This is a genomic window from Neisseria sp. 19428wB4_WF04 (assembly GCF_015235335.1).
Taxonomy (GTDB): domain Bacteria; phylum Pseudomonadota; class Gammaproteobacteria; order Burkholderiales; family Neisseriaceae; genus Neisseria; species Neisseria musculi.
In genome coordinates this window covers 1-41598 of the sequence record NZ_JADGLG010000016.1, presented here as the reverse complement: position 1 = coordinate 41598, position 41598 = coordinate 1, and the positions used below count along the sequence as shown (strand labels likewise).

Genomic DNA, 41598 nt, shown 5'->3' with positions numbered 1-41598 from the left:
GTATTGGGCTGAATACCTAAGATATCGGCAGCAGAACGTGCGGTTACTTCCAATACAAAATATTCAAGCAGTTTTCTTTGCAGACTCTTCTTTAACTTACAGTGGGTTATCTTCATTTTGGCAGCCTATCATGACTGCTAATCTACGTCAGCCCCTTCTTTAATGCGCGCTGCTGAGGCTTGCCGTGCGCATCGTTAATCTGCCCGGTTTGCGCTCCGCATTGCCGCGTCTTAGCTTGAGGGGCGATTTGACGAACCGCCCCACCGGCAACACAGCCGGCCGCTACCGTCTGCACGGCCTGCCGCCCGGTGCCGCAACAAAGCAGATGCGCCATTGTGCCTGCGTCCGGCCTTTATCTTCCAAACCAACCCGCTTCAGGATAAGCCTTTTTCAGACGGCCTGAACCTTTTATTGCGCAGGCCGTCTGAAAATATGTTAGTTTAACAACCCAAACCTGTTTTCATAAGGACTGCCCATGCCCACGCTCACCGCCTACATCAACGGTGCCCGCACCGCCGCAAACCCCGCTGCCGAAACCTTTGCCGACATCAACCCCGCCAACGGTGAAACGCTCGCCCTCGTGCAGCAGAGTACGGCCGAAGAAATCGAAGCGGCAGTGGCTTCTGCCGCAGCGGGGCAGAAAATTTGGGCGTCGATGACGGCGGCAGAACGCAGCCGCATTCTTTTAAACGCCGTGGCAATACTGCGCGGGCGCAATGACGAGCTGGCGCGCATCGAAACGCTCGACACCGGCAAGCCTCTGAGCGAAACCCGGTATGTGGATATCGTTACCGGTGCCGATGTGATCGAATATTATGCCGGTTTGGCGCAGGCACTCGAAGGCCGCCAGATTCCGCTGCGCGAAAACGCGTTTGCCTACACGCGCCAAGAGCCGTTAGGCGTGGTGGCGGGCATCGGCGCGTGGAACTACCCGATTCAAATCGCCATGTGGAAAGCTGCGCCCGCGCTGGCGGCCGGCAACGCAATGGTGTTCAAACCCAGTGAAATCACGCCGATGGGCACGCTGAAGCTGGCGGAAATCTTCACCGAGGCCGGCCTGCCCGGCGGCGTGTTCAATGTGGTGCAGGGAGATTGGCGTGTGGGCGAAGCCTTGAGTACACACCCCGAAATCGCCAAAGTGTCGTTCACCGGCGGCGTGGCCACCGGCAAAAAAGTGATGGCGCAGGCGGCATCGTCTTCTTTGAAAGACATCACTATGGAGCTGGGCGGCAAATCACCGCTGATTATCTGCGAAGATGCCGATTTGGGCTTGGCGGCAGACATCGCGCTGGCGGCGAATTTTTACAGCTCCGGCCAAGTGTGCACCAACGGCACGCGCGTGTTTGTACCCGCCGGGCTGAAGGCGGATTTAGAAGCCGCCGTGCTGGAGCGGGTGGCACGCATCCGCATCGGCAACCCGCTAAACGAGAATGTGAATTTCGGCCCGCTAGCAAGTTTTGCCCACATGGAAAAAGTGCTTGCCTACATTGAACAAGGCAAAGCCGAAGGCGCGCGCCTGATTGCAGGCGGCGGCCGTCTGAAAGAAAACGGCCTCTCCGAAGGCGCCTATGTCGCCCCCACCGTGTTTACCGACTGCACCGATGAAATGACCATCTGCCGCGAAGAAATCTTCGGCCCGGTGATGGGCATTCTGACCTACGGCAGCGAAGAAGAAGTGGTGGCGCGCGCGAATCACACCGGCTACGGGCTGGCCGCCGGCGTGGTATCACCCAACCTCCAACGCGCCCACCGCATCATCGGCAGATTGCAGGCCGGCATCTGCTGGATCAACGCTTGGGGCGAATCACCCGCGCAAATGCCGGTGGGCGGCTACAAACAATCGGGCATCGGCCGCGAAAACGGCGTGCAGACCCTGATGCACTACACCCAAACCAAATCGGTACTGGTGGAGCTTGGGGATTTCCAACCGGTGTTTTAAGGCCGTCTGAAAAATATCAAGGAGCAACGATGGACTTAGGCAGCCTGGGAGAATGGTTAAACGCCCTGATTGCCGCCTGCGCCTTATTTTTGGCATGGCAGGCAGGCAAACAGGCCAAACAGCTTTATCAAAACGACAGGCGTAGGGAGCGGGAGCAGCAAGCCCTGCGGCAAAAACAGGATGCAGTCAGATTTTCGGTGTGGATTGCCGCCGAAAAAGGCAAAATCTATTCATGGGGCATCGTGCTCAATAATGTTTCGGAGCGGCCGCTGTATAACCTGGTGGTTTGCGGCGATTATGCCGGCAAGCACGGGGAGCGTGTGCCGTTTGCTTACAGCGAAACCCGTCTTTTGCCGCCCGGCCGCTTTTTTATTCCGAAAAACTGCGATGATACCCTGCCCTATGCGTTTAAATACCCCGAAATCTACGATGAAAATAAGATACAGCCCTTATTGGTAACCAAAAAACACCGCATCATCAGCGTTTCGTTTACCGACAGCGACGGCCTGCAATGGCAGGCAGACGACAAAGGCAATCTGCAGAGAACCAACCCGACATAACGCAAAACCGCAACGCGCCGGTTTGCTGCTCCAACGTTTTCAGACGGCCTCTAAGCCGACACAGAGCCTGCTTAAGCCGTCTGAAAACATGATGCACCGTTTCTGTATCTGAAACGGCACGGAATCTGAAACGGCACGGAATATCCGCCAACCCGCCCTACCACTGTGGGAAGCAGCCTGTTTTTTGCCCTGCCGGAAAAAGCAGGCAAAAAAGCGGCGGCGGCAACCGCTCCGCAATGCGGACAGCACCGCACAACGTGATTTTGCCGGGCGTGCCAACCCGCACCGTGCCAACCCGCAACGCTTTGCATTGCGCAAACAAGCACACGCCCTTATCCGCCCAAATCCTGTTCGGCTGTTGCAGCAGACTCAGGCACGGCCGTTCCGACAAAACAGCGGCTCAAACATTTTGACTGACGGCTTGAGTGCACCGAAAGGCCGTCTGAAAAACAAAAAAGGATTTTCGATGACCCACCCCCTCAAACCCGCCTACGACTACATCATCATCGGCGCCGGCAGCGCGGGCTGCGTGTTGGCCGCGCGCCTGACCGAAGACGAAAACGTGTCCGTGCTGCTCCTGGAGGCCGGCCTGCCCGACTACCGCCTCGACTTCCGCACCCAAATGCCCGCCGCACTGGCCATGCCGCTGCAGGGCACCACCTACAACTGGGGCTACCAAACCGAGCCCGAGCCGTTTATGAACCACCGCATCATGGATTGCGGGCGCGGCAAAGGCTTGGGCGGCTCATCGCTGATTAACGGCATGTGCTATATCCGCGGCAACGCGCTCGACTTCGACCACTGGGCGCAAAAGCCCGGCCTGGCCGATTGGACTTATCACGACTGCCTGCCCTATTTCAAAAAAGCCGAACACCGCGATGCGGGCGAAAACGCCTATCACGGCGGCAGCGGGCCGATACACGTTACCACCGCCAAACCGGGCGCAAACCCGCTGTTTGAAGCCATGATTCAGGCCGGCGCGGATGCCGGCTACCCGCGCACCGATGATTTGAACGGCTATCAGCAGGAAGGCTTCGGCCCGATGGACCGCTTCGTAACCCCCAACGGCCGCCGCGCCTCTGCCGCGCGCGGTTATCTCGATATGGCGCGCCACCGAGAGCGGCTCACCATACTCACCGGCGCACTAACCGATGTGGTGCTGTTTGACGGCAAACGCGCGCGCGGCGTGCGCTTTCAACATCAGGGCCGTCTGAAAACGGTTGAAGCGCAGCGCGAAGTGATGGTGTGCACCGGCGCCATTGCCTCGCCGCAGATTCTGCAACGCAGCGGCATCGGCCCCGGCTCATGGCTCAAAGAGGCCGGCGTGGCCGAAATACTCGACCTGCCCGGCGTGGGCAGCAACCTGCAAGACCATCTCGAGCTATACATACAATACGAATGCAGAGAGCCGGTTTCCATCGCGCCCGCCACCCGTTGGTGGAACCAACCCGCCATCGGCGCCGAATGGCTGTTTTGCGGCACCGGTTTGGGTGCCACCAACCATTTTGAAGGCGGCGGCTTTATCCGCAGCCACGAAAAATTTGCCTGGCCGAATATCCAATACCACTTTCTGCCGATTGCCGTGCGCTATGACGGCCGCAACGCCAGCAAAGCCCACAGTTTCCAGGCGCACGTCGGCTCGATGCGCTCGCCCAGCCGCGGCCGCGTGAAACTCAAATCGGCCGATCCTGCCGAACATCCGAGCATTCTTTTCAATTACATGAGCCACAATCAAGATTGGGAAGAGTTCCGCGCCGCCATCCGCATCACCCGCGAAATCATCAACCAGCCCGCACTCGACCGTTACCGCGGCGCGGCGATTACGCCGTCTGAAAGCCTGCAAAGCGATGCCGAACTGGACGAATATGTGCGCAACCATGCCGAAACCGCCTACCACCCTTCCTGCACCTGCGCGATGGGCGAAGGCAACGAAGCGGTAACCGACGGTGAAGGCCGCGTACACGGCATCACCGGCCTGCGCGTGGTCGATGCCTCGATTATGCCCGACATCATCACCGGCAACCTCAACGCCGCCACCATTATGCTGGCCGAGAAAATCGCCGACAAAATCCGCGGCCGCGCCCCGCTGCCCAAGTCGGACGCGCCTTATTACCGTGCCGATGGCGCGCCGGTGCGCGGCGAACCGAAACGCGGCGGATAACGCAAGCAGGCCGAAACCGCCGCAAGCCGCTTTAGCCGTCTGAACACACCTGCATCATGCCCGGGCTTGGCCCGAATGTTTCGCTGTTTCAAAAGAAACGGAGCCTTTGCAACATCCGTTCAGGCCGTCTGAAAAACCTATTTCCCGCCATGCCCGCGCAGGAGAAAACCGAATCTTTTAAAAATCAAATGTTTTTGATTGCAATATTCTGTGAAAAATAAAATCAAACACCGCCTGCGCGGAAATGGCGACAGTGGGATATTTCAGACGGCCTGAATGAGTTTGGCAACGGTTTCGAAACAACAGATACGCGGATACGGCGGGCATAAACCATACAGGCTGTCTGAACGTTTTCAGACGGCCTGTATGGTTCGAAACCGTTCCGCTATCTTGCTCAATTCGGTATATTCAGCCCGCCGCCTGCCTTCTTCTCGCGGAAATAGTCGCGCATCGAGCCGCTGCTGCCGGCCGGCGCCTCCTGCTCGAATTTCCACACCGCATTGGTTGCGCCCCCGCCTATCCGGTGCAAACCGCTCAAGCCGATATAGCTGCCGAAATCGCTTACCGAAGCGCGGCTGCGGCTCTCGCTGCCTGTTTTGGTTTGCGACACTTCCACACCGCTGCGGATATTGCCGTAGAGCCGCACTTGCGCCGCCGCCACCGCCGGCAGCAGTGCCGCCAGCAGCCAAACCGTTGTTCTGTTCATGATTACACCTTTATCGCTCATCCGTTAAAATCAACACAGGGCGGCAGCTTGCCGCCCATACACGCCATACACACCGTTTCTGTTGCCGTTTCAGCGGCCGGCAAAACCGCTCTCTGCCAGCCCAAGCAAGCCGCCGCCGTGATGGTTTCCAATAAGCTGCCGAGACTCCCCTTTGTTTCCGCCGCCAAGCCAAGCCGCGGCGGAAATGCAGAAAACCCGCCGTATCGGGTGTAAAAAGTGTAACAGATAGGCGGTAAATAAATCATAATAAACGCAAAGCCGCCCGGCCGTCTGAAACAGGAGACTCCCATGCACACTCTGCGCGCCGCCGCCGTCCAAATGGTATCCGGCACCCGTCCCGAAGAAAACATCCGCACCATGCAGCGTTTGGTGGAAAAAGCCGCCGATGCCGGCGCCGACTGGGTTGTATTGCCCGAATACTGGCCGCTGATGGGCACCGGTGATGCCGATAAGCTCGCTGTGGCCGAGCCTTTGGGCAACGGCGTTTTTCAGACGGCCTTAAGTGAAACTGCCAAACAAAACCGTGTGGTGCTCTTCGGCGGCACGGTTCCGCTGCAAAGCCCCGACCCGGATAAAGTGTTCAACACCCTGCCGGTTTACGGCCGCAACGGCGAATGTATCGGCATTTATCACAAAATGCATCTGTTTGGCTATTCGGGTTTGGGCGAACGCTATGCCGAAGCCGACACCATTTCGGCCGGCGCAGGCGTGCCGCATTTCAGCGCAGACGGCATCAATGTGGCCGCAGGCGTGTGTTACGACCTGCGTTTTCCCGAATTTTTCCGCGCCCAACTGCCGTTTGAAGTGATGGTATTGCCCGCCGCCTTCACCTACACCACCGGCAAAGCGCACTGGGAGCTGCTGCTGCGCGCCCGCGCCGTTGAAAACCAATGCTATGTTATTGCCTCTGCGCAAGGCGGCACACACGAAAACGGGCGGCGCACCTTCGGCCACAGCATGATTATCGACCCGTGGGGCGGTATTCTCGATGTTTTGCCCGAAGGCGAAGGCATGGTAACGGCCGAGATTGATGCCCGCCGCCTGCAAAGCGTGCGCACCCGCCTGCCTGCGTTGGCGCACCGCCGCCTGTAAATGCCGGGCTATCAGGCCAAACCCGCATATGGCGCAGGTGTTGGCAAGATAGCGATAGATTCTGCTCCGCATACCCTTTATCAAAGCAAAGGCCGTCTGAAACATGTTTTTCAGACGGCTCCAATGAGTTTGCAGTTAAGGTAGTTTTGCAAAAGCCCCTCGCGGCCGTCTGAAAACTTAACGCCAATACTCCTGCCCGCAATATCCGTCTTCCACCTGAGCGGCAGATGTTTGATTATCAGGCCGAGCCCGATAATCAAGCAGGTGTCTGTAAGATACCGATATAGGTTTTTGGCAACACCAAGGCCGTCTGAAACCGATTCTTTCAGACGGCCTTTTTAGGGAATACCCGCTGTAACGGCATCAAACCGTTTCCGACACCTAATCGGCCGCTGCTTGGGCTTGCAAAAACGTGCTCTTTGCGCCGATACCGGCACCGCAGCAAAACCACAAACCGAGCCCTGCCGACACGGCATTATACCGGCAGCCGGCCGGCAAGCCTGAAACGCCTGCGCCCGTTATGTTCACGGCCGGATGCCGGCCTGCATACCCTGCATCGAAGCCGGGGCCGTCTGAAAATCTGTTTCAGACGGCCCCGGATTTGGAAAATACCTGCTGCAACGGTATCAGACCACTTCCAGCACAAAATAGGCTTTCAGCTTTTCGTATAAATCATCGGTAACGTTGATGCAGCCGTTGGTCATCACGCGCTCCTTCACGTTAGAAGAAGCGATGCGCTCCATGCGGCGTTCCTGGGGCTTGAGTTTCCACACGCGGTGGACGGCAAACATAAAATCGCCGTCTTCTTTAAACTTCATCACATCGCCGCCATAGCCCCGCTGGGTGGTTTTCACGATATTCAGATCAAACGTGCCTTTGGGTGTGGTTTTGCCGATTAATACGGGATAACAGCGGTTGTTTTCCAAACACAGCTCGGCGCGGTCGGTATAAACCACTGCTTTGCGTTTTTTCAAATGCTCAATGCTGCCGGCCCGGGCAGCTACACCCAAGCCGAGCAGCACGGCAATCACTGCAAGTTTGTTCATTACAGTTTCTGCTGGTTGCGCACGCTTATTGGCGGATGCGTTTCGGAGAAGTTTCCACTTCGCGGATAATCACTTCGCGAACGGGCTCTTTCTCTTTCGGACCGCAGCCTTCGGGCAGCCAGAAGAAGCTTTGCGCGTTCATTTTCTTGTCGAACAAGATTTTGTATTGGCAAGTTTTGTGTTCGCCGTTTTCACGGTAGTTGAACAGATAATCCCACTCGCGCACGAAGTATTGGCCTTCGTTGAAATGCGGGCGGCCAATCAGGTTGTAGATTTGGTCTTTATTCATGCCCGCTTCAATCTGGCGCACATTGTCCCAATTGGGCCAAGAGCCGTGTTGGCTGCCGCTGTGGCGGAAAGTGGTTTTTTCGGGATTCGGCCATACGGGGCTGTCGGTAGTGCCTTCTTTACTTACTTTGCTCAAATTGCCGCAGGCAGCCAAAGCAAGAGCGGCGGCCACGGGTAAAATCAATGCAGACAGTTTCATTATGATTTCCTTTCAATCATTCAATCTTTGAGAAAGGCCGCCGTTTTCAGACGGCCTCTGCCGTTATTACCACTGGTAACCCAGGCTGGCACCCCAATTGACATCTTTGCGGGTGTTTACGCCCACGCCGAATTTGGTCGACCATTTGTTATTGTCGGAGTTATGCGCATAACCCACGGCCAAAGCCTGTTGGTTTTTATAACCGCCCACAGCGGCAGAAACCAAGCTCTTGCCCGGCTCGTTGGGGCGTTGCAAAAAGCCGATGGCGGTGGCACCGGCGATACCGGCACGCAGATCTTTGTCCAAATCATTCACACGGTTACCCAACGCATCGACACGTTGGTTATAGTTGTTGCTGATATTGGTAATCTGGTTGCCCAAGTTGGTGATGTTGGTGGTGTTGGTGTCCACCTGCTGTGCCACGCTGTAGAGCTGGCTGCCGTTGATGGCATCGGTGCTGGTGGCGTTGATGCGGCCGGCGGCAACGTTGCTCACGGTGCGCTCGTTACCTGCAGAACCCACACTCACGGTGCCCTTGGGCGAAGTACCCGCAAAGCCGCTGTAAGTGAGATTGCCCACGGTGGCAGAGTTGGTGGAAACATAAGCCGAGGTGGTAGAGTTCGCGCCCAAGGCCACAGAATTTGCCAAAGAAGCATTGGCAAAGCGGCCTAAAGCCACGGAGTTTTCGGCCGATGCGGCAGCGTTGCGGCCCAAAGCCGCGCTGTCGTTGGCAGATGCATTGGCAGCCACACCCAAAGCCACACTGTTGGTGCCGCCGGCCTTGGCGGCATTACCGCCTGCAAACGAATTGACTGCAGAAGCCGCCGATCTCAAGCCCAAGGCTACGCTGCCGGTGCCGGAGGCATTGGCAGAAGTGCCGAAGGCAGTGCTGTTCACACCGCTGGCTTTGGAACCTACACCGGCGGCAAGTGCATTAACGGCAGAGCTGTTGGAATGAAGGCCGATGGCGGTGGCATTTTGCCCCGAGGCAACAGAGCGGGTGCCGATGGCGTTGGAATGCTGGCCGCTGGCATTAGCCGCGCCGCCGAAAGCATTGGCATAGTTGCCGCTGGCGCGGGATTCTTGACCCAAAGCAGTACTGTATCCGCCGCTGGCAATGGCTCTGCGGCCGATGGCAGTGTCGGCGTTTTTCTGCGCTTCGGCCAGATTGCCCAAAGCAGTGGCAGAAATACCGGTAGCTTTGGTTTGCGCACCCAGCGCAACCGAACCGTTTTGAGTGGATTGACTGATGGTGCCGATAGCCACCGAACCTTGATTGGTTGCGGTGGGGCCGTGGCCGATAGCTATCGCATAGCGGCCGCTGGCACCCAAGCTGTCTTTATTGTTGTTGGCCGAAGCGGTGTTTACACCCACAATGCCGCCCACACTCACATATTGAACATTTTGGGTTGTGCCTGCCACATAAGCCGCATTGGCATATGCGCCTGATGACACTGCCATCAGGCCGGCGGCAACAGAAACCGCCAACAGGCGGGGTTGTGCATTGATTTGAACATTTTTACGGTTCATGGTTATCTCCCGATATGAAAGAAGAGTATCGTTCCAGCCTGAATCATCTGGCTCGGCCACAAACAGCCTTATCCTGCTTTTGCAGAACCGGCTTTCCGATACGGTTGGTTGAAACAATTGAAACCCGGCCGAAGCCAATCAATGTTTGGCGGCCTTATTCGTTTCTTGCTTCCAATAATATAACTTAACGGCATTTGACTAAAGTAAAATTTTAAAATGAAGTCTAAGTTTTTATTACTGTTTTTATCAATATTGGGTATATTTCTTACAAAAATAATAACTTTAGACAATAATTCCAACATTATTTATTTACTGTTCTTGTTTTAATTTATATATAAATTTACATTTATTTAATAAATAATTTATAAAAACATATTTCTTTACTTATTTTATTCATAAAGCATTAAAACAAAGAAACCAATCGGAAACAACCTATGCAATATTCAATTTGTTTATTTATGAATATTGGATATTTTTACTTAAAATCCGCCACTTACCGCTATTGAAATAAAGTTTCAAAACTGTTGTATTTTTTACACTTCTATATAAAACGGCTGCAGAATCTATACTTTTCAACAACGCGGTAATCGCCATTCCGTGCGAAACCAATAACACATTGCCGCCTTTGGGCACGTTTTCAACCAGCTGGTTCATGCCCTTTTGCAAACGGCCGACAAACTGCCTTTCCGTTTCCGCCAATTTTAAAGGGTCGAGAATGCTGACACTCTCTGCCAATATATTATGCGTACCGTGGCGGTAACGGTTCAACCAGGTTTCCACGTCAGCCTCGCCCTGATGCGCCGCCGCCATTTCATATACAGTTTGCCTTTTCTCACCTTCAAAACCCCCGAAACAATATTCGCACAATGCTTCCAATGGTGTTATTTGCAACGCGGCCTGATCCGCCGCCTGCAAAACCAAGCGCGCGGTTTCCAATGCGCGCGGGCTGGTGCTGGCAAATGCCGCATCAAACACCACCTCCCCCTTCAGGCTGCTGCCCAACGCCGATGCCGCTGCCCTGCCCTCTTGCGTCAACGGCGAATCGCTCCATCCCTGCAAACGTCCTACCGTGTTGAATACGGTTTTGCCGTGGCGCACCAAATAAAGTGTGATTTCCATGTTTTATCCTTAAAAACTTTCTAAAAAACTTTCTGCTTTCAGACGGCCTGTTGTTTCGTTGCCCTCATAAAAAATCCAATTGTTAATATATTCTGTTTTCAACATTATCAGAAGCCGCTGCAAAATTTATAAAATAATGCCGTCTATCGCCATTTTCTCCTAGCGGAAACTTATGTTAGATTTTCATAAGATATTAAAATAAAACAATTTATTTTTTACGGCTGTATTCCACCTTGCCCGGCAATGGCAATAATCGGGCATTTCAGACGGCCGCAACAGATTTTACAAAGGCACCATTTGATAGCAGAACAACACAGAACCCAACAAACCGGAAGCAGTCGGGATACAACGAATCCGTTTCAGTTCCGCTACAGCATGGCTGCACTTCGGTTCAAAAAAACCGTTTTACAAGCCGCTCGGGCCGCAACAGAACCGTTTCTGTAATATCTGCAATCTCTGCGGCTTTTGCAGCCTTGTGCTGAAAATAAGCTGCCTACTCTAGAAGGCGGCACAGCCCGCCTTGTTGTGCTTTTTTCCGCCCATTCCTTTATATTTAATATTTATTTTTGGAGCCGGCTATAGCCGTCTGACGGGCGGCAATACCGCAGCGTTCTGTTTCGCCGTCATACAAAACCCGTCCTACGCAACATTAACGTCCTTCCGCCGCAGTTTGCCCTACTGCCTTTTTGCGCCATCGCATACTCCCTATCCGAAACTGCCCGAAATATAGCCGTTCAGGTAAAATAACGCTTGACCGGCATTTATATTTCTTACTCGCTAAACGGCTTATTCATTATGTATTCTTTTCTACGTCCCTTTTTGTTCAAAACCGACCCCGAAAAAGCACACCACTTCACCTTGGCCGCGCTCGGCACCGCCTACCGGCTCGGGCTGCTGCCCAAAGTCAATAGCCAAACCCGCCCGACCCGCCTGATGGGGCTAGATCTGCCCAATCCCGTGGGGCTGGCCGCCGGCATGGATAAAAACGGGGAATATATCGATGCACTGGCCGCACTGGGCTTCGGCTTTATCGAAGTGGGCACCATCACACCTCGCCCGCAAAGCGGCAATCCGCAACCGCGCCTGTTCCGCCTGCCGGAGCACGAAGCCGTAATCAACCGCATGGGTTTCAACAACCACGGTATCGATGCGATGGTGAAAAATATCCAAAACAGCCGCTACAACGGCGTTCTCGGCATCAATATCGGCAAAAATGCCGACACCCCCATCGAAAAAGCAGCCGATGATTATTTGGCCTGTTTGGAAAAAGCCTATGTTCATGCAGGCTATATCGCAGTGAATATTTCTTCGCCCAACACCAAAAACCTGCGCGACCTGCAGGGCAGCGATGAATTGAGCCGGCTGCTGTTTATGTTGAAAAACAAGCAATCACGCCTGGCTGCCGTACATAACCGTTATGTGCCGCTGGCGGTAAAAATCGCCCCCGACTTAAGCGAGGCACAAATTGCCGACATCGCCCATATCGCCGAACAAACCGAAATCGACGGTATCATCGCCACCAACACCACCATTGACAAAACCGCTCTCGGCGGCCATGCGCTGGCAGGAGAGCAAGGCGGTTTGAGCGGCAGCCCCGTGCGCGGAAAAAGCAACCGGGTACTCACACAGCTCGCACAGCATCTCAACGGCAAAGTGCCGGTTATCGGCGTGGGCGGCATTCTCAGCGGGGAAGATGCAGCGGAAAAAATGCGCTTGGGCGCCACCGCCGTGCAACTCTACAGCGGTATGGTGTTTCGAGGCCCCGATCTGGTTCGCGACTGCTTGAAGGCCTGCGTTTAAGGCATGAAAAAAATCAAACCGCCGTCCGATTATTGGATTTTTAAAGTAACAAACAGCCTGAAAATCCTGCTTGTTTTTGATTTTATCCCAACATGAAAAACGGGGTTCCTTATCACCCATTCGAGATCAAAGGCAGTTTTGCGCTTGATAAACAAAGATGGAACTGCCTTACCTATCTTTTTAGGAGGACAGATGCTGCCGGATAACTTAGTGAACCGCTGTCGTGCCATCCGCACGGCCTATAGAGCGCTGGAAATCAAACACCATAGGGCAGAATGGTCTATTGAAGAGGACTTACTGGCCTTATCCAACGACATCGGCAATATGAACCGCCTGATCATGACCAAACAAGGCCGTTACTACGATGAAACGCCATATAGGCTAGAACATAAACTTGCTGAGAATATCTGGTGGCTGATCGAGCTGGCCGACCGTCTTAACATAGATATTCAAAAAGAGATGGAAGCCTTTTTGGCGGAGAAAGAAAAACAATTCGGGATAACCGATAAGGGCTGAAACCCGCCCGGGCAGCCCGTAAAACCAACTCTTTAAGTACCCCGCTCCGCTTTAAAACAACCTCATGGGCTTACCGGTTCACATTATTGTGTGCGGCTTGCGCTGCCTGATGCTGATTTTACGGATTAGCCATACCACGGCCAAATCCGGGCATAGCGGCGGTTATACGGACAGCGGGCTCTTGTCCAATCCGCCTCAGGCCGTCTGAAATGCAAAGGCCCTCTGAAATGCAAAGGCCGTCTGAAACGCAAAGGCCCTCTGAAAAACAAAAAAGCAGGGCTGCGTTTCTGCTCTTTTGTTTTTCAGACGGCCTTATTGGTTATTGCTAACTGTCGGGATGCCACAGCGTCAATATTCCGCCCCGGGCTTCCGGCATATCCGGGCTGCTTGCTTGCGGTTGTGCTTCGGCAGCCTGCTCCGTTGCGGGCGTATATTCCCGTGCCGGCGGCGGGCTGTTTTCATCGGAAACCAAATCATCGATGTCGATTTCTTCATCAGCACCCTGCGGCAGAGCAGAGCCGGTTTGGCGGGCGCGCATTTTCATAAAGAGATCACGGGTATAGGCATATTTGTCGATGGCAGCATCGTTCAAGCTGTCGGTCAAATCCAGATACTGCTCGCGGATGTTGGCAGCCCTCAGGCTTTGCAGTGCAATTCTTCCCGCAGGTTTGGGGAACACCACATTATCGATGGGGTAAAAGGTGGTGATGGTGCTGCCGATGCTGTCGCGCACGGTAGAAGGCCCGGTGAGCGGATAAACAAAATAGTTGCTGTTTTTCCAGCCCCAAGAAGCAAAAGTGTCGCCCAAGGTGTTTTTATTGTTGGGAACGCCGCCCGCATCGGCAATATTGATTAAGCCGCCCAAGCCGAAAGTGGAGTTGATGCCCACGCGCACAAAGTCTTCGCTGCTGCGCTTGATGTCCAGCCGCAACAGGTTGCTGCCCATGCTGACCACATCGCGCAGATTGTCGAAAAAGTTGGTTACGCCCGTCCGCACGGGTTTCGGCGTTACGGCGCGGTAGCCCCGGGCTACGGGGGAGAGAACGTATTTATCGGCGGTGTCGTTCACTTTGAACATCACACGGTTGTAACGCTCGTAGGGGTCGGCCGGATTGCGTTCGGCCAGGGCGGGCCGGGCGGCGGTAAGGCTCAATACAATCAGGATAATGGCAGATTTTTTCACGGATTCACCCATTCGTTGATTTCATACAATTCGGCCAAGGTTTGAACCGAGGTGGGAATACCGCGCAAAAGCGGTGCTTCAGGCTTGGCACGCAAAGCACCCAACAGCAGCGATACACAGGCCGAATCGGCGCGCTCCACACCCGAAAAATCAACAGCGGCGGTTTCTTTCAGACGGCATTGCTGCTCAAAACGGCTGTAAACGGCCTGCGTAACGGTTTTCACCGTTACGTTGCCGCCCACATACAGCACGCCGTTGCGTACTTCTGATTCCATGGTTTATCTGCCGCCGTTTTTCGATTTCAATTCGGCAATCAGGCCATCGATACCTTTGTTTTTAATGGTTTCGCCAAACTGGTTGCGGTATACCGTTACCAGGCTCGCACCCTCGATGGCCACGTTGTAGGCACGGTATTTGCCGCCGCTCTGATAGGTGCTGAAATCCATCATCACAGGCTTACCGCCGGGCTGGGTGATTTCGGCGCGCACCACCACTTCTTTGCCGCCACGGTTTACCACGGGGTTGTCTTTCACCACCACGTTGGCGTTTTTGTATTTCAACATCGTGCCGGAATAAGTGCGGATCAGCAGGGTTTGAAACTCTTTCGACAATACCTGTTTCTGCGCCGGTGTGGCCTCGCGCCACGGGTTGCCCACCGCCAGCGCAGTCATGCGTTGGAAATCGAAGTTGGGCAGAGCATAGCTTTCGGCTTTGCGGCGCACGGCGGCATCGTTGCTGCCGTTGGCTTCTTTCAAGATATCCAACACTTGGGTGGCATTGGTACGCACTTGGTTAACCGCTTCGGCCGGTGTGGCAAAAGCAAGGTTGATGCTCAGCAGGCCGATGCCAAATGCGCTGAATAAGGCTGATTTTTTCATGGTTGGTTTTCCTATCGGATTTCTTGTCGATGAATCGAAACAACAACTACTCGGCAGCAGAGCCGCTGCCTGCGGCTTCCGAACCGCCCGAGCTTTTCTCGGCAAAGCCGGTCATAAACTTGCCGATCAGGTTTTCCAGCACCATAGCCGATGCGGTTACGGTGATGGTGTCGCCTGCGGTAAGGTTTTCTGTCTCACCGCCCTGTTGCAGGCCGATATATTGTTCGCCCAAGAGGCCTGAGGTGAGAATCTGCGCCGACACATCGGTGCTGAACTGATAGCGGCTGTTTAAATCAAGGCTCACTTTGGCCTGGTAGCTTTTCGGGTCGAGCTGTATGCCGCCCACACGCCCCACCAACACGCCGGCCGCTTTCACGGGGGCATTCACTTTCAGGCCGCCGATGTCGGTGAAATCGGCATACACCGTATAGGTTTGGCCGGATCCCCCGCCTACTGCCGCGCCGCCTGCCACGCGGAAGGCCAAAAAGCCCACGGCAGCCGCCCCCAGCAAGACAAACAAACCGACCCAAAGTTCCAAAACACTCTTTTTCATGGCAGTTACCCGGTAAACATCAATGCAGTCAAAATAAAATCAATCGCCAGCACGGTGAGCGCCGACGACACCACCGTGCGGGTGCTCGCGCGCAGAATCCCTTCCGATGTGGGCACGCAGTGAAACCCTTGGTGTACGGCAATCAGCGTAACGGCCACACCGAACACGGCCGATTTAATCAAACCGTTTACCACATCATATTGAATGGAAATATTGCTCTGCATCTGCGACCAGAAAATGCCGCTGTCCAACCCCAAATATTGCACACCAATCAAATAGGCGCCGTAAATGCCCGCCACATTGAAAATCGAAGCCAGCAGCGGCATCGAGGCTACGCCCGCCCAAAAACGCGGCACCACCACGCGGGCAACGGGGTTGACCGCCATCACATTCATCGCTTCGAGCTGTTCGGTGGTTTTCATCAGGCCGATTTCGCTGGTCATCGCGCCGCCCGCGCTGCTGGCAAACAGAATCGCCGCCAACACCGGGCCGAGCTCGCGCAGCAGGCTCGCCGCCACCATATAGCCCAGAATATCCGCCGATTTGAATTTGGAAAGCTGCGTATAGCCCTGCAAACCCAACACCATGCCCACAAACAGCCCCGACACCGCCACAATCAGCACCGAGAGCACGCCCGCAAAATACATCTGGCGCACGCTCAGCCGAAAGCGCAGCAAAGCCGTGCCTGATTTGGCGAGTATCTGCACAAAAAACAGACACACACTGCCGAGCGCGCGGATAAAGTTAAGGGTTTTCGCCCCTGTGGTTTGAATAAAATTCATGGTTTCTTCAATATGGGTGTTTTTTCAGACGGCCAAACCCTCTGCCTGCATTATTCCGATATTCCAAATTATTCCAAATTGCTTTTTTCAGACGGCCGCTGCCGCAAGGCCGTCTGAAAGCACGGGTCAGCGACCCAGCAAATCCTGCTGCAAACCGGTGGCGGCCGGATAGCGGAACGGCACGGGGCCGTTGGGCAGGCCTTCTACAAACTGCTTCACCCACGGCGAATCCTGCCGGCGCATGGCTTCGGGCGTGCCTGAAAACACGATTTCCCCATCGGCCAAAAAAACCACCTGGTTCACAATCGCCAGCGACTGCCCGACATCGTGCGTTACCATCACGCTGGTGGAGCGCAAGGCTTTGTTGATGCGGCTGATCAAATGCGCAATCACGCCCAGCGAAATCGGGTCGAGGCCGGTAAACGGCTCATCGTAAAGCATGATTTCCGGGTCGAGCGCGATGGTGCGCGCCAGTGCCACCCGCCTGGCCATACCGCCAGACAATGCAGACGGCATCAGTTTTTCCACGCCGCGCAGGCCGACTGCATTCAATTTCAACACCACCAAATCGCGGATAACCGCTTCGGGCAGGCGGGTGAGCTCGCGCATGGGAAACGCCACATTGTCAAACACCGTCAAATCGGTAAACAGCGCGCCGTGCTGAAACAGCACGCCCATGCGGCGGCGGTGTTCGTAAAGTTCGCCCGCCCCCATCTGCGCCAAATCGCGCCCCTCCACCAACACCTGCCCCTGCTGCGGGTGGAGCTGGCCGGTTATCAGGCGCATCAGCGTGGTTTTGCCGCTGCCCGAGCCGCCCATAACGGCCGCAAAATTACCCTGCTCGATGGTGAAGTTGATATTGTGAAGAATCGGGCGTTCGCCATAGGCAAACGCCACATTTTTCATTTCGATAAAAGGAGAAAGGCTCATGCAGGTGGAAGAGATTGAAATTTCGACATTTTAATTATTTACACAGCCGAGGGCAATTTTTCAGACGGCCTTTGCGTGCAAAAAATACACGAATGTATGTAAATTACTGAAATTATTCTACTTCACAGCCAACGAAAAACCCTGAAAAATACAACAGAACGGCCTAGACGGAAACTGTGGCCGTAATAATGTTACAAACAGCTTCCCCGAAATTTTGCAGCACAGCATCATCAGCCGTTTGCCCGGTTTCAGGCAGGTTTCAGGCCGAATGTTGCCGCTGCGGCATCGCAGGTTTACCGAACGGGCAACGGAATCCCGATGCCGTATCGCAGAAAGCGGGCAACGCTATGCACATTGTGAATCGGCTTCGGCCGGATTTTTAAGGATGCGCGAAATTTGCGCATGGGCGTTTACGGCAGGCAAGGCCGTCTGAAAAAATGCTTTTCAGACGGCCGTATATGTTGGAATCGGCTGAGATGTATCAATCCCACAAGGCGGGCGCAGGAGTTGGCGGCAGCCCGCTGCCGGGCAGGTGCAGTTTGATGCGTTTGTCGGATCGGGGTTCGCTGCCCTGCCCTGCCGGAAAGGCACGCCGCTACAAACACGCCGTTTCGTTGGCCATTTGCTGTTCCCACGTTTCACGCCGGCGGATTAGGCGGGCTTCGCTGCCGTTTACCAGCACTTCGGCCGCTCTGTTGCGGGTGTTGTAGTTGCCGGCCATACTGCTGCAATAGGCACCGGCATCGGCAACCAGCAGCAAGTCGCCTGCTTCGCAGGCAAGCTCGCGCTCTTTGCCGAGAAAATCGCCGGTTTCGCAAATGGGGCCGACCACATCGGCAACAAACGGCTGCCGTTTTTTCTGCCCGACCACTTCGATGCGGTGGTAGGCATGGTAAAGCGCGGGGCGCATCAAATCGTTCATGGCGGCATCGACAATCACAAAGTTTTTTTCTTCGCCCTGTTTCACAAATTCAACCCGCGTCAGCAATGTGCCGGCGCGGCCGACCAGGCTGCGGCCGGGTTCGAGTACCAGCTTTTGGCGGCGGCCGGCCATCATGCGGGCAACGGATTGGGCATAGGCATTCAGATCGGGGGCATTTTCATCGCGGTAGACGATGCCGATGCCGCCGCCCAAGTCGATATGCTCCAACTCGATGCCTTCTGCGGCCAAGCGGTCGACCAGCAGCAGAATGCGTTCGCAGGCTTCGACAAGCGGGCTTAAATCGGTGAGCTGCGAACCGATGTGGCAGTCGATGCCGGTGATTTTCAGACGGCCCAACCCCGCAGCATAGCGGTAGGCAGCAGGGGCATCGGCGTAGGCAATGCCGAATTTGTTGGATTTCAGGCCGGTGGAAATATAGGGGTGGGTTTTGGCATCGACATCGGGGTTGATGCGCAGCGAAACGGGCGCGGTTTTGCCGATGCGTTCGGCCACGGCCTGAATGCGGTCAAGCTCGGGCAGACTTTCCACATTAAAACACAACACCCCCGCGTTTAAGGCGAACTCAATTTCGGCCTCGCTTTTGCCCACGCCCGAAAAAATCGTTTTGCCCGCATCGCCGCCTGCGGCCAGCACACGCGCCAATTCACCGCCGGAAACAATGTCGAAACCGCTGCCGAGCGCGGCAAAATGTTTGAGTATGCTCAGATTGCCGTTGGCCTTCACGGCATAACACACCAGCGGGTTCAGGGTGGCAAAAGCATCGGTGTAGGCGCAGAAAGCACCGGTAAGTGCCGCTTGGCTGTACACATAAAGCGGCGTGCCGAATTCGCCGGCAAGGCGGCTGTAGGGGGTTTGTTCGCAATACAGGGTCATGGCTGTTTCGGGGAGTCGGCAGGTTTTTCAAAGGGCTGCCCGATGCCGGTTTGAATCACACCGAAGCGGGCATCATCGTTTTCTTTGGGCAGGTAGAGGTTGCCTTTAAAGCCGCAGCTGCACAGCAGCAAAAAGGCGGGCAACAGCAGGATGGGTTTCATCATGAGTCTTCCGTAGGGTGCGTTAATGTGGCAAGATGCGGCATCTTAAACAAAAATATTCCGATACACAAAGCCATCATGACCGAAAGTGAATTTTTACAGCATTCCGATGCTTTATTTGCCCACATCGAAGACCGGCTGGACGAAGGCGGCTGGGATTTTGATTGCCGTTTGAACGGCAACGTGCTCACCATCGAAGCAGAAGGCGGCGCACAGATTATCATCAACCGCCACACGCCCAATCAGGAGCTGTGGATTGCCGCCAAAAGCGGCGGCTACCATTTTGCCGAAAACAACGGCCGCTGGCTCTCCGCCCGCGACGGCAGCGAATTTTTTGCCGTGCTCAATCAGGCATTAAGCGCTGCGGCGGGCGAAGAAGTGCGGGTGGAAGCGTTCGGTTAACGCCCGCTTTTGATTCTATGAAGGTTTGAGGCCGTCTGAAAAGTTTTCAGACGGCCTCAAACATAAAAAATATAAAGAAAAATGAACCGACTCCGAATCATTGCCTACAGCTATTTGGAGCTATTTGAATATTTTCGGCTGATAAAAAGGTGGGCGGCATAAAGCAAATCGGCAATATATGCCGTTGAAAGAATCGGCATAACGGTATATATGCCTTGTATATTTAACGGTTTGTATACCAAAAAATATGCAGCTGAAAAGCAAACCAGAATATATACCATTCTAATCGGGGGATTGTTTTGCATATCCGAGTTTCCGATTGAAGTAAATATTTTAGATAAAATCCGTTTTTATTTTTCTTTGTTTTTCCCAAACGCTTTTTGGTTAAAAGCCTTATTTAATAAGAAATTGACCGGCACAAAAATAAGTGTGGCAATAACGGTAAACTTAAGGGCTTCCCCAATTGTCGGATACATTAAAAAATAAGAGGACAACAACATAAATATAAAAAAGATACTTCCCGAAATCAATATAAATCTTCCAATATTCATAACAACTCCTATAATTATATCAATCAACCACATCGGCATAACAGATAGCTTAGATAAAACACACTAAGCTATCCTAATCTTGCTAATAATTAAGGATTACCAAGCATTGCTGATTACTGCTGCGCCAAAACCGCCAACAAAACCACCAACCGCTCCCAAGCCTGCACCAACGGGGCCGCCTGAAGCACCGGCAATACCGCCACCAACGGCAGTTGCCGTGCCTATTGCAGCAGCTCTGCCCCAATTGACCCTACCCCAATCCCAACCACCTGCAACCAAATCCAGTTCAGTCATGGTTAATTCCTGCATACCCATATTGTTCACGGTCAAAGCTGTCATAATAATACTCCTATCTTCTATAAAAAATTAATGAAACATAGATTTTCCGATAATAAATATCAAACAAATCTGGTTCGTATGAGTTCCATCGACTTAATTTTGTTTCGTTTAATTAAGTTTTTTTGCAATAAAAATTTATAAAAAATTAACCATAAAATCATATTATTGATATAGGCTTGCAGAGTGATATATAAAATATGAATATATGGCATGATTCCACCATAAAACGGTATCCGAACCATCTGATATATGTTTTTCCAAAACACCGCCATGTATCAGTAGTTATTTTTCCTATATGCCGCAAGGATGTTAACGCTTGGTTTTTAATTTGATATTTCCCATAATATTAACTTTTGAAAGTTTGTTGCTTTCCGCCATTTATCCGATGAATAGGCTTTCCTGTTGAGGCCGTCTGAAAGTTTTCAGACGGCCTCAAACCATGTCGGATTAAATTTCCCAGTAGGAAAAGATAAATCAACAAACAGCCTATTTATCAAACAAAAGGGCAGTCTTATACTGACTGCCATTCCATGATACAGAGATACATAAAGGTTTTGCCATGAAACTGCCCGTTTTATTCCTCGGCCACGGCAGCCCGATGAACGCCGTGCGCGACACGCCTTACAGCCGCAACTGGCGCAGGCTCGGCTCGGCATTACGGCAGCACTACCGCGGCAGAATCCGCGCCGTACTGGCCGTTTCCGCCCATTGGTGCACCGACGGCACCGCCGTAACCGCCATGCCCGACCCGCGCACCATCCACGATTTCGGCGGCTTTCCGCAGGAATTGTTCGCTATGCGCTATCCCGCGCCGGGCAGCCCCGGGCTGGCCGCCGAAATCCGCTCGCTACTGGGTGAACACGCCGTGGCCGCCGATTTCGGCTGGGGCTTGGACCACGGCACTTGGAGCGTGTTGTGCCATCTGTTTCCCGAAGCCGATATTCCCGTGGTGCAGCTGAGCCTGAATGTGAATCTCGATGCACCTGCCCATTTCGCGCTTGCCCGCCGTTTGGCGCCGCTGCGCGAACAAGGCGTGCTGATTGCGGGCAGCGGCGACATCGTCCACAACCTGCGCCTGATGGACTGGCGCGCGCCCGACTCAACCGGCAACGCCTACGAATGGGCACAAAGCGCGCGCATTTTGGTGAACGGCTGGCTGGAAAACGGCAACACGCAGGCACTCACCGATGAGGCAGCCTACCCGCCGGCGCTGCATCTGGCTGCGCCCACGCCCGAGCATTGGCGGCCGCTGCTGTATGCCGCCGGTGCCGCCGCTTCAGACGAACCGTTGCAGATTTTCAACGATGACATCATCGGCAAATCGCTGAGCATGACTTCGGTGGTGTTCGGACACGATGCGTTGTTTGAAGCGGTGTGATGCGTAGAAAAACCGATACGGGTTGGTAAAATCAGGCCGTCTGAAAAACTTTTCAGACGGCCTGATACTTTGCTTTTCGGGCACTGCGCCTGATTAACCGGTAACTTGTTCCTTCCCCCGCTCTTGCGGGGGGAAAGTTAGGTTGGACGACAACCGTGCTTGGACTCCGTTGTTGTTCCTTCCCCCGCTCTTGCAGAGGAAAGTTAGGATAGGGCTTAAGTGCATGAATAAATGTTTTGCAGCTTGGGCAACCATCCTTCCCCTAACCCCGTCCCACCGGCGGGACGGGGCAGGCTTCTGTTGTCTCCACCCTATCCTACGATACAACTCATTTTGCAAAAGTTTCAGGCCGTCTGAAAAGTTTTTTTCAGACGGCCTGACCGCCTCTTAAACCTTTATTCCACCACGATTTTTGGAAAACGGCTGCTGAAATCTCTGCCTTTGTCGGCCACTGCCAGCGCAATCTGCCAGGCGGCTTCGGTGTAGATTTCTGCAATCGCCGGCTGCGCCTGCTGCATGGCAAACGCCGTGCCATTGTCCATCGCCTCGCGCACGGGCAGGCTCAGCGGCAGTTGCCCCAGCAGCGGCACCCCCAGCTTGGCGGCCAGGTTTTTGCCGCCATCGCTGCCGAACACGGCTTCGGCATGGCCGCAATTGGAGCAGATGTGCACCGACATATTCTCTAACACGCCGAAAATCGGGATATTCACTTTGTGAAACATATCCACCGCTTTGCGTGCATCGATTAAGGCAATATCTTGCGGAGTGGTTACCACCACCGAGCCGGTTACGGGGATTTTCTGCGACAGGGTAAGCTGGATATCGCCGGTGCCGGGCGGCAGGTCGATGAAGAGATAGTCCACACCGTTCCACTCGCTTTGGAACAGCAGCTGCTGCAACGCTTGGCTGAGCATGGGGCCGCGCCACACCACGGCCTGATCGGTATCGATCAGAAAGCCTATCGACATCACCTGTATGCCGCCTTCGGCCTCAACGGGAATCAATTTTTGGTCGGCCTGCGCAGGCTTGCCCCCGGCCACGCCGAGCATGGTGGGTTGGCTGGGGCCGTAGAGATCGGCATCGAGCACGCCCACGCGCGCGCCCATGCGCGACATGGCGGCGGCCAAATTGGCGGCGGTGGTGGATTTGCCCACGCCGCCTTTGCCCGAAGCGATGGCGATGATGTTTTTCACACCCTTGATGGTGGCCACGCCCGGCTGCACTTTATGCGTGCCGATCAGCACATCGATGCCCAAGTGAACCGGCGCGCCGCCGGCAAGCGGCGTTAAGGCCGTCTGAACGCGCTCGGCCAGCTCCTGCCTGATGTGGGCAACGGGAAAGCCAAACTGCAAACAGACATGCAGGCCGTCTGAACGCGCCTCTGCCTGCATCACGGCTTTGTCGCTGCCCAGCGTGCGGCTGCTGCGGGGGATTTCAACCGCATCCAATGCAGCCCTGATTTCTGAAATATTCATGTATGCACCCTTTTCGCGTATCAAGTTTGAGGCAACAAATAACAGGCCGCATTTTAGCAGAAGCCGGCACAACCGCGCCGCCCTTCAGACGGCCGCCCCTCTGCCTGCGCTTTCCTTTATAATCACAACCGCTTCACATCACAAAAGGATAGAAAATGACTAAAAAAGTAGGCAACAAAGTGGTGGTTGTCGGCACCGGCGCCGTGGGCATCAGCTACGCTTATTCGATGCTCAACCAAGGCCATTGCGATGATATGGTATTGATTGATCTCAACCGCAAGCGCGCCGAAGGCGAAGCGCGCGACCTGCGCCACGGCGTGCCCTATGCCCCCACCCCCACCCGCGTTTCAGTGGGCAGCTATGCCGACTGCTCCGATGCCGACATCGTCTGCATCTGCGCCGGCCTGCCGCAACGCCCGGGCGAAACCCGGCTCGATCTCATCGACAACAACCTCAAAGTGTTCCACAGCATCGTTACCGCCGTGATGGCCTCGGGCTTCAACGGCATTTTTTTGGTGGCCACCAACCCTGTGGACGTGCTCTCCTACGCCACCTGGAAATTTTCCGGCCTGCCCAAAGAGCGCGTTATCGGCTCCGGCACCATTCTCGACACCGCCCGTCTGCGCGTGTGTTTGGGCAACGAATTCCAAGTTGCCCCCGTGAGCATCGATGCCATGATGATCGGCGAACACGGCGACAGCGTGATTGCCGCCTGGAGCACGGCCAACATCGCCGGTATGCCCCTGAAACAGATTCTCGAGCAGGAAGCAGACGGCAAAGCCCATATGGAAAAAATCTACCGCAACGTGCGCAACGCCGCCTATGAAATCATCGATGCCAAAGGCTCCACCAGCCACGGCATCGGCATGGGTTTAAGCCGTATTTCCAACGCTATTCTGCACAATCAGAGCGTGGTGCTCACCGTTTCGACCCTGCTCGAAGGCGAATTCGGCCAAGACGGCGTATATATCGGCGTGCCCGCCGTGATCAACCGCCGTGGCGCGGTGCGCGTGATCAACAAACCGCTGGACGAAAGCGAATCGGCACTGTTTGCCGAGTCTGCCCGCCTGCTCAAAGGCTGCCAGCAGAAAGTGGACGAATTTCCGGCAGCCCGAGCCGTCTGAAAAAACGCAAGAAAACCATAAGGCCGTCTGAAACTTTTTTTCAGACGGCCTGAGATTTGAAAAATACCGCAGCCGGAATCGGCACTGTTTGCCGAGTCTGCCCGCCTGCTCAAAAGCTGCCAGCAGAAAGTGGACAAATTTCCGGCAGCCCGGGCCGTCTGAAAAAACGCAAGAAAACCATAAGGCCGTCTGAAATGCTTCTATCCCGTCATCCCGGCGCAGGCGGGAAGCCGGCTTTAAAACCATCAAGTATTTTATTTACAAAAAACAACAAACAACCGGATTCCCGCCTGCACGGGGCAACACAGCAGACTTGCCGAGCCGACAGCGATGGCTGAATATTTCAGACGGCCTGAATAATTTTGCAAATAAATTTTGCAAAGGCTTCGGCCTTGTATATTTTACAAAGCGCAAAGCCTCACCGTCATCCCCCTGCTGGGGTTCGGGCGGGCTGTTTGGGCAGCCCGTTTTCCCGCCCCAGCAGCATGGCATCACCGTAGCTGAAAAAGCGGTATTGCTGCCGCACGGCATGGCAGTAAACGGCGCGGATGTGATCCATGCCCGAAAATGCGCCCACCAGCATCAGCAGGGTAGACTTGGGCAGGTGGAAGTTGGTAATCAGGCGGTCGGCCACACGGAAACGGTAGCCAGGGGTGATGAAAATATCGGTGTCGCCCTCTCCCGCTTTCAGACGGCCGGTTGCGCGGGCGGCCGATTCGAGCGCGCGCATCGAGGTGGTGCCCACCGCCCACACGCGGTTGCCGCGCTCTTTGGCGGCTTCAACGGCCGCCACGGTTTCGGGCGGCACGCTGAACCATTCGCTGTGCATTTTGTGTTCGGCGATATTTTCCACCCGCACAGGCTGAAACGTGCCCGCGCCCACATGAAGCGTAACCTCTGCCGTGTGCACACCTTTGCTGCGCAGGGTTTGCAGCAGCACATCGGTAAAATGCAGGCCGGCAGTGGGGGCAGCCACCGCACCCTGATGTTTGGCATACACGGTTTGATAGCGTTCGCTGTCGCCATCATCGGCGGCTCGGCCGATATAGGGCGGCAGTGGCAAATGACCGCTTTGTTCGAGAATGTCATACACGCTCAGGCCGCTGTCGAAGCGCAGGCAGAACAGCCCGTCCGCCGAACGCGCTTCCATCACCGCACGGATGCCGCCGTCAAACATCAAAACGCCGCCCGCCTTGGGCGGCTTAGACGCGCGGATATGCGCCAGCGCGTGCCGGCGGCCGGTAATGCGCTCGATTAAAGCCTCGATTCTGCCACCGCTTTCTTTGATGCCGAACAGCCGCGCCTTCATCACTTTGGTGTTGTTAAACACCAAAACATCGCCTGCCGCCGCATAATCGGGCAGCGCCGCAAACAGCGAATCCTCAAGCGGCCTGCCGGGCAGCGCGGCCAGCAGGCGGCTGCCGCCGCGCTCGGCGGGGGGGTGTTGGGCAATCAGGGTTTCAGGCAGCTCGAAATCGAAATCGGAAATACGCATGGCGGGCAAAAAACAAACTAACGGTTTGGGAAAACAGGATTGAAGGCAGGATTATAGTCTAATTCCATCCGCTTCCGATATCGGCCGGCGCACGCAGAGCGCGCGGCAAGGCAAGGGCAGCCGTGCCTGAACAAAGCAGGCGCAACCTGTTTTGTGCAGCCAGAAACCTGCCGGCAATCTTTGAATCAAAAAGGCCGTCTGAAAACCTGTTCAGACGGCCTGAATAGTCCGCATCAGCAATGCGCTTGCCCACTGCCGCGTGTTCTGCACACAACCAGGGGAGCGGCCTCGGTGCGGCACCGCAAAAGACGGAGCAGACTCTTCTGCATAATCAAGCAGACAAATAATTCTGCTGCGGCATTGCCGCCCCAAAAAGCAGCCCGGCCGCTATACGTTTCAGCACCCGGGTGGAACAGCCGAAGCGGTGCTGCCCGAAATGCTGCGCTCCGGCAGGTTCAGGCCGTCTGAAAAAACGGCGGGGAAATGGCGCGGCATCGCAAAGTCGGTTGGGTTCTGATTGTTAGGGGCAGTCCGGATATCTGCCTTGATTGCGGTGAAGCCGCCCTGCCCCGCTGCGGCCTTGCCGCGCTATCCGGTTGTTTGCGGCTTGTTTGGGGTGAAAACAGTGAATCGACCGTTATCCGCCGGGCGGTTTATGCGCCCAAAAACCAGAATTTGGCCGCCCACGCCAGCGCGACCGCCCACACCATCGGCGGCACGTCTTTGGCGCGGCCGCACAAAAGTTTGATAACGGCGTAGCTGATAAAGCCCATGGCGATGCCGTCTGCAATCGAATAAGAAAACGGCATGAACACGATGGTTAAAAACGCGGGGGCGGCTTCGGTGATGTCGTTCCAGTCGATATCGGCGGCACTGCGCAGCATATGCACGCCCACATACAGCAGCGCGGGGGCGGTGGCAAATGCGGGCACGCTCTGCACCAGCGGCGAAAACCACAAACAGGCCAGCATTAACACACCCACGGTTACGGCGGTCAAACCCGTACGCCCGCCTGCCGACACGCCCGCCGCGCTTTCAACATAGGGCGTGGTGGACGATGTGCCCAACGCCGCGCCCGCCACGATGGCGGTAGAATCGGCGAGCAGGGCTTTTTGCAGGCGCGGCAGTTTGCCGTTTACCAGCAGCCCGGCGCGGTGGGAAACGCCGACCAGCGTGCCGGTGCTGTCGAACAAGTCCACCAAGAAAAACACGAAAATCACGCTGATCATGCTGATGTTGAACAAGCCGCTGAAATCCATCTGCATGAATGTGGGGGCAATGGCGGGAATTTGGCCGACCACGCCTTTAAACTCGGTCAAACCCAGCGCGGCGGCAATGCCGGTTAAAGCCAAAATGGTGAGGATAATCGCGCCGCGTATGCGGAAATAATCCAACCCAATCACCATTGCGAAGCCAAAAAAGGTGAGCAAAACCGGCCAGTTGGGCAGCTTTGCTCCGTTGTTTTCTACATAGAAATCGCCCATTTTCACCAGCGTGGCGGGGCTGTCGATAACGATGCCTGCGCCTTTGAGGGCAATCAGGGCGAGAAACAGGCCGATGCCGGCGGCTATCGACATTTTCAGGCTCATCGGCAGCGCGTTCACAATCGCTTCGCGCACTTTGAAAAAACTGAATAAAATAAAGATGATGCCCGACATAAACACCGCGCCGAGCGCAACCTGCCACGGCACGCCCATGCCTTTGACCACAGCAAAAGTGAAATAAGCGTTCAAGCCCATGCCGGGTGCCAGCGCAATCGGATAATTCGCCAGCAGCCCCATAACCAGGCAGCCGATGGCGGCGGAAATACAAGTGGCCACAAACACTGCGCCCATATCCATGCCGGTTTCCGACAGAATCAGCGGGTTGACAATCACGATGTAACACATCGCCAAAAAGGTGGTAAGGCCGGCCAGAAGCTCGGTGCGCACATCGGTGCCGTGTTTGTCGAGCTGAAACAGCCGCTCTAAAAGATGATGCTGCGGGTTGTTCATCAAAAACTTCCTTTAAGGTTGAAACCCCGCTGCGGCAGCGCACAAGCTGCACAATCGGGGCTGAAATAAAACAGCCGCATTATAGCGGATTTGCCCGCATATTTGACCTGATGGGGCGTGCTGCGGCCGGCAACAATGGTTCCGTTGTTTTTGAGTATGCCGGAAAGCGGCACGGCACGACCGTGCTTTCGGGCATCCCGGCAATATTTGAACACGCCCAAACGGGTATTCGGGCAAAAACAAAACGCAAACAACACCGGGGTTCCAACACTTTCAGGCCGTCTGAAAAACAGGCATAGCGTGTTCCCGCATTCAGAAAATAGGTGGCGCGGCATCTTTCAGACGGCTGCTGTTTCACTTGCCGTATAGCGCGGCCTGAATGCAATCGTGAAACGGCTGCACTTTCGCTGCAACGCCACAGGTTTTGCTCCGCCAACGCCCGTCAACACGGGCAGACAGCCCTCAAGGCCGTCTGAAAATACCCCTGCCCCCGCAAATCTGCCCTGCTCGTGTGAAAATCCGAGTGAAACTACCAAATCAATCAGATGCAAAGTGCTTGGATTGCGTTTGCGCAGAAGCGGTGGGGCGATAACGGCATTTCTGATATTTTTTGGATGGTACAAAAGCAGATATTGGGAAAGGCCGTCTAAAAAAGTTTTCAGACGGCCTGAGAGTGTTGGAAAAGGGGAAGGTATTCACAATACAGTCCGCCCGCCAAATAAGTTTCAGGCAAGTGCAGCCGCTTCACGGCGGGAACCGTTTTTGCCTGCACATAAGGCCGCAAACTCCCCCATCGCGGCCTGCCCGGGTTTTCGATGTATAAAAAACACCGGCTGCTTTTGCAACCGGTGTTCCGGCAGACCTTACGGCCTGCAATGCTGCGGCTTATTCGGCTTCTTTCACCTGCTCGGCCACTTCGGCTTCGTGATGCGCCTGCCATACCTGGCGGCGGGTGCGGTGGTAGGTCAACCCCGTGCCAGCAGGAATCAGACGGCCGACAATCACGTTTTCTTTCAGACCGCGCAGTTCGTCCTGCTTACCCATAATGGCTGCTTCGGTGAGCACACGGGTGGTTTCTTGGAACGATGCGGCCGAAATGAAGCTGTCGGTTGAAAGCGAGGCTTTGGTAATGCCCAACAACACGTTATCATAGCGTGCAAGCTCTTTGCCCTCGGCTGCCGCTTTTTCGTTGGCCAGGGTAACATCGCTGCGCTCTACCTGCTCGCCGGTGATGAAGCCTGTTTCACCGCCGTCTGCGATATTCACGCGGCGCAGCATCTGGCGGATAATCACCTCGATGTGTTTGTCGGAAATCTTCACGCCCTGCAGGCGGTAAACTTCCTGCACTTCTTGCACGATGTAGCGCGCCAAGGCTTCGATGCCTTGCAGGCGCAGAATGTCGTGCGGATCGACTGCGCCGTCCACGATGGTTTCGCCGCGGTTTACCACTTGCCCATCGTGCACCAGAATCTGTTTCTCTTTGGAAATCAGAGTTTCGTAAGCCACACCGTCAACATCGGTGATAATCAGGCGCTGTTTGCCTTTGGTTTCTTTGCCAAACGACACGGTGCCGGTTACTTCGGCCAGCATGCCGGCATCTTTGGGTACGCGGGCTTCAAACAGCTCGGCCACACGCGGCAGACCGCCGGTGATGTCGCGGGTTTTGGAAGAAGCCTGCGGAATGCGCGCCAGCACATCGCCCTTGCCGATTTCCTGCCCTTCGCGCACGGTAATCACGGCACCGACTGGGAAAGCCATGGAAACAGCGGTGCTGGTTCCGGGAATGCACACTTCTTCGCCGTTTTCGTTGAGCAGTTTCACGGTGGGGCGCAGCAGTTTGGATGCGGAGGCCGAACGGCGTTTGCCGTCAATCACCACCAGTGTGGACAAACCGGTTACATCATCGGTTTGTTTGGCAACGGTTACGCCCTCTTCCACATTCTCGAATTTCACCAAACCGGCGTGTTCGGTAATCATCGGGCGGGTGTGCGGATCCCAGGTTGCCAGCGTTTGACCGGCTTTCACCGATGCACCGTCCTGCACCAGCAAAATGGCACCGTATGGCACTTTGTGGCGTTCGCGCTCACGGCCGATTTCGTCATGAATCACCACTTCGCAGGAGCGGCCGATAACCACCAGCTCGCCTTTGTTGTTGGCAACATAACGCATCTGGCTGCTGAAACGGGCGGTGCCGTTGGATTTGGCTTCCACTTGACTGGCGGCGGCGGCACGCGATGCGGCACCGCCGATGTGGAAGGTGCGCATGGTCAGCTGGGTACCCGGCTCGCCGATGGATTGGGCGGCAATCACGCCGACAGCTTCGCCGGTATTGACCAGTTTGCCGCGCGCCAAATCGCGCCCGTAGCAGTGGGCGCACAGGCCGTAGCGGGTTTTACAGGTAATCGGGGTGCGTACTTTCACTTCATCGATGCCGGACTGGTCGATTAAATCGACTAACTGCTCGTTCAGCAGTGTGCCGGCTTCCACCAGCGTTGCGCCGGAAGAGTCCACCACATCGGCAGCGGTTACCCGGCCGAGAATACGGTCGCGCAGCGGCTCGATAACATCACCGCCCTGCACCACGGCCTTCATCACAAAGCCGTCTGAAGTGCCGCAATCGTCTTCCACTACAACCAAATCTTGGGTTACGTCCACCAAACGGCGGGTCAGATAACCGGAGTTGGCGGTTTTCAAGGCGGTGTCGGCCAAACCTTTACGCGCGCCGTGGGTGGCGATAAAGTATTGCAATACCGTCAAACCTTCACGGAAATTGGAAGTGATCGGCGTTTCGATAATCGAACCGTCCGGCTTCGCCATCAGGCCGCGCATACCGGAAAGCTGTTTGATTTGCGCTGCCGAGCCGCGGGCACCCGAGTCGGCCATCATATAGATGGAGTTGAACGACTCCTGATCCACTTCGTTGCCTTCGCGGTCGATCACTTTTTGTTTGGAAAGATTGTCCATCATGGCTTTGGCGATTTTGTCGCCGGCACGCCCCCAGATATCGACCACTTTGTTGTAGCGCTCGCCGTTGGTAACCAAACCTTGGCGGTATTGGTTTTCGATTTCCTTCACTTCGCCTTGCGCTTCGGCCAACAGGGCGGCTTTTTCTTTAGGAATTTCCATGTCGTCCACGCAAATCGAGATGCCGCCTTTGGCCGCATAGGCAAAGCCGGTGTACATCAGGTGGTCGGCAAAAATCACGGTATCGCGCAGGCCGCACAGGCGGAACGAGGCGTTAATCAGCTTGGAAATCTCTTTCTTTTTAAGCGTTTTATTAATATATTCAAACGGCAGCCTTTTGGGCAGGATTTCACTCAGCAACGCACGGCCGACAGTAGTTTCGTAGCGTTTCAACACCGGCTCCTGCCCGCCTTGCCCATTGCGCTCCCACTCGCGCAGACGCACGGTGATTTTGGTGCCCAGTTCCACTTGATTGGTGTGGTAGGCGCGGTGCACCTCCCTCACATCGGCAAACAGGCTGCCTTCGCCCTTGCCGTTGATGCGGTCGCGGGTCATATAATACAGGCCCAATACGATGTCTTGCGAAGGCACAATAATCGGCTCTCCGTTGGCGGGCGACAACACATTGTTGGAAGCCAGCATCAATGTGCGCGCTTCCATTTGCGCCTCAAGACTCAATGGAACGTGAACGGCCATTTGGTCGCCGTCGAAGTCGGCGTTAAACGCGGCACATACCAAGGGGTGCAGCTGAATGGCCTTGCCTTCGATCAGAATCGGTTCAAACGCCTGAATGCCCAAGCGGTGCAGTGTCGGCGCACGGTTGAGCATAATCGGGTGCTCTCGGATAACCTCTTCCAAGATATCCCAAACTTCAGGCACTTCCTGTTCCACCAGTTTTTTGGCGGCTTTCACGGTTGATGCCTGACCCTGCTTTTCCAGCTTGTGGAAAATAAACGGTTTAAACAGCTCCAATGCCATTTTTTTAGGCAGACCGCATTGGTGCAGGCGCAGATAAGGGCCTACGGTAATCACGGAACGGCCAGAATAATCAACCCGTTTACCCAGCAGGTTTTGACGGAAACGGCCGCCCTTGCCTTTAATCATGTCGGCCAGCGATTTAAGCGGGCGCTTGTTGGCGCCGGTCATGGCCTTGCCGCGGCGGCCGTTGTCGAGCAACGAATCCACAGCTTCTTGCAGCATACGTTTTTCGTTGCGCACGATAATGTCGGGAGCGTGCAACTCCAGCAGGCGTTTCAGGCGGTTGTTGCGGTTGATGACGCGGCGGTATAAATCATTCAGATCGGAAGTGGCGAAGCGCCCGCCGTCAAGCGGCACCAGCGGACGCAAATCCGGCGGCAACACCGGCAGCACGTCCATAATCATCCATTCGAGCTTCATGCCGCTGCGCTGGAAAGCTTCCAGCACTTTCAGGCGTTTGGCAATTTTTTTGATTTTGGTGTCGGAGCCGGTAGATTCCAACTCTTGGCGCAGAATTTCTACTTCTGAAGCAATATTGAGCATACGCAGCAGCTCGCGGATACCTTCGGCACCCATTTTGGCATCGAAATCATCGCCGTATTCTTCGAGCTTGGCATAGTAGTCGTCTTCGGTCAGCAGCTGACCGCGTTGCAGCGGGGTCATGCCGGGGTCGGTTACCACATAGGCTTCAAAATACAGCACGCGCTCGATATCGCGCAGGGTCATGTCCAACACCATGCCCAAACGCGAGGGCAGCGATTTCAAAAACCAGATGTGCGCAACGGGCGCAGCCAGTTCGATGTGGCCCATGCGTTCGCGGCGCACTTTGGAAAGGGTAACTTCCACGCCGCATTTTTCGCAGGTTACGCCTTTGAATTTCAGGCGTTTGTATTTGCCGCACAAGCATTCGTAATCTTTTACCGGGCCGAAGATTTTGGCACAGAACAAACCATCGCGCTCGGGCTTGAAGGTACGGTAGTTGATGGTTTCGGGTTTTTTCACTTCGCCGTAAGACCACGAGCGGATGGTTTCGGGTGAGGCAATACCGATTTTGATGGCATCAAATTCTTCTTCTATGCCGGCAGATTGCAACGGATTGAACAGGTTCATTAAATTCATTTTGGCTCCTTAGAAGGAAGTATTGTTGGCAGCAATGCGGATATTCGGTTCAGGTTGCATGGCAGGGCTTTTCAGACGGCCTGATATTGCCCGCGCGGTTTTATGCCGTTTTACAGACACCGCCGTCAGCTTGCCGGCTCTTGCCGGCGCAGCCCCTATGCCTTTTTCAGACGGCCCGGAACACACAGGCCGTCTGAAAACCTGTTGGTCAATAACGTTCCAAATCGATATCCAAGCCCAGCGAGCGGATTTCTTTAACCAATACGTTAAACGATTCGGGCATACCGGCATCGATTTTATGCTCGCCTTTCACAATATTTTCATACATTTTGGTGCGGCCTGTTACATCATCGGACTTCACAGTCAGCATCTCTTGCAGGGTATAGGCTGCGCCGTAGGCCTCAAGCGCCCATACCTCCATCTCACCGAAACGCTGGCCGCCGAACTGCGCCTTGCCGCCCAGCGGCTGTTGGGTAACCAGGCTGTAGGGGCCGGTTGAGCGGGCGTGCATTTTTTCGTCTACCAAGTGGTGCAGTTTCAGGTAGTGCATCACACCCACGGTTACTTTGCGGTCAAACGCTTCGCCGGAACGGCCGTCATACAGGGTAATCTGGGTTTTGCTGTCGTTGAAACCGAGTTTCTGCACTTCGGCATCGCTATCCGGATAGGCCAAATCCAACATACTGTAGATTTCGTTTTCTTTGGCACCGTCAAACACCGGCGAAGCGAAAGTGGCGCCGTGCTTCAGATTGGCGGCCAACTCTAGAATTTCATCATCGCTCAACTCATCGAGGTTTTCCCGCTTGCCGCTGCCGTTATACAGCTGGTTTAAGAAGGCGCGGATTTCTCCCGCTTTGCGCTGTTCGGCCAGCATACGCTCGATACGCTCGCCGATGCCTTTTGCCGCCCAGCCCAAATGCACTTCGAGAATCTGGCCGATATTCATACGGCTGGGTACGCCCAACGGATTCAACACGATGTCGACAGGACGACCGTCTGCCATGTAGGGCATATCTTCCACAGGCAGAATGCGCGATACCACGCCTTTGTTGCCGTGACGGCCTGCCATTTTGTCGCCTGCCTGCAGGCGGCGTTTGATGGCGATAAACACTTTCACCATTTTTTGCACGCCGGGCTGCAATTCATCGCCCTGGGTCAGCTTTTTCTTTTTAATCTCATACAGTTCTTCGGCTTCTTCGCGTTTTTGCTGCAGGCTGACTTTAATCAGCTCGAGCTGTTTGGCCAGCGGTTCATCGCTCAAACGGATATCAAACCAATCATGCTTGCTCGGCAACGAAGCCAGATATTCGGCAGTAATTTTGCTGCCTTTGGCCAACTTCAGCGGGCCGCCGTTGGCTTTCTGTCCGACTATCATGCGCTCGATACGGCTGAAAGCATCGTTGTCGAAAATACGCAGCTGGTCGCTCAGATCCTGGCGGTAGCGTTTGAGCTCGGCATCGATAATCGATTGGGCGCGTTTGTCGCGCTGGATGCCTTCGCGGGTAAACACCTGCACATCAATCACCGTGCCGCTCATACCGGTGGGCATACGCAGCGAAGTGTCTTTCACATCGGAAGCTTTTTCACCGAAAATGGCACGCAGCAGTTTTTCTTCGGGAGTAAGCTGGGTTTCGCCTTTGGGGGTAACTTTACCTACCAGCACATCGCCGGCCTCTACTTCGGCACCGATATACACAATACCCGATTCGTCCAAACGGTTTTGCATCCGCTCCGACAGGTTGGGAATATCGCGGGTAATGTCTTCCGCACCCAATTTGGTATCCCGCGCCACCACATTCAATTCTTCGATGTGGATGGAGGTGTAGCGGTCATCCGCAGCGACTTTTTCTGAAATCAGAATCGAATCTTCATAGTTGTAGCCGTTCCACGGCATGAAGGCGATGGTCATGTTTTGACCCAAAGCCAGCTCGCCCAAATCGGTGGATGCTCCATCGGCCACCACATCACCGCGCTGCAATACATCGCCCGCTTTCACCACCGGGCGTTGGTTGATATTGGTCGATTGGTTGGAGCGGGTGAATTTCACCAGGTTGTAAATGTCCACCCCCACTTCGCCCGCCGTGGCTTCATCATCGTGTACGCGCACGACAATACGGTTGGCATCCACATATTCCACCACGCCGCCCCTGCGGGCCACAATGGCGGTGGCGGAATCGACAGCCACCGAACGCTCGATACCGGTGCCGACCATCGGTTTTTCAGGACGCAGGCACGGCACCGCCTGACGCTGCATATTCGCCCCCATCAAGGCGCGGTTGGCATCGTCGTGTTCCAGAAACGGAATCAGCGAAGCAGCCACAGAGACCACTTGGCCGGTCGCCACATCCATATATTGCACACGGTCGGCAGTGGCCATAATGGTTTCGCCTTTTTCACGGCAGGTAATCAAATCACCGGTCAAACGGCCGTCTGAATCCAATTCGGCATTGGCCTGCGCAATCACATAGCGCCCCTCTTCAATGGCCGACAAGTAATCGATTTCATTTGTAACCCTGCCTTCCACCACCCGGCGGTAAGGGGTTTCCAAGAAGCCGTATTCGTTAGTGCGGGCAAATACCGACAGCGAATTGATCAAGCCGATGTTCGGCCCTTCGGGCGTTTCAATCGGACACACGCGCCCGTAGTGGGTCGGGTGTACATCGCGCACCTCAAAGCCTGCGCGCTCGCGGGTTAAGCCGCCCGGACCGAGCGCCGATACACGGCGTTTGTGGGTGATTTCCGAAAGAGGGTTGGTTTGATCCATAAACTGGCTCAGTTGGCTGGAGCCGAAAAACTCTTTAATCGCTGCAGAAACGGGTTTGGCATTAATCAAATCGTGCGGCATCAAGTTTTCTGATTCCGCTTGGTTCAAACGCTCTTTCACTGCACGCTCCACACGCGCCAAGCCGCTGCGGAACTGGTTTTCAGTCAATTCGCCGACCGAGCGCACGCGGCGGTTGCCCAAGTGGTCGATATCGTCCACTTCGCCGTGACCGTTGCGCAACTCTACCAAAGTGGCGATAGAAGCCACAATGTCTTCCACACTCAGCACATAGCCGCCCTTTTCGGCCGCTCCGGTAAAAGTTTGGTTCAACAGGCGGCCATACCATGATTCGGCCTGCGCTTCGCCCAACTTCTGCTCGTAAGTACGGGTGTTGAACTTCATACGGCCTACACGCGACAAATCGTAACTGTCTTCACTAAAAAACAGCCGGTTAAACAGCAATTCTACGGCCTCTTCGGTAGGCGGTTCGCCCGGGCGCATCATACGGTAAATCGCCACGCGCGCCGCCTGCTGGTCGGCGGTTTCGTCAGCACGCAAAGTATTGGAAATGTAACCGCCCTGCCCCAACTCATTAATATACAGGGTTTCAATTTTCTCAATAGCGTGAATATCGAATTTTGCCAGCAGTTCTTCGGTGATTTCGTCATTGGCAACTGCCAGCACTTCACCTGTGTCGGGTACGATTAAATCGGCAGCCAACACTCTGCCCAACAGGCTTTCCTGATCCACATCCAAACGGGTAAGACCCGCATTACCTATATCGCGGATATTTTTCGCAGTAATGCGTTTTCCCTTGACAACCAATACGTTGCCTTCTTTATCGACAATATCGAATTTGGCAGTTTCCCCTTTCAGACGGCCTGCAATCAAATCTGTTTGTACGCCGTTTTTAGACAAGTAAAATGTTTCTTTATCGTAGAAAGTATCGAGAATCTGCTCGTTATTGTAGCCTAAGGCTTTGAGCAGAATCGTTACCGGCATCTTGCGGCGGCGGTCAATACGGAAATACAGTAAATCTTTCGGATCAAACTCGAAATCCAACCAAGAGCCGCGGTAGGGAATGATACGGGCAGAAAAAAGCAATTTGCCGGAAGAATGGGTTTTGCCGCGGTCGTGCTCGAAAAACACCCCCGGAGAGCGGTGAAGCTGCGACACGATCACACGCTCGGTACCGTTAATCACAAACGAACCGCTGGGTGTCATCAGCGGGATTTCCCCCATATACACCTCGTTTTCACGCACTTCTTTTACTGTGGGCTTGGAAGCTTCTTTGTCTAAAATCACCAGACGGATTCGCGCACGCAACGGGGCTGCATAAGTGATACCGCGCAATTGGCACTCAGGAATATCGAACAACGGTTCACCCAAGGTGTAATGCACAAATTCCAAACGTGCGTAACCGTTGTGGCTAACAATCGGAAAAATTGAATTAAAGGCCGCCTGGAGACCTTCTTCGCTACGTTTGTCAAAAGGCTTGTCCAACTGCAAAAATTTAGAATAAGAGTCCAGCTGGGTAGCCAACAAAAACGGCACCTCCAACACGTTGGCCCGCTTGGCAAAACTCTTACGGATGCGTTTTTTCTCAGTAAAAGAATAACTCATAAAAAACTCCAGAATAGGGAGGGCTTTTAAAAACTAAGAGACTGAAGCTGCCTTAAACCTGACAGCGATTCGGAATCCGACTGACGATGCCGTCATCGATTGCCTGAAAACTTCGCCACACTTCAAATTTTTACATTTATTTTCAACAAACACAGGAATAAATTGTCAATAAATGTAAATATTCCATTCTTTATCAATAAAAAGCAAAACAAGGCTGGCAGAGCCTGCCAGCCTTTATTCACCACAACGGATTATTTAATTTCAACTTTTGCACCGGCTTCTTCCAGCTGTTTCTGGATATCTTCAGCCTCAGCTTTAGAAACCCCCTCTTTAACGGCTTTGGGGGCACCGTCAACCATATCTTTAGCTTCTTTCAAGCCCAAGCCTGTAATGGCACGAACCACCTTAATCACGCCTACTTTCTGGTCACCGGCAGCAGCCAAGATAACGTCAAACTCAGTTTTCTCTTCAGCGGCGGCACCTGTAGCGGCACCGGCAGGGCCTGCAACAGCAACAGCAGCGGCAGACACACCGAATTTTTCTTCAAAAGCTTTAACCAAGTCGTTCAATTCCATAACAGTTAAAGAACCAACAGCTTCCAAAATGTCTTCTTTAGTAATAGCCATGCTATTCAAACTCCAAATTTATATTAAAAACTTTAATCGAAACAAAATACTTAAGCAGCTTCTTCAGCAACTTTTTTCTCAGCCAGAGCAGCCAAAGCGCGGGCAAAGCCTGAAACAGGTGCCTGCATAACAAACAGCAGTTTGGACAACAGCTCTTCACGGCTTGGAATAGATGCCAACTCGCTTACTTCGGCAGCATTCAATACATTGCCATTGTAAGACCCGGCTTTGATAATGATTTTGTCGTCTTTTTTCGCGAACTGATGCAGCACTTTTGCAGCGGCTACAGCATCTTCAGAAGCGGCGTAAACCAACGGACCTGTCATTTGGTCTGCCAAACCTGCAAATGAAGTACCTTCTACTGCGCGACGGGCCAATGTATTTTTCAGAACGCGCAAATACACGCCTTCTTTACGAGCATTGGCACGAAGCTCTGTCATGCTGGCAACACTGATACCGCGATACTCGGCAACCACCAGAGTTTGTGCATGAGCAATCGCAGCACTAATCTCTTCAACGGCCACCTTCTTGGTTTCAATATTGAGACTCAAGGTCTACCTCCCACTGTTAAACAAAGAAATACCAAAGTATTTCACCAGCGCGGCAACCTAAAAAGACATTTTACAAGAAATACTTGATTATTCGATTCAGGACTACCGTCTGCGTAGGGCAGTTATGATTAAATCTTGCGATCCCTACGGTCTTGGACATCTACTTAAAAAATTAAGTAGCCCACCCATTCAGACGGCCTATTCGGCACATCTCAATAGGCCATCTGAAAATTTTTTAACTACTTATGCTTGAAGCATCAACACGCACACCCGGCCCCATAGTGCTGGATACAGCCACTTTGCGCAAATATTGACCCTTCGCGGCGGCAGGCTTGGCTTTTATGATAGCATCTAACAAAGCATCGAAATTCTCTCGCAAATCAGCCTTAGCAAAAGAAGCTCGACCAATAGTAGCATGCACAATACCAGCCTTATCGGTACGATATTGCACCTGGCCTGCTTTGGCATTTTTTACCGCTTCAGAAACATTCGGGGTTACCGTGCCAACTTTAGGGTTCGGCATTAAACCGCGCGGGCCTAAAATTGTACCCAACTGGCCGACAACACGCATAGCATCAGGAGAGGCAATCACCACATCGAAATTTAGATTGCCTTTCTTCACTTCCTCAGCCAAATCTTCGAAACCCACCACATCCGCACCAGCCACTTTAGCTGCTTCGGCATTCGCACCTTGGGCAAACACAGCAACGCGTGTCACCTTTCCAGTACCCTTGGGTAATACAACCGAGCCACGGATAACTTGATCCGACTTACGGGGATCCACACCCAAATTGAACGAAACATCAACAGACTCATCGAATTTTGCAGTTGCCGCCTCTTTTACCAAAGCAATTGCTTCATCAATCGCATACAGTTTGTTAGCTTCCACCGAGGCCTGCAATGTTTTTAAACGTTTAGAAATTTTAGCCATCACACACCCTCCACATCCAAACCCATAGAGCGGGCTGAGCCAGCAATCGTACGAACCGCAGCATCCAAATCGGCTGCAGTTAGATCAGGCTCTTTAGTTTTTGCAATTTCTTCCAGCTGGGTGCGGGTTACTTTACCCACTTTGTTGGTTAGCGGATTCGAGCTGCCTTTTTGCAAACCGGCTGCTTTTTTCAGCAAAATGGTAGCAGGCGGGGTTTTCATTACAAAAGTGAATGATTTGTCCGCAAATGCAGTAATCACCACAGGAATCGGCAAGCCCGGCTCCATGGATTGAGTAGCAGCATTAAATGCCTTACAAAATTCCATGATATTCAACCCCCGCTGACCCAAAGCCGGCCCCACGGGAGGAGAAGGATTTGCCTTGCCTGCAGGAATCTGCAGCTTGATGTAGCCAATGATTTTCTTTGCCACTTTACATAGCTCCTAATTAAGCGGGTATAACGCGAAAACTTCGCTCCCCAAAAATAGACCCGATATTATACTTTACACAAAACATAATATCAATTTATTTCTATTTGCTGCCAATTACTGAATTTTTTCCACTTGATTAAACTCAAGCTCAACAGGCGTTTCGCGACCGAAAATCTGTACCGAAACGCGCAGCTTATTGCGCTCATAATTGACTTCTTCAACAATCCCGTTAAAGTCGGCAAACGGACCGTCGTTCACACGCACCTGCTGACCGACCTCAAACTCGACCTTAGGCTTAGGTTTTTCAACCCCTGTCTGAACCTGTTGCAAAATTGCATCAACTTCTTTTTGAGAAATCGGCATCGGGCGATTGGCGGTTCCACCGATAAAACCAGAAACCCTGGGAGTGCTTTTTACCAAATGCCAAGAATCATCGGTCATCTCCATTTCAATCAACACATAACCAGGAAAAAACTTGCGTTCACTAATAGTTTTTCGGCCATTTTTAATATCTACCACCTCTTCGACAGGCACCAAAATCTGTCCAAAGCAATCACTCATATTTTCACGCGCAATACGCTCTTTTAAAGTTTTCTGCACGTTTTTTTCAAAACCGGAATAAGCCTGCACAACATACCAACGTTTAGACATTTTTATCCCCTCTTTAACAACAAATCAAAAAACAGCCATGAAATCAAACTGTCTACCGCATAGATAAACAACGACAACACCGCAACAAAGACCACAACAAAAAAAGTCATCCGAACAGCATCTTGACGGGATGGCCAAACAACTTTTTTAAATTCAACAACAGAGTCACGAACATAAACCACCAAACGACGGCCAAAATCGCACCAATAAAATATAATCAACAAACCCACAATCACGCCGACTACAGGAAATAATACCCGCACATATATTGATAGGTTTTGTACGTTATAGAAAGCCCACAATCCTGCCACAACCAGTGCAACCGCAATCGCTAACTTGAAAACGTCACCCCCCTTGGGACCAGAGCCATAACTACGCTCAGAGAACTTAGTTTCCGTCCGCACAAGCCGACCGGGCTTTTTTTCCTTATCCTGCGGTATATTTTCAGCCATCTTTTTTCCAATATGTAATGAAAGACTTCAATGCAGCCTAGCTACATTAAAAAATAATTTAAATGAAGTAATAAAACTTAGCTACCTGAAATTATAAGGAATAAAATAATAATTGCTTGAAACGGTAAAAAATTAACCGGCACAAAGGCCGGTTAATTTTTTATTGGCAGGCCAGGAGGGTCTCGAACCCCCAACCCTCGGTTTTGGAGACCGATACTCTACCAATTGAGCTACTGGCCTCTAAAATAATCAAGCGATGATGGAAGATACCACACCGGCACCCACAGTACGGCCGCCCTCGCGAATCGCAAAGCGCAAACCGTCTTCCATCGCAATCGGCGCGATCAATTCTACCGTGATGGTTACGTTTTCACCCGGCATAACCATTTCCACACCCTCTTCCAAAGTTACCGCGCCGGTAACATCGGTGGTGCGGAAGTAGAACTGCGGACGGTAGTTGGCGAAGAACG

The 41598-nt window shown here is 53.7% G+C and carries 37 protein-coding genes, 1 tRNA gene and 2 pseudogenes; 10 read left to right on the top strand and 30 right to left on the bottom strand.

What is annotated here, in order from left to right; translation table 11 throughout:
* Both IR141_RS05455 and IR141_RS05450 read right to left on the bottom strand, forming a co-directional pair.
* Positions 1–116, bottom strand: a pseudogene (locus tag IR141_RS05455) (IS1595 family transposase); the annotation flags it as partial.
* 26 nt (positions 117–142) lie between these two features.
* Positions 143–334, bottom strand: coding sequence for a hypothetical protein (locus IR141_RS05450; RefSeq protein ID WP_135034637.1), 192 nt, complete (start codon positions 332–334; stop codon positions 143–145).
* Between the two features lie 141 nt (positions 335–475).
* On the opposite strand from IR141_RS05450, the gene betB reads away from it, so the two are divergent.
* From betB to betA, 3 genes are all read left to right on the top strand, one after another.
* Entirely contained in the window at positions 476–1939 is a 1464-nt protein-coding gene (gene betB, locus IR141_RS05445) for a betaine-aldehyde dehydrogenase (protein ID WP_135034636.1), read from the top strand.
* A 29-nt stretch (positions 1940–1968) separates the two neighbouring features.
* The gene (locus IR141_RS05440) at positions 1969–2499 is read left to right on the top strand and encodes a hypothetical protein (RefSeq protein WP_135034635.1); all 531 of its coding nucleotides are present in this window, start codon (positions 1969–1971) and stop codon (positions 2497–2499) included.
* 466 nt (positions 2500–2965) lie between these two features.
* Positions 2966–4660, top strand: a complete 1695-nt coding sequence (gene betA, locus IR141_RS05435) for a choline dehydrogenase (RefSeq protein ID WP_135034641.1) — start codon at positions 2966–2968, stop codon at positions 4658–4660.
* 394 nt (positions 4661–5054) lie between these two features.
* Here betA and IR141_RS05430 read toward each other — a convergent pair whose 3' ends face one another.
* The gene (locus tag IR141_RS05430) at positions 5055–5366 is read right to left on the bottom strand and encodes a porin (RefSeq protein ID WP_135034634.1); all 312 of its coding nucleotides are present in this window, start codon (positions 5364–5366) and stop codon (positions 5055–5057) included.
* A 48-nt stretch (positions 5367–5414) separates the two neighbouring features.
* Between IR141_RS05430 and IR141_RS05425 the strand changes: the two genes are divergently transcribed.
* Both IR141_RS05425 and IR141_RS05420 read left to right on the top strand, forming a co-directional pair.
* Positions 5415–5600 carry a hypothetical protein gene (locus IR141_RS05425; protein WP_135034633.1) on the top strand — a complete coding sequence of 62 codons (186 nt, stop codon included), beginning with the start codon at positions 5415–5417 and terminating at the stop codon, positions 5598–5600.
* Between the two features lie 75 nt (positions 5601–5675).
* The gene (locus tag IR141_RS05420) at positions 5676–6479 is read left to right on the top strand and encodes a carbon-nitrogen hydrolase family protein (protein WP_135034632.1); all 804 of its coding nucleotides are present in this window, start codon (positions 5676–5678) and stop codon (positions 6477–6479) included.
* A 626-nt stretch (positions 6480–7105) separates the two neighbouring features.
* Here IR141_RS05420 and IR141_RS05415 read toward each other — a convergent pair.
* From IR141_RS05415 to IR141_RS05400, 4 genes are all read right to left on the bottom strand, one after another.
* Complete coding sequence (locus IR141_RS05415; protein ID WP_135034631.1) at positions 7106–7525, bottom strand: murein L,D-transpeptidase; 420 nt, start codon at positions 7523–7525, stop codon at positions 7106–7108.
* 25 nt (positions 7526–7550) lie between these two features.
* The gene (locus tag IR141_RS05410; protein WP_135034630.1) at positions 7551–8012 is read right to left on the bottom strand and encodes an outer membrane protein assembly factor BamE; all 462 of its coding nucleotides are present in this window, start codon (positions 8010–8012) and stop codon (positions 7551–7553) included.
* Positions 8013–8078: 66 nt separating this feature from the next.
* On the bottom strand, positions 8079–9542 hold the full coding sequence (locus IR141_RS05405) for a YadA C-terminal domain-containing protein (protein WP_228068170.1): 1464 nt from the start codon (positions 9540–9542) through the stop codon (positions 8079–8081).
* Positions 9543–9998: 456 nt separating this feature from the next.
* A complete protein-coding gene (locus IR141_RS05400) occupies positions 9999–10661 on the bottom strand; it encodes a histidine phosphatase family protein (protein ID WP_135034629.1) in 663 nt (220 codons plus the stop codon).
* A 795-nt stretch (positions 10662–11456) separates the two neighbouring features.
* Here IR141_RS05400 and IR141_RS05395 point away from each other — a divergent pair.
* Together IR141_RS05395 and IR141_RS05390 are read left to right on the top strand one after the other, a co-directional pair.
* Positions 11457–12461, top strand: coding sequence for a quinone-dependent dihydroorotate dehydrogenase (locus IR141_RS05395; protein ID WP_135034628.1), 1005 nt, complete (start codon positions 11457–11459; stop codon positions 12459–12461).
* Between the two features lie 144 nt (positions 12462–12605).
* Positions 12606–12977, top strand: coding sequence for a hypothetical protein (locus IR141_RS05390; protein WP_228068169.1), 372 nt, complete (start codon positions 12606–12608; stop codon positions 12975–12977).
* Positions 12978–13302: 325 nt separating this feature from the next.
* Here IR141_RS05390 and IR141_RS05385 read toward each other — a convergent pair whose 3' ends face one another.
* The 8 genes from IR141_RS05385 to IR141_RS05350 all read right to left on the bottom strand — a co-directional run bounded on the left by IR141_RS05385 (position 13303) and on the right by IR141_RS05350 (position 19283).
* Positions 13303–14160, bottom strand: coding sequence for a VacJ family lipoprotein (locus IR141_RS05385; protein ID WP_187001689.1), 858 nt, complete (start codon positions 14158–14160; stop codon positions 13303–13305).
* Entirely contained in the window at positions 14157–14435 is a 279-nt protein-coding gene (locus IR141_RS05380; protein WP_135034626.1) for a lipid asymmetry maintenance protein MlaB, read from the bottom strand. The genes IR141_RS05385 and IR141_RS05380 overlap by 4 nt, the downstream gene beginning before the upstream one ends.
* A 3-nt stretch (positions 14436–14438) precedes the next feature.
* Positions 14439–15038, bottom strand: coding sequence for a phospholipid-binding protein MlaC (locus IR141_RS05375; protein ID WP_135034625.1), 600 nt, complete (start codon positions 15036–15038; stop codon positions 14439–14441).
* 46 nt (positions 15039–15084) lie between these two features.
* Positions 15085–15591: an outer membrane lipid asymmetry maintenance protein MlaD gene (gene mlaD, locus IR141_RS05370; protein ID WP_135034624.1), complete on the bottom strand. Its 507-nt coding sequence runs from the start codon at positions 15589–15591 to the stop codon at positions 15085–15087.
* 5 nt (positions 15592–15596) lie between these two features.
* A complete protein-coding gene (gene mlaE / locus IR141_RS05365) occupies positions 15597–16373 on the bottom strand; it encodes a lipid asymmetry maintenance ABC transporter permease subunit MlaE (RefSeq protein ID WP_135034623.1) in 777 nt (258 codons plus the stop codon).
* Between the two features lie 126 nt (positions 16374–16499).
* Complete coding sequence (locus tag IR141_RS05360) at positions 16500–17303, bottom strand: ABC transporter ATP-binding protein (RefSeq protein WP_135034622.1); 804 nt, start codon at positions 17301–17303, stop codon at positions 16500–16502.
* Between the two features lie 595 nt (positions 17304–17898).
* The gene (gene lysA / locus IR141_RS05355) at positions 17899–19119 is read right to left on the bottom strand and encodes a diaminopimelate decarboxylase (protein ID WP_135034621.1); all 1221 of its coding nucleotides are present in this window, start codon (positions 19117–19119) and stop codon (positions 17899–17901) included.
* On the bottom strand, positions 19116–19283 hold the full coding sequence (locus IR141_RS05350) for a hypothetical protein (protein WP_167743059.1): 168 nt from the start codon (positions 19281–19283) through the stop codon (positions 19116–19118). The genes lysA and IR141_RS05350 overlap by 4 nt, the downstream gene beginning before the upstream one ends.
* A gap of 72 nt (positions 19284–19355) precedes the next feature.
* Here IR141_RS05350 and cyaY point away from each other — a divergent pair, with 72 nt between their 5' ends.
* Positions 19356–19682 carry an iron donor protein CyaY gene (gene cyaY, locus IR141_RS05345; protein ID WP_135034638.1) on the top strand — a complete coding sequence of 109 codons (327 nt, stop codon included), beginning with the start codon at positions 19356–19358 and terminating at the stop codon, positions 19680–19682.
* A gap of 350 nt (positions 19683–20032) precedes the next feature.
* Here the strand turns inward: cyaY and IR141_RS05340 are convergent, their stop codons facing one another.
* Positions 20033–20272 carry a hypothetical protein gene (locus IR141_RS05340; RefSeq protein WP_135034620.1) on the bottom strand — a complete coding sequence of 80 codons (240 nt, stop codon included), beginning with the start codon at positions 20270–20272 and terminating at the stop codon, positions 20033–20035.
* A gap of 57 nt (positions 20273–20329) precedes the next feature.
* The gene (locus IR141_RS05335) at positions 20330–20572 is read right to left on the bottom strand and encodes a hypothetical protein (protein ID WP_135034619.1); all 243 of its coding nucleotides are present in this window, start codon (positions 20570–20572) and stop codon (positions 20330–20332) included.
* Between the two features lie 559 nt (positions 20573–21131).
* Here IR141_RS05335 and ygiD point away from each other — a divergent pair.
* Positions 21132–21950 carry a 4,5-DOPA dioxygenase extradiol gene (gene ygiD / locus IR141_RS05330; RefSeq protein ID WP_135034618.1) on the top strand — a complete coding sequence of 273 codons (819 nt, stop codon included), beginning with the start codon at positions 21132–21134 and terminating at the stop codon, positions 21948–21950.
* Positions 21951–22345: 395 nt separating this feature from the next.
* Here the strand turns inward: ygiD and apbC are convergent, their stop codons facing one another.
* Entirely contained in the window at positions 22346–23425 is a 1080-nt protein-coding gene (gene apbC, locus IR141_RS05325) for an iron-sulfur cluster carrier protein ApbC (RefSeq protein ID WP_135034617.1), read from the bottom strand.
* Between the two features lie 155 nt (positions 23426–23580).
* On the opposite strand from apbC, the gene IR141_RS05320 reads away from it, so the two are divergent.
* On the top strand, positions 23581–24549 hold the full coding sequence (locus IR141_RS05320) for an L-lactate dehydrogenase (RefSeq protein WP_135034616.1): 969 nt from the start codon (positions 23581–23583) through the stop codon (positions 24547–24549).
* 424 nt (positions 24550–24973) lie between these two features.
* Here the strand turns inward: IR141_RS05320 and queA are convergent, their stop codons facing one another.
* The 12 genes and pseudogenes from queA to IR141_RS05260 form a co-directional block, all read right to left on the bottom strand.
* Entirely contained in the window at positions 24974–26044 is a 1071-nt protein-coding gene (gene queA / locus IR141_RS05315) for a tRNA preQ1(34) S-adenosylmethionine ribosyltransferase-isomerase QueA (RefSeq protein ID WP_135034615.1), read from the bottom strand.
* A 653-nt stretch (positions 26045–26697) separates the two neighbouring features.
* Positions 26698–28038 (bottom strand): NCS2 family permease, encoded by a 1341-nt coding sequence (locus tag IR141_RS05310; RefSeq protein ID WP_135034614.1) that lies wholly within the window; start codon positions 28036–28038, stop codon positions 26698–26700.
* 885 nt (positions 28039–28923) lie between these two features.
* Positions 28924–33099: a DNA-directed RNA polymerase subunit beta' gene (gene rpoC, locus IR141_RS05305; RefSeq protein ID WP_135034613.1), complete on the bottom strand. Its 4176-nt coding sequence runs from the start codon at positions 33097–33099 to the stop codon at positions 28924–28926.
* 208 nt (positions 33100–33307) lie between these two features.
* The gene (gene rpoB / locus IR141_RS05300; protein WP_135034612.1) at positions 33308–37486 is read right to left on the bottom strand and encodes a DNA-directed RNA polymerase subunit beta; all 4179 of its coding nucleotides are present in this window, start codon (positions 37484–37486) and stop codon (positions 33308–33310) included.
* A gap of 251 nt (positions 37487–37737) precedes the next feature.
* A complete protein-coding gene (rplL, locus tag IR141_RS05295) occupies positions 37738–38112 on the bottom strand; it encodes a 50S ribosomal protein L7/L12 (RefSeq protein WP_135034611.1) in 375 nt (124 codons plus the stop codon).
* Between the two features lie 50 nt (positions 38113–38162).
* Positions 38163–38663 carry a 50S ribosomal protein L10 gene (rplJ, locus tag IR141_RS05290; protein ID WP_135034610.1) on the bottom strand — a complete coding sequence of 167 codons (501 nt, stop codon included), beginning with the start codon at positions 38661–38663 and terminating at the stop codon, positions 38163–38165.
* A gap of 235 nt (positions 38664–38898) precedes the next feature.
* Complete coding sequence (gene rplA, locus IR141_RS05285) at positions 38899–39594, bottom strand: 50S ribosomal protein L1 (RefSeq protein ID WP_135034609.1); 696 nt, start codon at positions 39592–39594, stop codon at positions 38899–38901.
* Positions 39594–40025, bottom strand: a complete 432-nt coding sequence (gene rplK / locus IR141_RS05280) for a 50S ribosomal protein L11 (RefSeq protein WP_135034608.1) — start codon at positions 40023–40025, stop codon at positions 39594–39596. The genes rplA and rplK overlap by 1 nt, the downstream gene beginning before the upstream one ends.
* A 114-nt stretch (positions 40026–40139) precedes the next feature.
* Positions 40140–40676 carry a transcription termination/antitermination protein NusG gene (gene nusG, locus IR141_RS05275; RefSeq protein ID WP_135034607.1) on the bottom strand — a complete coding sequence of 179 codons (537 nt, stop codon included), beginning with the start codon at positions 40674–40676 and terminating at the stop codon, positions 40140–40142.
* 2 nt (positions 40677–40678) lie between these two features.
* A complete protein-coding gene (gene secE / locus IR141_RS05270; protein WP_135034606.1) occupies positions 40679–41128 on the bottom strand; it encodes a preprotein translocase subunit SecE in 450 nt (149 codons plus the stop codon).
* A gap of 164 nt (positions 41129–41292) precedes the next feature.
* Positions 41293–41368, bottom strand: a tRNA-Trp gene (locus tag IR141_RS05265).
* Between the two features lie 9 nt (positions 41369–41377).
* Positions 41378–41598: pseudogene (locus IR141_RS05260) on the bottom strand (elongation factor Tu); the annotation flags it as partial.

Coding starts and splice junctions, on each gene's coding strand:
- apbC (WP_135034617.1), bottom strand. CDS start 23,425: ATGAATATTTCAGAAATCAGGGCTGCATTGGATGCGGTTGAAATCCCC.
- betB (WP_135034636.1), top strand. CDS start 476: ATGCCCACGCTCACCGCCTACATCAACGGTGCCCGCACCGCCGCAAAC.
- IR141_RS05375 (WP_135034625.1), bottom strand. CDS start 15,038: ATGAAAAAATCAGCCTTATTCAGCGCATTTGGCATCGGCCTGCTGAGC.
- lysA (WP_135034621.1), bottom strand. CDS start 19,119: ATGACCCTGTATTGCGAACAAACCCCCTACAGCCGCCTTGCCGGCGAA.
- IR141_RS05400 (WP_135034629.1), bottom strand. CDS start 10,661: ATGGAAATCACACTTTATTTGGTGCGCCACGGCAAAACCGTATTCAAC.
- queA (WP_135034615.1), bottom strand. CDS start 26,044: ATGCGTATTTCCGATTTCGATTTCGAGCTGCCTGAAACCCTGATTGCC.
- rplA (WP_135034609.1), bottom strand. CDS start 39,594: ATGGCTAAAATTTCTAAACGTTTAAAAACATTGCAGGCCTCGGTGGAA.
- IR141_RS05335 (WP_135034619.1), bottom strand. CDS start 20,572: ATGACAGCTTTGACCGTGAACAATATGGGTATGCAGGAATTAACCATG.
- IR141_RS05405 (WP_228068170.1), bottom strand. CDS start 9,542: ATGAACCGTAAAAATGTTCAAATCAATGCACAACCCCGCCTGTTGGCG.
- IR141_RS05420 (WP_135034632.1), top strand. CDS start 5,676: ATGCACACTCTGCGCGCCGCCGCCGTCCAAATGGTATCCGGCACCCGT.
- IR141_RS05340 (WP_135034620.1), bottom strand. CDS start 20,272: ATGCCGATGTGGTTGATTGATATAATTATAGGAGTTGTTATGAATATT.
- nusG (WP_135034607.1), bottom strand. CDS start 40,676: ATGTCTAAACGTTGGTATGTTGTGCAGGCTTATTCCGGTTTTGAAAAA.
- IR141_RS05430 (WP_135034634.1), bottom strand. CDS start 5,366: ATGAACAGAACAACGGTTTGGCTGCTGGCGGCACTGCTGCCGGCGGTG.
- rpoB (WP_135034612.1), bottom strand. CDS start 37,486: ATGAGTTATTCTTTTACTGAGAAAAAACGCATCCGTAAGAGTTTTGCC.
- IR141_RS05360 (WP_135034622.1), bottom strand. CDS start 17,303: ATGAGCCTTTCTCCTTTTATCGAAATGAAAAATGTGGCGTTTGCCTAT.
- betA (WP_135034641.1), top strand. CDS start 2,966: ATGACCCACCCCCTCAAACCCGCCTACGACTACATCATCATCGGCGCC.
- IR141_RS05350 (WP_167743059.1), bottom strand. CDS start 19,283: ATGATGAAACCCATCCTGCTGTTGCCCGCCTTTTTGCTGCTGTGCAGC.
- mlaE (WP_135034623.1), bottom strand. CDS start 16,373: ATGAATTTTATTCAAACCACAGGGGCGAAAACCCTTAACTTTATCCGC.
- secE (WP_135034606.1), bottom strand. CDS start 41,128: ATGGCTGAAAATATACCGCAGGATAAGGAAAAAAAGCCCGGTCGGCTT.
- IR141_RS05380 (WP_135034626.1), bottom strand. CDS start 14,435: ATGGAATCAGAAGTACGCAACGGCGTGCTGTATGTGGGCGGCAACGTA.
- IR141_RS05440 (WP_135034635.1), top strand. CDS start 1,969: ATGGACTTAGGCAGCCTGGGAGAATGGTTAAACGCCCTGATTGCCGCC.
- IR141_RS05415 (WP_135034631.1), bottom strand. CDS start 7,525: ATGAACAAACTTGCAGTGATTGCCGTGCTGCTCGGCTTGGGTGTAGCT.
- IR141_RS05450 (WP_135034637.1), bottom strand. CDS start 334: ATGGCGCATCTGCTTTGTTGCGGCACCGGGCGGCAGGCCGTGCAGACG.
- rplL (WP_135034611.1), bottom strand. CDS start 38,112: ATGGCTATTACTAAAGAAGACATTTTGGAAGCTGTTGGTTCTTTAACT.
- rpoC (WP_135034613.1), bottom strand. CDS start 33,099: ATGAATTTAATGAACCTGTTCAATCCGTTGCAATCTGCCGGCATAGAA.
- IR141_RS05320 (WP_135034616.1), top strand. CDS start 23,581: ATGACTAAAAAAGTAGGCAACAAAGTGGTGGTTGTCGGCACCGGCGCC.
- IR141_RS05310 (WP_135034614.1), bottom strand. CDS start 28,038: ATGAACAACCCGCAGCATCATCTTTTAGAGCGGCTGTTTCAGCTCGAC.
- IR141_RS05410 (WP_135034630.1), bottom strand. CDS start 8,012: ATGAAACTGTCTGCATTGATTTTACCCGTGGCCGCCGCTCTTGCTTTG.
- mlaD (WP_135034624.1), bottom strand. CDS start 15,591: ATGAAAAAGAGTGTTTTGGAACTTTGGGTCGGTTTGTTTGTCTTGCTG.
- IR141_RS05395 (WP_135034628.1), top strand. CDS start 11,457: ATGTATTCTTTTCTACGTCCCTTTTTGTTCAAAACCGACCCCGAAAAA.
- ygiD (WP_135034618.1), top strand. CDS start 21,132: ATGAAACTGCCCGTTTTATTCCTCGGCCACGGCAGCCCGATGAACGCC.